The following is a 54794-nucleotide window of genomic DNA, read 5'->3' as shown; positions in this document are numbered from 1 at the left end:
GACGTCGGCGGGCCCGGCTTCGCGGGCGGGGTGGGCGCGGACGGTTCCGGTGCGCGGGTCGGTGCTGGGGACGGGGGCGCCGGGGCGGGCTTCGGCGGTCATGGCGCGGGCCTCCTCGTGGGGTGGCGGGGTCGGGTAGCGTCCGGTAGCGCGGCGGTGTGCGGTCGGCCGCGGGCCGGACGGTCCGGCAACCCTCACCTGTTCAGCCACTTGTTCAGTATGCTGAACGACAGTCAACTATTTGAACTTCGCGGGACGATACGCCGCGGGACAGAAGGGGTCAAGGATGCCCTCGCCGACCAACGCCGCCCAGAGCGGCACCAGCCCGGGCGGCGGCGCCCAGGTGAAGTCCGCCGTCCGGACGGTGGAGCTGCTGGAGTACTTCGCCGGCCGGCCCGGCATGCACAGCCTGGCGGAGGTGCAGGAGCAGACCGGCTACCCGAAGTCGAGCCTGTACATGCTGCTGCGCACGCTGGCCGAGCTGGGCTGGGTGGAGACGGACGCGACCGGCACCCGGTACGGCATCGGGGTGCGGGCGCTGCTGGTGGGCAGCTCGTACATCGACGGGGACGCGGTGGTGGCCGCGGCCCGCCCGGCGCTGGACGTGCTGGCGGAGGACACCGGGGAGACCATCCACCTGGCCCGGCTGGACGGGGCGAACGTGGTGTACCTGGCGACCCGCCAGTCCCAGCACAGCCTGCGGCCGTTCACCCGGATCGGGCGGCGGCTGCCCGCGTACGCGACCTCGCACGGCAAGGCGCTGCTGGCGACGCTGGGCGACGAGGCGGTGCGGCGGCTGCTGCCGGAGCGGCTGGAGCCGCTGACCGAGCACACCCACACCGACCGGGAGGGGCTGCTGCGGGAGCTGGCCGAGGTGCGGACGCGCGGCTACGCGGTGGACCGGGAGGAGAACACGCTGGGGCTGCGCTGCTTCGGCGTGGCGATCCCGTACCGCACCCCGGCCCGGGACGCGGTGTCGGTGTCGGTGCCGGTGGCGCGGCTGACGCCGGGCCGCGAGCAGACCATCCGGGACGCGCTGTTCGACGCCCGGGACAGGCTGACCCTGGCCACCCGCCACCTGTGAGCCGGCCGGGCCGGAGCCGCTGACGCGGCGTCATGTACCTTTCGGCGCCCCGCACCCCGTGTGCGGGGCGCCGTCGCGTTCCGGCGTCGGACGCCTTGACAGGGCTGCGCGGGGCTCCCTAGGTTGCGGACACGGATGCGACCGGCGTTCACGGACGTGAACCGGAACGGCGTCCGCCCGCACCACGCGCACTCCGCAGCGCACGCGCCCCGCACGCGCGCCGCGCCGCCCCGCACCGCACCGCACCGCACGCATGCACCCCCACCCGACAGCTCGACGAGGAGCCCCGTCATGCGTCTGCCCCGCTCCGTCCGCACCACCGGCCCGCTGTTCGCCGTCGCCGCCCTGTGCGGCTCGCTGGCCTGCGTCCCGCCCGCCCGCGCCGCCGACCTCGGCCGCTCCGTGCTGCCCGCGAAGGACGGCTGGGCGTCGGCCACCACCGGCACCACCGGCGGCAGCAGGGCCGATGCCGCCCACACCTTCACCGTCTCCACCCGCGCCCAGTTGGTGGCCGCGCTCGGCGGCGAGAACTCCGGCAACGGCTCCAACGCCACCCCCAAGATCATCTACGTCTCGGGCGTCATCGACCTCAACTCCGACGACTCCGGCCGGCACCTGGACTGCTCGGCGTACGCCACCGACGGCTACTCGCTGCCCGCGTACCTGGCGGCCTACGACCCGCAGGTCTGGGGCACCGCCGAGGAGCCCTCGGGCGCCCTGGAGGACGCCCGGGCCGCCTCGCAGAAGAAGCAGGCCGACAAGGTGCAGGTCAACGTCGGCGCGAACACCACCATCGTGGGCGTCCGCGGCGGCACGCTGCGCGGCGGCGGCCTGGTGGTGAAGAACGTCGACAACGTGATCGTCCGCAACCTGTCGTTCGAGAACGCCGCCGACTGCTTCCCGCAGTGGGACCCGACCGACGGGGCCACCGGCAACTGGAACTCCGAGTACGACGCGATGACGGTCTACGGCGCCACCCACGTCTGGGTCGACCACAACACCTTCTCCGACGGCGCCGTCCCGGACTCCAGCCTGCCGACGTACTTCGGCCGGATCTACGAGGTCCACGACGGGCTGCTGGACGTCGTGAAGGGCGCGGACTACGTCACCGCCTCCTGGAACGTGTTCAAGGACCACGACAAGACCAACCTGATCGGCAACAGCGACGGCGCCTCCGCCACCGACGCGGGCCACCTGCGGGTGACGTTCCACCACAACCTGTGGCAGAACACCGTGCAGCGCGCGCCCCGGGTCCGCTACGGGCAGGTCGACACCTACAACAACTACTACGCACCGGCGGCCGGGGAGTACGAGTACGGCATCGGGGTCGGCAAGGCCTCGCAGATCGTCGCGCAGAACAACTACTTCGCGCTGCCCTCCGGCATCACGGCCGCCAAGGTGCTCTACAACTGGGGCGGCACCGCGCTGACCGCGAGCGGCAACTCGGTCAACGGCACCACCACCGACCTGGTCGCCGCCTGGAACGCCGCCAACCCCGCCAAGCAGCTGGGCACCGACGCCGGCTGGACGCCCACCCTGCGCACCAAGGTGGACCCCGCGGCGGCCGTCCCCGGGAAGGTCAGGGCGGGCGCGGGCGCCGGCCGGCTCTGAGCCCCCGCGCCCCCAGCGCGCACCCCCACCGCGTGGGCCCCGGCGAGACCCTCCCGCCGGGGCCCGCGCCGTCCTGCCCCTCCCCCGCCCTTCCGTCCCGCCAGGAGGAACGCCCGTGCCCACCCGCCGCACCGTCCTGCTCACCGCCGCCGGGGCCCTGCTCGGCGCCGGTCTCACCACCGCCCCGGCGGCCGCCGCCGCCCCGGCCCGTCCCGGGCGGTACGGCTCGCCCGCCGACCGGCCGGACCCCCGCACGCTGTACGTGGACCCGGCCGGGTCCGGCGACCACCGCACCGTCCAGGAGGCCGTGGACGCCACCCCGGCCAACGAGGACCCGGCCACCGGCTGGACGCTCGTCCTGGCGGCCGGCACCTACCGGGCGCCGGTGCGCGTCCCGGCCGACCGCAGGCACCTGACCGTGCTCGGCGCGACCGGCCGCGCCGCGGACGTGGTCGTGGTGCACGACAACGCGGCGGGCACCCCGAAGCCCGGCGGCGGCACGTACGGCACCACCGGCAGCGCCACCTTCACCGTGCTGGCCGACGGCTTCACCGCCGCGGACGCGACCTTCGCCAACGACTGGCTGCGCGCCGACCACCCCGGCTGGACCGGCACCCAGGCGGTGGCCGTGAAGGCCACCGGCGACCGGACGGCCTTCCTGCGCTGCCGCCTGCTGGGGCACCAGGACACGCTGTACGCCGACTCGGCGGGCCTGGGCTCCTTCGCCCGGCAGTACTACGGCCGCTGCTACGTGGAGGGCGACGTGGACTTCGTGTTCGGACGGGCCACCGCCGTCCTGGACCGGTGCGAGCTGCGCATCCTGGCCCGCACCGACCTGGACTCCGTCCCGCAGGGCTTCGTGTTCGCCCCGAGCACCGCCCGGGCGAACCCGCGCGGCTTCCTGGCCACCCGGTGCGCCTTCACCAGCACCGCGCCGGCCGGTGCCTTCCGGCTGGCGCGGCCGTGGGTGCCGAGCAGCGACACCACCGCCTGGCCGATGCTGACGGTGCGCCGGTCGCACCTCGGCGCGGGCATCGACCCGGCGGAGCCGTACGCGAACATGTCGGCCGCCTACCCGTGGCAGCAGCAGCGCTTCGCCGAGTACGCGAACACCGGGCCGGGCGCGCGGGTGCCGGTGCCCGCGAACCGGCCGCAGCTGACCGCCGAGACCGCCGCCGCGCACACCCGGGAGGCGTACCTGACGGGCACCGACGGCTGGCGGCCGTGGGAGCGCTGAGACGACGGCCTGCGGCCGCGGGCGTGCCGACGTGGCGTCGGCACCCCGCGGCCGCAGGCACGGGCGGGGGCAGGGGCCCGGGCACGGACACAGGTGCTGGCGCAAGCGCAGTGGCGGGCACGGGTGCAGGCGCAGGCACGACCGCAGGCACAGGCACAAGCGCTGGCGCAGGCGCAGGCGCAGGCGCGACCGCGAGCGCAGGCGCAGGCGCAGGCGCGACCGCGAGCGCAGGCGCAGCAGCAGGCACGACCGCGAGCGCAAGCGCAGACGCAGACGCAGACGCAGACGCGAGCGCAGACGCAGACGCGGGCGCAGACGCGGGCGCAGACGCGGGCGCAAGCGCGGGCGTCGGCGTGCCCGGGCGGGCTCGGTGGGGTGGGGGTGCGGGGGTGGTGTCAGGGCGGGTTCAGCAGGTGCCGGACGGCGGCCAGGTCGGTGTCGGAGGCCAACCCGGCGTGGTAGAGGCGCAGTTCGTCGGCGTCCGGGACGTCCTGTGGCGGGCCGCCGCCGAGGGCGGCGACCACGGGGCGGTTGGCGGCGAGCACGGTGCCGGGGCGGCGGTGCGGGGCGGCGAGCGGCAGCAGGTGGTGCGGGAGGACCAGGCCGTCGGCGAGGCCGAGCAGCCAGTCGGCCTCGACGCCGGGGTTGGGGCCGCTGCGGTGCGGGACGGGGTCGGCGTGCAGCAGGATCCGGAAGCCGGGCGGGGCGGCGGCGCGGACGGCGGCGACGGCGGCGGCCTGGAGGCGGCGGGCGGCGGCCAGCCGGTGGGTGCGGGCGGTGGCGGCGAGGTCGGCGCCCAGCAGGTGCTCGATCCGGGCCCACTCCTCGGGGAGGTCGGGTTCGGGGGCGCCGCGCCACAGCGGTTCCAGGGCGGTCCGGGTGGCGGCGTGCAGGGCGGCGGCGTCGGGGCCGTAGCCGGTGCGGCAGGCGGGGCAGAAGCACAGCGACATCAGGAACTGTCCGGCGGGGCCGAGCGGGACGCCGCCGATCTTGTCGTGGGCGTGCAGGTGGGTGAGGCCGTACCAGCCGCAGGACTCGAGTTCGGTGCCGGTGGTGCCGGGCCGGACGGCGGCCTCGGCGGCCAGGTCGGCGCAGTACTCGACGACTTCCGGCTGGGCGATGCACGGGGCCCAGGGGTAGTGCTCGCCGTACGCGTTGCGCACCGTGCAGCGCGGGTTCTCGTCGCCGAGGCGGGAGTTGTGGGCGAGGACCACCCAGGAGTGCACGTCGAGTCCGGCGGCGGCGAGGGCGGTGGCGGCCTCGCCGAACGGGTCCGCGCCGTCCAGCCAGTGCTGGGCGGTGGGGCGCAGGGCGCGGCCGTGCCAGCGGGCGGGGTCGGGCGGGTAGTAGGCGGCGGAGTGCGGGGCGGTGACGATCCGGCGGGCGGGGTGGCGGGGGGTCAGGGCCCGGGTGGAGTGGTAGGCGGCGGCGAGGGTGGCTCCGTGCAGGCCGAGCCCGGCCAGCAGTTCGGGGGCGGCGGGGTCGCCGGTGACGTCCCACGGGTAGAGGAAGGCGGAGGCGCGCACGGGGGCTCCTGGTGGTCGGCGGGCCCGGCCCGGGGCGGGTCGTCCCCGGGCGGGTCGTCCCGGGGCCGCCCGGCCGGTTGCGGTCCGGTCGGGCGGCGGGCGGTCGGGCAGCGGGTGGTCGGGCGGACGGCGGGCGGTCGGGCGGCGGACGGGTCAGAGCAGGGCGCGGGCCCGGGTGACGAGTTCGGCGAGCGCGGCGACGTGCTCGGGGTCGGGTTCGGCCAGCGGGGCGCGGACGGTGCCGACGTCGAGGCCGTCGAGCCGGACGCCGGCCTTGACCAGCGAGACCGCGTAGCCGCGGCCCTGGTTGCGCAGTTCGACCAGGGGGCGGAAGAAGCCGTCGAGCAGGCGGTTGGCGCTGGCGTCGTCGCCGCCGTTGACGGCCTTGTGGAAGGCGAGGGCGAGGTCGGGGGCGAAGCAGAAGACGGCGGAGGAGTAGAGGGTGACGCCGAGTCCGCGGTAGGCGAGGCCGGTGAGTTCGGCGGTGGGCAGGCCGTTGAAGTAGCGGAAGTCGAGGCCGGGGTGGGTGGTGCGGACGGCGCTGATGACGCGCTGCAGCAGGTCGAGGTCGCCGATGCCGTCCTTGAGCCCGATGACGTTGTCGAGGGCGGCGAGGGCGGCGACGGTGTCGGGTTCGAGGACGGCGTTGTCGCGGGCGTAGACGATGACGCCGAGGTCGGTGGCCCGGGCGAGGTCGGTGTAGTGCCGCAGCAGGCCCTGCTGGGAGGGCTTGACCAGGTAGGGCGGCAGGGCGAGGACGCCGTCGGCCCCGGCCCGTTCGGCGCGGCGCAGGAACTCCAGGGCGAGCGCGGTGCCGTGGCCGACGCCCGCGACGACGGGGACGGCTCCGGCGGTCTCGGCGACGGCGGCGGCGACCACGGCCTCGTACTCGTCGAGGTCGAGGGCGTGGTACTCACCGGTGCCGCAGGCGGCGAACACGGCGCCCGCGCCCGCGTCCAGGCGGGCCCGGACGTGGGTACGGAAGGCGGTGGTGTCGAGGCTGCCGTCGGGGGTGAAGGCGGTGACGGGGAAGAACAGCAGGCCGTCGAGGCGGCTGCGCAGGCGGTCGGGCGTGTCGGGCATGGGGTTCTCCTGGGGGGAACGGCGGGACGGCGGGCGGAGGGTGCACGGACGGGAGCGGGGACGGGGGCGGTCGGGGCCGCGGGCGCCACAGCAGCGTTATACATCATTCTGATCGCAGTACACATCCATGAACGAAGAATCAAAATCCTTACGCGTCCAGAGGGTTGACTGCCCATCACGCCCTCCCTAGTGTGTCCACGCATGTGAACGGCGTCCACGAATGTAGAGGAGGTGAGCTCCCCAGTGACGCTCGCCGGTCCGTACGGAGCCCGCACCCGCCGGGCGCTCACCCCGTACGTCCTGATCGCTCCGACCGTGCTGCTGCTGGTCGGTTTCCTACTGGTGCCGCTCGGCAGCGTCGGCTACTACGCGCTGCAGCACCGGGTGGTGAACGAGCCGTACGACGACGCGTTCGTCGGGCTCGACAACTTCTCCCGGATGCTGGGCGACCAGCAGTTCTGGCACAGCCTGGTGTTCTCCGCGAAGTGGGTGGCCGCCGAGGTGGGGCTGCAACTGCTGCTGGGCCTGGTGCTGGCCCTGATCGTGAACGAGACCTTCGTCGGCCGGGCGGTGGCCCGGGCGCTGGTGTTCTCGCCCTGGGCGGTGTCCGGGGTGCTGACCACCGGGATCTGGCTGCTGCTGTACAACCCGGCCACCGGGGTGTTCCACCAGCTGTCCGAGTTCGGCCTCGGCGATCCGGCGACCTCGGTGCTGGGCGACCCGGACACCGTGTTCCCGGCCGTGGTGGTGGCCGAACTCTGGCGCGGCGTACCGTTCTTCGCCATCCTGATCCTCGCCGACCTGCAGTCCGTCCCGAAGGACCTGTACGAGGCGGCGTCGATCGACGGCGCGGGCCGGGTGCGCAGCTTCCTGCACGTGACCCTCCCCCACCTGCGGGACGCGATCGTGCTGGCCACCCTGCTGCGCGCGGTGTGGGAGTTCAACAACGTCGACCTGCTGTACACCCTGACCAACGGCGGCCCGGCCGGGGCGACCACCGGCCTGCCGCTGTACGTGGCCCAACTGGCCCGCAAGTCCTACGACTTCGGCTACGGGTCGGCGCTGACCACGGCGGCCTTCGTGCTGCTGCTGTTCTGCTCGGTGCTGTACCTGCGGCTCAGCCGCTTCGAGGGCCGGGGCGAGGGGGTGCAGCGATGAGCGCCGACGCGACCCGGCTGCCCGCCGTCCACCGGCCCGCCGCCCGCTCCTCCCGGGGCGCCGCCGCCCGCGCGGGCGCCGGACGGGCGCTGCGGCTGTTCCTGCCGCTGGGCCTGTACCTGCTCTTCACCCTGGTGCCGTTCTACTGGATGCTGCTGTTCGCGCTGCGCCCGGCCGGTTCCACCGCGCTGGTGCCCTGGCCGGTGACCTTCGAGCACTTCGACACGGTGTGGAACGGCATGGGCTTCCGCACCTACTTCACCAACAGCGTGCTGATCGCCGCACTGACCCTGGTGTCGGTGACCTTCTTCGCCCTGATGGGCGGGTACGCGCTGGCCAGGTTCGCGTTCCGCGGGCGGCGGGCGTTCATGCTGGCGCTGCTGTGCACCCAGTTCGTGCCGGGCGCGATGATGCTGATCCCGCTGTTCAACGTCTTCCAGCTGCTGCACCTGATCGACACCCGGTGGAGCCTGGTGGTCGCCGAGACGGTGTTCCAGCTGCCGCTGGCGATGATCCTGATGAGCGGTTTCGTGAAGAACGTGCCGGTGGAGCTGGAGGAGTCGGCGATGGTGGACGGCTGCGGCCGGCTGCGCGCCTTCCTCGCGGTGGTGCTGCCGCTGCTGCGGCCGGGCATCGTCGCGGTCGGCTCGTTCGCCTTCATCGGCAGCTGGAACAACTTCCTGTTCGCGCTGATGTTCCTCAACGACCCGGAGCTGCAGACCGTCCCGGTGGGCCTGCAGACCACCATCGGCGAGAACACCGTGGACTTCGGCGCGCTGGCCGCGGGCGGCGTGGTCGCCGCGGTGCCGGTGGTGCTGGTGTTCGCCTTCGTGCAGAAGTACCTCGTCCAGGGCATGAGCGCCGGCGCCGTCAAGGGCTGAGCGCCGCCCGCCCCCGCAAGCTCCCCCACCCCGTCACAGAGAAGACAGGACTCCCACCCATGGCCCGCTCCCTGCGCACCGCCGCCGCGGCCCTCGTCGCGCTCGGTCTGCTGACCGCCTGCTCCTCGGGCGGCTCCTCCGGCGACTCCGCGAAGAGGACCGTCATCACCTTCTGGGACAACAACGCGGGCCCGGCCCGCACCCCGCTGTACCAGCACCTGATCGACGAGTTCGAGAAGGCGCACCCGGAGATCGAGGTGAAGTACGTCGGGGTGACCAGCTCCGAGGTCGCCGAGAAGTACAACACCGCGATCGCCTCCGGCTCCACCCCCGACGTGGGCGGCGTCACCACCGCCCTGCTGGCCTCGCTCACCGCGCAGAAGGCCCTCGTCCCGCTGGACGAGCGGCTGGCGGGCAGCCCGCTGAACGGGAAGCTGTCGGCGGCGATGCTGGAGACCGCGAAGGCCGCGGCGGGCGGCAAGGGCCTGTACCAGCTGCCGTCCTCCGGCAACCAGGACGTGATCTGGTACCGGGCGGACAAGTTCAAGGAGGCCGGGATCGAGGTCCCGAAGACCTGGGACGAGCTGTTCGCGGCCGCGGCGAAGCTCACCGACAAGTCGAAGAACCAGTACGGCTTCACCATCCGCGGCGGTGCGGGCTCCGGCTTCCAGGTGCTGGCCGAGGCGTTCGCCTACTCCGGGGTGACCGAGGTGTTCGACGCGGGCGGGAAGTCCACCGTCGACGACCCGCGGAACGTCGAGCTGATCGCGAAGATCGCCGCCCAGTACAAGAACACCACCCCGGAGGCCGACGTCTCCAACGCCTACCCGCAGATGCTGGCCCAGTTCCAGGCCAACCAGGTGATGATGGTGCACCACAACCTGGGCTCCACCAAGGACGTGCGCAGCGCGCTCGGCGACAAGGTGGCCGGGATGCTGCTGCCCGCCGGGCCGGCCGGCACCGCGACGCTGGCCAACCCGGTCGACGGCTTCGGGGTGTTCAAGAACTCCAAGCACCAGGACGCCGCCTGGACCTTCCTGGAGTTCCTCGACTCGCACGCGTCCAACTCGTACTGGAACGAGAACGCCGGGCAGATCCCCGCCAACACCGAGGCGTACGCGGACGACTGGTACGTCAAGTCCGGCATCACCAAGCAGGCCGGGGACGCGCTCAACAGCGGGAAGCTGGTGCAGCCGCCGGTCTACCTGCCGCAGTACTCGAAGATCACCAAGACCGAGGCGGAGCCGAACTTCCAGAAGGTGCTGCTGGGCAGGATGACGCCCGCGGAGTTCGCGAAGTCGGTGGCCGACGCGCTGACCAAGGCGCAGGCCGACTACAAGGCGAAGAACGGCTGAGCGGCGGTGGCAGCCATCGAATCGGTCGAGGTGTCCTTCTTCACCACCCTCGCCCGCACCGCCGTCGACCCGCACGGCCACCGGCACCCGGCCGAGCCGCACGAGGTCCGCGAGGCCCTGCTGACCGTCACCGACGCCGACGGCGTCGCCGGGCGGGTGCTGGTGCAGCCCGACCACCTGCGCCCGCACGTGCTGGAGAAGTACGTCCGGCCCGCGCTGCTGGGGCAGGACGCGCTGGAGCGCGAACGGCTGTGGACGGCGCTGGCCCGGCGCCAGCGCGGCGCGGGCGGCGGACTGACCGACCGGGCGCTGTGCTTCGTCGACCTCGCGCTGTGGGACCTCGCGGGGCAGCGGCTGGGCCAGCCGGTGTGGCGGCTGCTCGGCGGCGCCCGCCGGGAGGTGCCCGCGTACGCCTCCACCATGTGCGGCGACGAGACGGCGGGCGGGCTGGCCACCCCGGCGGACTACGCGGCCTTCGCGGTGCAGCTGGTCGAGCAGGGCTACCGGGCGATCAAGCTGCACACCTGGATGCCGCCGGTCGCGGGCGCGCCCAGTGTGGCGATGGACGTGGCGGCCTGCACGGCGGTGCGCGAGGCGGTCGGCCCGGACGTCGAGCTGATGCTGGACGCCAACCACTGGTACTCGCGCACCGAGGCGCTGCGGCTCGGCCGGGCGCTGCAGGAGCTGGACTTCTACTGGCTGGAGGAGCCGATGGAGGAGGCCTCGGTGTCCTCCTACCGGTGGCTGGCCGAGCAGTTGGACGTCCCGGTGATCGGCCCGGAGACCTCCTGGGGCAAGAACTTCACCCGCGCCGAGTGGGCGGCCTCCGGCGCCTGCGACATCCTGCGCACCGGCACCACCGACGTCGGCGGCATCACCCCGGCGGTGCGCACCCTGCACCTGGCCGAGGCGTTCAACCTGGACTGCGAGGTGCACGGCAACGGCTCCGGCAACCTCGCCCTGCTCGGCGCCACCACCAACGCCCGCTGGTACGAGCGCGGGCTGCTGCACCCGCTGGTCGACTTCGACCTGCTGCCGCCGCACCTGAACTCGGCCGTCGACGCGATCGACCGGCACGGTGTGGTGCGCTTCCCCGAACGCCCGGGCCTGGGCGACGATTTCGACCTCGACTACATCAAGTCCCACACCGTGGAGGTGTCGTGACACTCGTCCTGCTCACCGGCGCGGCCGGCGGCATCGGCGCCCTGCTGCGCGAGCTGCTGCCCCCGTACGGCTACCGGCTGCGGCTGGCCGACCTCAAGCCCGTCGCGGGCGTCCCGGACGCGCTGGCCTTCGACCTGGCCGACGCCGACGCCGTCCGGGAGGCGGTGCGCGGCGTGGACGCGGTCGTCCACCTCGGCGGGATCTCGCTGGAGGACACCTTCGCCAACATCGCGCACAGCAACATCGAGGGCACCTACCGGCTGTACGAGGCGGTGCGCGCCGAGGGCGTGCGCCGGGTGGTGTTCGCCAGCTCGAACCACGCGGTGGGCTTCACCCCGCTGGACGGCGACCTCCCGGTGCGCGCCGACACCCCGCCGCGCCCGGACACCTACTACGGCCTGTCCAAGGCGTTCGGCGAGTCGCTGGCCTCGCTGTACGCCGACAAGTACGGGGTGGAGACGGTCTCGCTGCGGATCGGCTCCTGCTTCCCCGAACCCCGCTCGCCCCGGATGCTCTCCACCTGGCTCAGCCCCGCCGACTGCGCCCGCCTGGTGCACGCCGCCCTCACCGCCCCCGACGTCGGCCACACCGTCGTCAACGCCATCAGCGCCAACACCCGCGCCTGGTGGGACCTCGCCCCGGCCCGCTCCCTCGGCTACGAACCGCAGGACGACGCCGAGGCGTACGCCGAACGGATCCTCGCCGAACACGGCGAACTGGACCCGGACAGCGTGGACGCCCGCCTGATCGGCGGCCACTTCACCACCCTGTAGCAACGACCTCGACGCGTTCGCGCACCACGTCGACCGCGGCGATCCGGCCCTCGACCGGTTGTCCGGGGGCCGGACCGCCGCCGCGCAGCAGGACGGGCAGGCCGTCCAGTTCGGCCGTCCCGTCCGCCCCGGCCTCGACGGTGACCTGCTCACCGACCCGTAGCGCCCGCAGCCGGGCCCACCGGACGTCGCCGGGGGCCGGGCAGGGGATCCAGCGCCGGCGCAGGAAGCCGTCCGGGTCGGGGCGGACCCCGGTGAACAGCGGCGGGTCCCGGTCGGCGTCGGTCGAGAGCAGCGCGGCGCTCCGGGCGGCCGAGAGGTCGGGAAGCGGGTCCCCGCCGTAGTAGCGGCCGCCGGCGATCCGGCCGTCGGCGTGTTCGACGAGCAGGTGGGCGCTGTCGCCCTCGGTCATCGCGGCCAGTGCCGCGGCCACCGCACCCGCGTCGCCGAGGACGTCGGGCCGCACCGACAGTTCGGCGCGCGGAACGAGGCCGGCCCGGACGGCGTCGAGGCCGGCGGGGGTGAGCCGGTGCCAGCGGGCGGCGTTGCCCGCGTACTGCTCCTCCAGCAGCGCGGCCTCGCCCCGCTCCACGCACCAGCGCAGCCGCTCCCAGAACTCCTCGTCGGCGGGGCGGGGTTCGACCTCGCCGGGTTCGGGGTCGTAGGCGTACGGAGAGGCGTCGATCCGCTCGGCGAACAGCCCTGAGGCGTCGGTGGCGGCGACGGCCCGCTCGCACGGCAGGTGGCTGCCGACGTACATGTACTGGTCGTAGCCGATGTGCACGGCGAACCGGCCCTCGACCTCCAGGCAGCCCCAGAACCCGCTGTCGCGCAGCATCGCCCGCACGAGTTCCTGCGCGGTCGGCACGTCCACCGGCAGCCCGTCGTAGAGGGCCTCCCGGCCGCCGGGCAGCAGAGCGTCCAACTCGACTTCCTCGTACGGCGGTTCGAGCCCGAAGTGGAACAGTCCGGACGGCAGCGACGGCTCCCGGACCTCCAGTTCCGTCACGTCGGACTCGGCCGCGAACGCGGCGACGGCGGCGAGGTACGCCGCCTCCACCGGGCCGTGGTCGCTGTCGGTGTCCTCGGTGCCGGTGTAGTGGCCGTACTCGTTGCGGTCGGCGGGGTCGTACTTGGTGACGCGGTACACGTGCGGCAGCATCCGGTGGTCATCCCTCCTCGTCGGGTCCGTCGCCCCGGACGATCCGCAGGCGGGCCCGTTCGGGGGTGGCGGTGGTCATCCGCGGGCTTCCCAGCGGGCGCCGGGGCCGACCACCAGGCGGCGGCTGGAGGGGAGGCGCAGCACCCAGTCGGGGGCGGTGTTCGGGGTGTGGTGGGCGGTGGGGAAGACGCTGAGCCGGTGGTCGCCGAACTCGACCAGGGCGTCCCAGCCGGGTTCGGTGATCCGGACGTCGGTGATCTCGCGGCCGACCAGCACCCGCAGGTCGGCGACCAGGCGCGGGACGGCGTCGCCGGAGGCGGCGGCCACGACGGGCCCCTCGGGGCCGGTGCGGTCCAGGCGCCAGGCGGGGCTGCCGACGGTCAGCCAGCGGTACGCGAGGCCGTTCCGGCCGTTCGGCCGGCGGTGCGTCAGGGCGAGCAGCAGCGCGAACCGGCCCTCGCTCTCGGTGGGCACGTGCACCGAGGTCACCTTCCCGCCCTGCAGCACGGCCAGCTGCCGCCGTAGGGCGGGGAGGTCGGTGGAGGCGTCGGGGTACAGGTCGGGGGCTGGGTCCGTCTGGGTCGTCACCGGCCAAGTCTCCGCGCCGGGCCCGGTGCCGTCCAACCGTTATCGGCGCGCCGCGTCCGGGGGTTGACGCCGGGCCGGTCAGGTCCAGGTCACCAGGAGGGCGGCGGCGGTGACGCCGGGGCCGAGGCCGAACAGCAGGCCCCGGTCGCCGGGGCGGGGCGGGGTGCGGTGGGTGCGGTCGAGGACGGAGAAGACGGTGGCGCCGCCGAGGTTGCCCTCCTCGTGCAGGACGTCGCGGGAGTGGCGGACGAAGTCCTCGTCGACGCCGAGGGCCTTGGCGAGGCGGGTGAGGATGGCGGGGCCGCCGGGGTGGAGCAGGCCGAAGGCGAGGGGGCCGTCGGCGTGCCGGTCGAGCCAGTCGAGCAGGGCGGGGGCGAGGTCGGTGACGGAGCGCAGCGAGTCGCGGGTGGAGGCGAAGTGGTCGCCGCGTTCGTCGGTGTGCTTGCGGTAGCGCTGGACGGTGTGCGGGAGGGTGTGTTCCCAGGTGTGGTCGATCCGCAGGGCGGGGGCGGTGCCGAGGGGGCGGGCGGCGACGAGGGTGGCGGCGACGGCGTCGCCCCACAGCGCCTTGTAGATCTGGTCCTCCAGGGTGCGGTCGGTGTCCTGGTAGAGGGCGGAGAGGAATTCGCCGACCAGGACGAGGACGGTGTGGTCGGGGTGGCGGGCGAGGTGCTCCTCGGCGAGGACGAGGGCGAGGGCGCCGCCGGCGCAGGCGGCCTGGGTGAGGCTGCGGATGCGGGTGCCGGGGCGCAGTCCGAGGTCGTTGAGCAGGTGGGTGCCGAGGCCGGGGACCTTGTCGGCGGTGGCGCTGGAGACGACGACGCAGTCGATGTCGGCGGGGGTGAGGCCGGCGTCGGCGAGGGCGGCGGTGGCGGCTTCCAGGGCGGCGCGGCGGACGGTGTCGAAGGTGTCGTCCTTGCGGCGGACGGTGTCGCGGGCGGCGACGACCTCTTCGTAGGGGGCGAGGTAGCGGCGGGTGCCGGGCAGGTTGCCGAGCGCCTTGCGGATCGCCTCGCGCTGGGGGTGGTCGGGGTTGCGGGCGAGTACGTCCTCGCGGATGCGGGCGGTGTCGACGGTGTGCGGTCCGCGGACGAGCGCGGGGCGGGCGACGTGGGCGGTGGTGCTGGGCATCGGCGGGACTCCCCCGGGTCGGCGCGACTGGGCCGGGCGGCCGCGTCCGGGAACCTTCCGCGCACGGTCGCTCGGTGTACGCACGGGCGCGTACGGGATCATCGCAGCCCTTCGCCGCCCTCCCGTCAACCCCTTCCCGGGGGGCCGGGCTTCCGGGCCGGTTCAGCGCGGTGCCGCTTCAGCACGGGGCCGGTTCAGCACGAGGCCGGTTCAGCACGGGGCCGGTTCAGCACGAGGCCGGTTCAGCACGGTGCCGGTTCAGCGCGGGACGTGCGGGCGCATGCCGCGGGCCAGGGCGGCGGGGGCGGCCGCGTCGGAGGCGAGCAGGCCGAGCAGGTCGAGCAGGGCGCGGGCGGGGCCGGGGCGGGGGGAGGCGGTGAGGACGGCGGCAGCGAAGGTGGAGGTGATGGCGGTGTCGCCGGGCAGCGGGCCGAGGACGCGGACGCCGGGGAGGCCGGCGAGTTCGCTGTGCTGCTGGAAGGCGAGGTCGGCGCGGCCGTCGGCGAGCAGGGTCCCGGCGGGGGTGCCGGGCGGGGCCTGGAGGAGGCGGACGCGGCCGGCGAGGCCGAGCCGGTCGACCAGGGCGAGGAGGGCGGTGCCGCTGGGGCCGGTGGAGTGGGCGACGGTGCGGGCGGTGGTGAGCAGGGCGCGCAGGTCGGCGACGGTGTCCAGGGCGGCGGGCGGTGCGTCGGCGGGGACGGCGGCGACGGTCGCGGAGTCCCACAGCGGCCGGGGCGCCCCGGCGAGCCCTTCGGCGTGCAGCGCGGCGAGCGCGTCGGCGGCGAGCACGGCGAGGTCGGCGCTCGCGCCGTCGCGGATCCGGCGGGCGGTCTCGACGCCGCCCGCGGCCTCGAAGCGGACGGCAGGGGGCAGCAGCGGGGCGAGGTCGGCGAGGACGGGGCGGACGGCCATCGAGGTCAGGGCGAGCAGGTGCACGGGGGTTTCCTCCACGGGCGGGGTGCGAGACTGGCGGGATGAGCGGGATGGGTGCGAACCGGGTTACGGCGGCGGGCAAGGTCCTCCAGGTGCTGGCGGTGTTCGACCGCGAGCACCCGTCGCGGACGCTGTCGGAGATCGCGCAGTGCACGGGCCTGGCGGTGAGCACGGCGCACCGGGTGGTGGCGGAGCTGGCGTCCTGGGGCGCGCTGGAGCGGGCCGAGGACGGCTCGTGGCACGTGGGGCTGCGGCTGTGGGAGATCGCCTCGGGGTGTCCGCGGACCCAGATCCTGCGGGACGCGGCGCTGCCGTTCATGCAGGACCTGTACGAGGCGACGCACGAGAACATCCAGCTGGCGGTGCGCGAGGGCACCGAGCTGGTGTTCGTGGAGCGGATCGCGGGGCACCGCTCGGTGGAACTGCTGACGATGGTGGGCACCCGCTTCCCGGTGGCCTCGACCGGGATGGGCCGGGTGCTGCTGGCGCACGCGCCGCGCGAGTTCCAGGAGGAGGTGCTGGCGGCGCCGCTGCGCGCCTGGACGCCGCACACGGTCACCGACCCGCGGACGCTGCGGGCGCAGCTGGACCTGATCCGCCGGGAGCAGGTGTTCGTGAGCGACCGTCAGCTGTCGGAGAGCACGGTGGCGGTGGCCGCGCCGGTGCGGACCGGCCGGGCGGGTCCGGTGGGCGCGGCGCTGGGGATCGTGGTGGCGGCGCGCGGCGCGGAGCGGGCGCGGGGGTTGCGGGAGCCGCTGCTGCGGGCGGTGCACGGGATCTCCGAGGAGTTGGGGCGGCGGGCCCGCACGGCACTCTGACGGGTCCAGTCTGCGCGGCGGGGGAAGCCGGGCGCAGGGCGTTTCCGTCAGGCGGAAAGGGTGCGGACGGGCGGTGCGGCGGGCTGCCAACGTTCGGGGCGGGCCGGACCTCGTCCGGGCCGCCACCCTCACCCCGCCGCGCCCTGGAGCCGTCATGCCCGAATCCGTCGTCGACCCGGTCGACACCGTCACCGAGGTGCCCGTCGCGGTGGTCGGTGCGGGGCCCGCCGGGCTGATGCTGGCCCACCGGCTGGGCCGGGCGGGCGTGGACGCGGTGGCGCTCGACCTGCGCACCCGGGAGGAGATCGCCACCACCCACCGGGCGGGCATCCTGGAGGCGGACGCGGCCCGCGACCTGGTGGAGACCGGGGTGGGCGACCGGATCCTGCGCGAGGGCCACGAGCACGGCGGCACCGAGCTGCGCTTCGGCGGCCGGGCGCACCGGATCGACTTCCGCGAGCTGGTGGGCGCCTCGGTGTGGCTGTACCCGCAGACCGAGGTCTTCACCGACCTGGCGGACGCCCGCGAGCGCGACGGCGGAACGGTGCACTTCGGCGTCCGCGGCACCGAGGTGCTGGACGTGGGCACCGACCGCCCGCGGGTGCGCTTCACCGCGGCGGACGGGACGCGGCACGAGCTGCGGGCCCGCTACGTGGTCGGCGCGGACGGTTCGCGCAGCACCTGCCGCGGCCTCGTCCCGGAGGCGCTGCGCACCCGCTACGGCACCGAGTACCCGTTCGCCTGGTTCGGCGTGCTGGTCCGGGCCCCGGCCAGCGCACCGGAGTTGGTGTACGCGCACTCGGAGCACGGGTTCGCGCTGATCAGCCGGCGGACGGAGTCGGTGCAGCGGATGTACTTCCAGTGCGACCCGGACGAGCGGACCGAGGACTGGCCGGACGGGCGGATCTGGGAGACCCTGCAGGCCCGGGTCGCGGGCGAGGACGGTTTCCGGCTGGTCGAGGGCCCGGTCCTGGAGCGGTCGGTGCTGCGCTTCCGGTCCTTCGTGCAGGAGCCGATGCGCTGGGGTTCGCTGCTGCTGGCGGGCGACGCCGCGCACACCGTGCCGCCGACCGGCGCGCGCGGGCTGAACCTGGCGCTGCACGACGTCAAGGTGCTGGCGGGCGTGCTGCTGCGGGCGCTGGGCGCCGAGGGGGAGGCGGCGCTGGCCGACTACCAGCCGCTCGCGCTGCGCCGGATCTGGCGGGCCCAGCACTTCTCGTCCTGGATGACCCGCCTGCTGCACACCGCGCCGGACGCCTCGCCGTTCGAGCTGCGCCGCCAACTGGGCGAGCTGGACGGCGTGGTGGGCACCCGCGCGGGCCGCGCGTACCTGGCCGAGCAGTACACCGGCTGGCCGGCCTCCGCCTGAATCCCCCGACTTCCAGGAGACTTCCCGTGATCATCGACGCGCACGGCCACTTCACCACCGCCCCGCCGCAGCTCGCCGCCTGGCGCGAGCGCCAGAGCGCCGCCGCGGGCGACCCCGGCAGCGCCCCCGACCCTGCCGACCTGCGGATCTCCGACGACGAGCTGCGGGAGGCGATCGAGTCCAACCAGCTGCGGCTGATGGACGAGCGCGGCACCGACCTGACGGTCTTCTCGCCGCGGGCCAGTTTCATGGCGCACCACGTCGGCGACTTCGCGGTCTCGGCGGCCTGGGCGCGGATCTGCAACGACCTGGTGCACCGGGTCTCCGTGCTGTTCCCGGAGCGCTTCGCGCCGGGCGCGATGCTGCCGCAGTCGCCGGGCGTCGACCCGGCGAGCTGCCTGCCGGAGCTGCGGCGGGCGGTGGAGGAGCTGGGCGCGGTCTCGGTGAACCTCAACCCGGACCCGTCGGGCGGGCACTGGAGCGCGCCGCCGCTGACCGACCGCTGCTGGTACCCGCTGTACGAGGCGCTGGTGGAGTACGACGTCCCGGCGATGGTGCACGTGTCGACGTCCTGCAACCCGGCGTTCCACACCACCGGCGCGCACTACCTGAACGCCGACACCACCGCGTTCATGCAGCTGCTGCAGGGGAACCTGTTCGCGGACTTCCCGACGCTGCGGCTGGTCGTCCCGCACGGCGGCGGCGCGGTGCCCTACCACTGGGGGCGCTTCCGCGGGCTGGCGCAGGCGCTGGGCGGGCCGACGCCGGAGGAGCTGGTGGGCACCAACGTCTTCTTCGACACCTGCGTCTACCACCAGCCGGGCATCGACCTGCTGGCCTCGGTGGTGCCGTCCGAGGGCGTGCTGTTCGCCAGCGAGATGATCGGCGCCGTCCGGGGCGTGGACCCGCTGACCGGCCACCACTTCGACGACACCCGGCGGTACGTGGACGCCACCGACCGCCTCACCGACGCGCAGCGGGCCGCGGTGTACGCGGGCAACGCGCTGCGCGTGCACCCCCGGCTGGCCGCCCGCCTCGCCGCGCGCCCCGAAGTCCGCTGACCGCCCCCGACCCCCAGGAGGAGAGACCCATGCACACCGAACTCGGTGTCGTCCGCACGAAGATCGAGCGGCCCGACCCGGCCGCGGTGGCCGCGCTGGCGGCCTTCGGCACGGCCACCGTCCACGAGGCGATGGGCCGCACCGGCCTGACCCGCCCGTACCTGCGCCCGGTGTACCCGTCGGCGCGGCTGTGCGGCCCGGCGGTCACCGTGCTGCTGCAGCCGGGCGACAACTGGATGCTGCACGTCGCGGCGGAGCAGGTCCGGCCGGGGGACGTGGTGGTGGCGGCCTGCACGACGGAGAGCGAGGACGGGTTCTTCGGCGAGCTGCTGGCGACCTCGCTGCGCTCCCGGGGCTGCGCGGGCCTGGTGATCGACGGCGGGGTGCGGGACGTCGCGGACCTGGCGGCGATGGACTTCCCGGTGTTCTCGCGGGCGGTCAACGCCCGGGGCACGGTGAAGGCCACCCTGGGCTCGGTCAACGTGCCGGTGGTGTGCGCCAACGCGCTGGTGCGGCCGGGCGACGTGGTGCTGGCGGACGCGGACGGCGTGGTAGTGGTGCCGCGCGAGCGGGCCGCCGAGACCGCCGAGGCGTCGGCGCAGCGGGAGGCCAACGAGGCGGTCAAGCGCGAGCGGCTGCGCGCGGGCGAACTCGGCCTGGACATGTACGCGATGCGCGGCCCGCTGGCCGAGCTCGGCCTGCGCTACGAGGACTGATCACCGTGGACCAGCAGAAGACCCCGGGCTGGCTGGACTGGCACCCCTCCCCCAGCCGCCCCTCCCTGGAGCTCCCCGCGGGCGCGGTGGACGCGCACTGCCACGTGTTCGGCCCGGCGGCCGCGTTCCCGTACGCGCCGGAGCGCAAGTACACGCCGTGCGACGCCTCCGCCGAGCAGCTGTTCGCCCTGCGCGACCACCTGGGCTTCGCCCGCAACGTGATCGTGCAGGCGACCTGCCACGGCGCCGACAACCGGGCCCTGGTGGACGCGCTGCGCCGCTCCGGCGGCCGGGCCCGCGGCGTGGCCACCGTGAAGCCGGGCGTGTCGGACGCCGAGCTGCGCGAGCTGCACGGGGCCGGGGTGCGCGGGGTGCGGTTCAACTTCGTGCGCCGCCTGGTGGACGTCACCCCGCGCGCGGACCTGTGGGACGTGGTGGAGCGGATCGCCCCGCTGGGCTGGCACGTGGTGCTGTACTTCGAGGCCGCCGACCTCGCCGAGCTGCGCGAGTTCTTCCTGTCGATCCCGGTGCCGCTAGTGGTCGACCACCTGGGCCGCCCGGACGTCTCCGAGGACGTCGACGGCCCGGAGTTCGCCGGGTTCCTGTCCTTCCTGCGGGCCCGGGACGACGTCTGGTGCAAGGTCAGCTGCCCGGAGCGGCTCTCGCTGGCCGGCCCGCCCGCCCTGGACGGCGAGCGCGACGCGTACCGGGACGTGGTGCCGTTCGCCCGCCGGGTGGTCGCGGAGTTCCCCGACCGGGTGCTGTGGGGCACCGACTGGCCGCACCCCAACCTGAGGGACCACATGCCGGACGACGGCCTGCTGGTCGACTTCCTCTCCCATGTCGCACCCACCGCCGAGCTGCGCCGGCGGCTGCTGGTGGACAACCCGATGCGCCTCTACTGGCCCGAGAACGAAGGGAGTTGACCGGCATGGCGATCGACCGAAGCTACCGGCTGGTCCCCGGCACGACGATCTTCGACGCCGAGCAGTCGGCCCGCGGCTACCACCTCAACCAGTTCTGCATGTCGCTGATGACGGCCGAGAACCGGGCCGCGTACCTGGCCGACGAGCGTGCCTACCTGGACGCCTGGCCGCTGCGCGAGGAGCAGAAGCGGGCCCTGCTGGAGCGGGACCTGAACGCGGCGATGCGCGAGGGCGGGAACATCTACTTCCTCGCCAAGTGGGGCGCCACGCTGGGGTTCTCGTTCCAGCAGATGGCGGGCTCGATGACCGGCATGACCGAGCAGGAGTACCGGGACATGATGGTCTCCGGCGGCCGTTCGGCCACCGCCCCGACCAGCCGGATCGACCACGCCGTGCTGGAGGCCGCGCACGCCGCCGACACCCCGCCCGCCGAGCACGCCGCCGTCTCGGCCGCCGTGTTCACCTCGCACGTCCCGGCGATCGGCGCCGCGCTGGACCACGGCAAGGCCGGGGAGCCGTACTGGCAGCCGGTGTTCGCGGGCTACGAGCACTCCCGGCGGTGGGCCGCCGAGCACACCCCCGACGTGGTCGTCCTGGTCTACAACGACCACGCCAGCGCCTTCGACCTCTCGCTGGTCCCGACCTTCGTGCTGGGCACCGGCGCCGCCTACCCGACCGCCGACGAGGGCTACGGGCCGCGCCCGGTGCCGGGCATCGAGGGCGACCCGGAGCTGGCCGCGCACCTGGCGCACTGCCTGATCCAGGACGACTTCGACCTGACGCTGGCCAACGAGATGCCGGTCGACCACGGGCTGACGGTGCCGCTGTCGCTGCTGTTCGGCGAGGTGGAGAAGTGGCCGTGCAAGGTGATCCCGCTGCACGTCAACGTGGTGCAGTACCCGGTGCCGTCGGGGGCGCGCTGCTTCGAGCTGGGCCGGGCGCTGCGCCGGGCGATCGAGTCCTACCCGCGCCCGCTGGACGTCCAGGTGTGGGGCACCGGCGGGATGAGCCACCAACTGCAGGGCCCGCGCGCCGGGTTGATCAACCGGGAGTGGGACAACGCCTTCCTGGACCGACTGGTCGCCGACCCGGCGGGCCTGGCCCGGGTGCCGCACCTGGAGTACGTCGAGGAGGCCGGCTCGGAGGGCATCGAGCTGGTGATGTGGCTGATCGCGCGCGGCGCGCTGAGCGACGTCGACGACGGCGGCGGCGTGGACGTCGAGCACCGCTTCTACCACGTCCCGGCGTCCAACACGGCCGTCGGCCACCTGATCCTGAACAACCACCGCCGCCCTGCCGAGGAGAACTGACATGAGCAAGCAGCAGCCCCTGCGGATCGCCCTGGCCGGTGGTGGCGCGTTCGGCGCCAAGCACGCCGCGGCGCTGCGCCGGATCGAGGGCGTGGAGGTGGCCGCGGTGGTCTCCTCCTCGCTGGACAGCGCCCGGAAGTTCGCCGCCGAGCAGGGCGTCGCCCGGGCGGCGGGCAGCCTGGAGGAGGTGTTGGCGGCGGACGACGTGGACGCGGTGATCCTGGCCACCCCAACGCCGCTGCACGCCGCGCAGACGCAGGCCTGCCTGGCGGCGGGCAAGCACGTGCAGGTGGAGATCCCGGTCGCGGCCTCGCTGCCGGACGCCGAGGCGTGCGTCGCGGCGGCCGAGCGCACCGGCCTGGTCGCGATGGCCGGGCACACCCGGCGCTTCAACCCCAGCCACCAGTGGGTGCGGCGGCGGGTCGCGGCGGGCGCGCTGACCATCCAGCAGATGGACGTGCAGACCTACTTCTTCCGCCGCACCAACCTCAACGCGCTGGGCCACAAGCGCAGTTGGACCGACCACCTGCTGTGGCACCACGCCGCGCACACCGTCGACCTGTTCGCGTACCAGACCGGCTCGCCGATCGTCCGGGCCAACGCCGTCCAGGGCCCGGTCCACCCCGAACTCGGCATCGCGATGGACATGTCGGTCCAGTTGCAGGCGGCGAGCGGCGCGATCTGCACCCTCTCGCTCTCCTTCAACAACGACGGCCCGCTGGGCACCTCCTTCCGCTACATCGGCGACACCGGCACCTACCTGGCTCGCTACGATGACCTGGTGACCGGAGAAGACGAACCGATCGACGTCAGCGGCATCGACGTCTCGCTGGACGGCATCGAACTGCAGGACCGCGAGTTCGTGGCCGCGATCCGCGAGGGCCGGGAGCCGAACGCCTCGCTCGCCCAGGTGCTGCCCTGCTACCGCACCCTGGCCGACCTGGAACGGCAGCTCGCCGAGCCGGTGGGCGCATGAACACCCTCCGCAGGATCGGGCCGTTCGAGGTCCCGGCCGTCGGCCTCGGCTGCATGAACCTCAGCCACGCCTACGGCACCGCGCCCTCCCCGGAGGACGGCGCGAAGCTGCTGCTGTCCGCCCTGGACGCGGGCGTCACGCTGTTCGACACGGCCGCGCTGTACGGCTTCGGCGCCAACGAGGAGCTGGTCGGCCGGGTGCTGGGCCCGCACCGTGAGAAGATCGTGCTGGCCTCCAAGTGCGGCATGACCGGCGTGGACGGGCGGCGCGTCATCGACGGCCGCCCGGAGACGATCCGGCGCACCGCGGAGCGGTCGCTGGCCCGGCTCGGCACCGACGTCATCGACCTGTACTACCTGCACCGGCTCGACCCGGCCGTCCCGGTCGAGGAGAGCGTCGGCGCGCTGGCCGAGCTGGTCGCGGCGGGCAAGGTCCGCGCGATCGGCCTGTCCGAGGTGTCGGCGGCCACCCTGCGCCGGGCGCACGCGGTGCACCCGGTCGCGGCGCTGCAGAACGAGTACAGCCTGTGGACCCGCAACCCGGAGCGCGGCACCCTGGCCGCCACCCGTGAACTCGGCGTCGCCCTGGTCGCGTTCAGCCCCGTCGCGCGCGGCTTCCTGACCGACGCCCCGCCGCGGATGGCCGACCTGCCGCCCGGCGACATCCGGCACGCCATGCCGCGCTTCACCGACGCCCACTACCCGGCGAACCTGGCGCTGCGCGAGCAGCTCGCCGCGCTGGCCGCCGGGGCGGGCCTGACGGTGGCGCAGCTGGCGCTGGCCTGGGTGCTCTCCCGCGGCGAGCACGTCGTCGCCATCCCGGGCACCCGCTCGGTCGACCACCTGCGCGAGGACGTCGCCGTCCTCGGCCTGGACGTCCCCGCCGAACTGCTGGCGGCGGCCGACCGGGTGCTGTCCGACGCGACCGTGCACGGCTCGCGCTACCCGGAGGCGACGCTGCCGGAGATCGACACCGAGCGCTGCGGCGCGGCGGGCTGACGGGCCCTCACCTCATCCGGCGGGGCGCCACGGCTCGACCCACGGATCGGCCCACTGCTCGACGGCGGCGAGCAGCGGGTCGAAGGTGGCGCCGTCGACGCCCTCCCGGATGAGGTCGGCGTGGCCGCCGTGCCGGGCGGTCTCCTCGATCAGGTGCAGCAGCACCCAGCGCACCGACCACTCCTCGACCCCGGCGGGGACCCAGGGCGCCCCCGGCGGGACGGGCACGGCCTGGCCGAGGTCGACGACCTCGGCGATCACGGCGTCGGTCCGCCGGGCCGCCGCCGCGTACGCGTCCAGTGCCCCGGCCAGCGTCTCGTCCGGGGCGAGCCGGAACTCGTCGTCCTGCGGCTGCGGCCCCTGCTGCCGCAGGACGAGGTCGGTCCAGAAGCCCTCGCAGCGGGCGGCGTGCTTGATCAGGCCGCCGATGCTCAGCTCTCCGGCGGACGCCGCCGTCCGGGCCTGTGCGTCCGTCAGTCCGTGGGCGGTCGCCCGGAGCGCGCGCCGCTGGTGGGCGAGGTAGGCGGTCAGCGCCGTGCGCTCGTCGGGGACGGGCGGGACGACTCTCGGCACGGTGGCATCCTCTCGATCTGCAAGATCTTGCAGAAACTTTCAGGCGCACCCTACTGCCACACCTGCCCTGGATCCACACTCCACCGGAAACTCGCAGAACCGCCCACCAATCTCCTTGCGCAAGGCTATGAAATTTCTTTCACGCAAGGCTTGACCGCTCCCCGCTCCGGGCGAGAGGGTCTGCCCCATGCCCGCACACGTACCGCCGATCGCCGACGAGCGCGAAGGTCTGCTCGCCTACCTCGCCCAACAGCGCCAGGCCCTGCGCGCCACCGCCCACGGCCTCACCGAGCAGCAGGCGCGGACGGCGCCCACCGCCAGTGCCCTGAGCATCGGCGGCCTGATCAAGCACGCCGCCCGCTGCGAGGCCGGCTGGACCGACCTCGTCCTGCAGCGGCAGCGCGGCCCGCAGCGGGCTGCCGACGAGGACGACTCCGCCGAGTTCGCGCTCACGGAGCGGGAGACGCTGGCCGGGGTGCTGGACGCGTACGCGGCGGCGGCCCGGGAGACGGACGCGGTGGTCGCCGCGGTCGCCGACCTCGGGCAGGCCGTGCCGGTGCCCCGGGGGCTGCCGTGGTTCCCCGCCGAGGTGGAGAACTGGTCGGTGCGCTGGGTGCTGCTGCACCTGATCGAGGAGACCTCCCGGCACGGCGGCCACGCCGACATCATCCGCGAGACCATCGACGGCGCCACCCTGTTCCCCCTGCTGGCCGCGGCCGAGCGCTGGCCCGACCCGTGGTTCGAGCCCTGGCAGCCCCCCGCCGCCGACTGAGCGGGCCGCCCGCTCACCCGTCGGCGGGCAGCACCGCCACCGAGGCGGAGGTGGTGCGCAGCCGCACCCGGTGGTCGGCGTCGGGCTGCGCGGGCAGGCCGATCCGGACGTCGGCGGAGACCTGGTCGGAGTCGAACGCGTAGCCGCTGTCCCGCTCCGGCAGCCGCAGCGCCACCGAGGCTGAGGCGGACTCCACGGTCAGCTCGCCGGGCGGGGCGGCGAAGCCCAGGTCGGCGCTGCCGGAGCGGATCGACACCGTCGCGTGCTGCGGGCGCAGGCCGACGGCGGTGCAGCGGATCGACGCCAGCGACAGCGCGAGGTCGCCGCGCAGCCCGGACAGCGCGATCTCGCCGGACTCCTGGCGGACCGTCAGCGCGGTGCCCGCCGGGACGGCCAGCCGCAGCCGCCCGGCGCACCGGTCGAACGCCCCGTCGCCGTCGGCGGCGCACCGCACCGGCACGGCGCCGTCGCTCCCGGCCGGGCCGAGCCCGACCAGGCCGGGGCGCTGCGCCCCCTCGGGCAGGTACTCGGCGGTGGCGGCGGGCCCGTCGGCGGCGACGATCTCGACCCGGCCCGACACCCCGTCCAGCAGCAGCGCCCGCGGACTGCCCGGCAGCGCCTGCGGCCCGTCCGCCGCGCCGTCCGCCCCGCCCCGGTCGGTGAGGGCCACCGCACCGGCCCCGACCAGCACCAGCACGGCCGCGGCCGCCGCCCACGGCCGGGCCCTCCCCCGGCCCCGCGGCGGGCGGGCGGGCCGCGGCGGGACGGACGGCCGCGGCGGGGCCGCGGGGGGCGGGGGGACCGGCGGCTGCGGATCCGGGTTCGGCTGCGGCTGCGGCTGCGGCTGCGGGTTCCGGTTCGGCTCCGGCGGAGCGGGCTCACTCATGCCCGGCCGTGTGCCCGCTCCCGGCCGGCGCATTCCCGGCCCGGCCAGTAGGAGCTGATCAGCCCGCGCGAGACGCCCGCCTGCTCGGTGCTGTCGGAGCCGGTGGCCTGCTGGAAGCCCTTCCCGGCCAGGACGTCGACGGCCGCGGTGAGGGATCCGCTTGCGGGAGGCTTCCGCAGTCGGGCGTCGGCACGGGCGGAGCGGGGTGAGACGCGGGCTCCCGGGTCGTGGTCGCCGGGACGGTTGACTGCACAGCCGTTCGGTCGACCGGACCGGGGTGCGCGGCGGGGCCCCTCACTGCCGCCCGGTGCGGTGGACGGCGCCCGCGGCGGCGAGGGTGGCGGCGGCCAGCGCGGGCCAGAGCGCGAGCGGGGCCAGGGCGGTGATGACGGCCGGGGAGAGCGCCAGGCCCAGGCCGGTGGAGAACTGCAGGCGGGAGAGCGCGCGGCCGAGCCCGCCGGGCGGGGCGAGGGCGGTGACCAGGGGCGTGGCGCTGCCCGCGTAGAGGATCTCGCCGAGGGTGCACGGGACGGTCACCAGCGCCACCGCGAGCGGGCCGAGCGCCGTGGCCGGCAGGAGGGCGAGGTAGCTCGCGGCGAGCACCGCCCCCGCCAGCGCCAGCACCTTCGCCCGCGGCCAGCGGGCGGCCGCCCACGCGGTGACCGGCACCTGGAGGGTGACCACCAGCACGGTGTTGGCGACGAACACCGCGGCGGGCCAGGCCGGGGAGGCGTGCAGGACCGTCACCAGCACCAGCGGCACCGCCACTTCGGGCACGTTGAGGCAGAACACGTACACCGCGTTGGCCAGCAGGACCGTCCGCAGCCGCCGCGTCCCGCCGCCCTCCGGCGCGGGCCCGGGGGCGCGGCCCGTCCGCCCGGCGGTGACCCGCACCGAGCGGGCCAGTGCAGCGGCGGCCAGGAAGCCCGCGCCGGAGGCCGCGGCCAGGGCCCGCAGGGCGGGGGCGCCGCCGGTCAGGCAGCCGGTGGCGAGCAGTGCGCCGAGGCCGAGCCCCGCGTTGCGGACGGCGCGGGCGGCGGCGAGCGCGGTGTCGCGCAGGCCGTCCTCGGCGACGGTGGTGACGAGGGCGGCGTGCGCGGCGGGCCAGGCCTGGTTGCCGATGCCGAGGAACAGCGCGGCCAGCGCGAACAGGGGGACGCTCCCGGTCGGCGCGGCCAGCAGCGCGGCCACGCCCGCGACCCGCACCAGCATCGCCGCGGCGACGGCGGTGCTGCGGGCGCCCCGGTCCAGCCAGCGGCCGAGCGGCGGCATGCAGGCCAGGCCCGCGACGATCCCGCCGGTCATCGCCAGTCCGGTGGTGGCCGCGTCCAGGTGCAGCACCGAGAGGCCGTAGAGCAGCAGGAACGGGCGCAGCAGGCCCGAGCCGAGGGCGTCGACGAGCAGGGCGGTGGCGTAGCGCGGGCCGCCGCCCGCCCGGACGAGCCGGCGGAGGGTCGGGCGCGGCGGGCGCGGCGCGGCAGTGGCGGGGGCGGGGGCGGTGGTCATGGCGCCACGGTGCGGGCGGGGCGGCGGGGTGGTCACGTCGGTTGACGCTTTCCGTCAACCGACGGCGGGCCGGTACCCGTGAGCGGCGAGAATGCGGGGGTGACCCTGCGCATCGACCTCGCCGGGACGCCGCCGGAGCGGATCCGGTTCGGCGTCTCCCCGCTCGCCGAACTCACCGCGATGCTGCACGTGCTGGCCTCGCCGGAGCACCACCCGCAGCTCGCCGGGTGGGCGGCGGGCGTGTGGGCGGGGCTGCGGCCCGAGCTGGCCGAGCGGCTGCGCGAGGCGGAGTTCCTGTGGCGCTCCTCCCGGGCGGACTTCCTGGTCCCGGCCCGGCCGCGGGCCACCCTGGAGGCCGAGCTGGACGAGGTGGACGCGCTCGACGACGAGCGGTACGCGCACGCGGCGCTGGTCACCACCTGCGGCTCCAACCGGCGCACCTTCGCCGACCGCTCCCCGCTGCACGACCCGGCGGCCCGGGCCGCCGCGCTGGAGCGGGCGCAGGCCCGCGGTCCCGCCCAGGAGGCGTTCGCGGAGCGCCTGCTGTCCGATCCGGCGGCGGTCCGGGCCCGGGTGCGGGAGACCCTGGAGCTGTGCGCGGGGGCGTTCTTCGACGCGGAGTGGCCGACGCTGGCGGCCCGCCTGGGCCGGGACGTGCGGGACAAGACCGAGCTGTGCCGCCGTCAGGGCCTGGCCGCGGCCCTGGCCGGGGTGTCGACGGCGGTCGCCGTGACGCCGGACGGCGGCTCGCTGGTCCTGGACAAGCTGCAGGACTCCACCGCGCAGGCGGGCCCGGCCGGGGTGACCTTCCTGCCGAGCGTGTTCGGCCACCCGCACCTGGTCGCGGTGTACGCCCCGGGCTGGCAGCCGGTGGTGCAGTACCCGGCGGCGGGCGGGGAGCGCCCGGCGGGCGTCCCGCTGGAGGCGGTGGGCCTGCGCCTGGCGGCACTGGCCCACCCGGTGCGGCTGCGCCTGGTCCGCACGCTGGCCCGCGGCCCGCACACCACCGGCGAGCTGGCCCGGGCCTGGGAGCTCACCCCGCCGGAGGTCTCCCGCCACCTCGCCGTGCTGCGCCGGGCGGGCCTGCTCACCGCCCGCCGCCGGGGCCGGCACGTGCACCACGTCCTCGACCTGGCCGCCACCGGCACGCTCGGCACCGACCTGCTGGCGGCCGTCCTGCGCTGACCGTCCTGCGCTGACCGTGCCGCGCCGGCCGTCCTGCACCGACCGCCCTGCGCCGGGCCCGGTCGGGGCGCTAGTCGGGGGCGAAGGCGGTGAAGAGGGCGCAGCCGGCCAGGACGAGCAGCAGGACGACGGCGGTCGTGCGGCTCGGGGCGTCGGGGCGGGGGCCCAGGCGGGTGTCGACCACGCCGCGCGGGTCGCGGGTGACCTGGAGGTGGTCGCCGAGCGCGGGGTGGGCCTTCTTGGTCTGGATCTGGTGGAGCACGGAGCCGTCGGCGAGTTCGACGTCCACGGCGGTCACGGACGGGCCGCGGCCGTTCATCGGGTCGGAGGTGACGACGGCGCGCACGACCGTGCCGTCCGAGGTGACGCCCCGGTCGTGCAGGATCTGCTGGTCCTGCACGCCGAGGCCGAGGATGGAGAGGACGATCCAGGTCGAGAGCACGCCCGTCAGGCCCAGGGCGGCCGCCCCCTCGTCCTCCTTGCCCATCCGGGCGATGCCCGCCACGCCGAGTGCCAGGACCAGCAGGAACCCGAGGGCGCTGGCCGGGCCGTGCCCGTCGCCCCGCAGGGCCGTCAGCCCCCACAGTGCGAGCACGGCGAGCGCCCCGCCGCCCACGCCCCACAGTGCCTTCTCCACGGCCTCACCCCCGCCCGTCCCGTACCCCGCGGGGAGGTCGTCGACTCCCTTGGCGGGGAATGTTTCTGACGGAGAGTCAGATCGCGGTGGCGATGAGCGCGAGCGCGCCCGCGCAGGAGACGGCGAGGACGCCGGTGCGGGTGGCGGCGGGTGACAGGCGCGGGGAGAGCGCCATGCCCGCGGCGGCTCCGGCGGCGAGGGCGGCGAGCGTCGGCCAGCTGGGCGGGGTGACGCCCAGCAGGGCGGCGGTGGCGAGGTTCTGCACCAGGAAGAAGGCGTGCAGGGTGGCCCGGGCCTCGCGCGGGGCCCAGCCCGCGTTGGCGGCGTACAGGCCGATCGGGGGGCCGCCGACGCCGCCGATGACGTTCAGTGCGGCGCTGCCGAGGCCGCTGGCCCAGGCTCCGGCGGGGCGGCGCAGGAAGGCGGAGCGCAGGCCGGAGGCGAGCAGGGCGCAGCCGGCGAGGACGCCGCAGCCCGCGGCGACGGCGAGGATCCGGGTGTCGAGGCGGCCCAGCAGCCAGCTGGCGAGGGGTGCGCCGAGCAGGGCGGGGAGCAGCAGCCGTCCGGCGTCGCGGGGGCGGGCGTGCCGCCAGTCGCGGGAGAGCGGCAGCAGGGAGGCGAGGACGGCGAGCAGCAGGACGGCGGGGACGCCGCGGTGCGGGCCGAGGGCGGCGATCAGCGCGGGGGCCGCCACCAGGGAGAAGCCCATCCCGGTGGCGGCCTGGGCGAACGCGCCGAGGGCGACGGCGGCGACCGCGATCCCGCCGGTCACCGTGCCGCGTCCAGGGCGCAGCGCCGTTGGAGGGCCAGCGCGAGGGCCATCAGCGCGGCGGGCAGCAGGGTGAATCCGGCCAGCAGGGCGGTCCGGGCGCCGTCGCTCTGGACGGCGTGCTCGCCCGCGGTGCTGGAGGCGAAGCCGCCGAGGGCGAGGACGGCGGAGTACAGGTAGGGGCCGACGGCGGTGCCGGTGGCTTCGGTGGCGGTCCACACGCCGGTGTAGGCGCCCGCTTCGGCGGTGTCGGCGGCGGCGACGGCGTCCGGGAGCATGGCGAACGCGAAGAGCTGGAGCCCGGCGAAGGCGGTGCCCATGGCCATCACCACGGCGGCGGTGGCGGCGGTCCGCGCTCCCCCGTCGAGCAGGGCGGCGGCGGGCAGCAGGAGCAGCGAGCCGGTGGCGAAGACGCCCTGGGAGAGGAGCAGTCCGCGCTGCTTGCCGTTGCCGGGCCGCCGGGACCAGGCGCTCCAGGCGGGGCCGGAGAGCGCGGCGGGGGCGAGGAAGAGGCCCATGAACAGGGCGGTCAGTGCGCTGCGGTGGAAGACGTGTTCGGTGACGTAGGGCAGGGCGGCCAGGAACAGGTGGGTGGTGGTGCCGGTGAACAGGTAGGAGAGCACCAGGGGGCGGAAGTTGCGGTCGCGCAGGGCGGTGCGCAGGTCGGCGCGGGTGGAGTGCCCGGCCCGTCCGTCGGGCGTCTCGAACCCGCACTCGTCGGTCAGTCGGCGCACGCCGCGCAGGGCGACGGCGGCGGAGGCGGCCATGGCGACGGCCAGCAGCAGGGCCATCCGGGTGTAGTCGGCGCGGGTGCCGCCGGAGGTGAGCGCGGGGGCGGCGACTCCGGCGGCGAGCAGGCCGAGCGTGAGCAGCGCCATCCGGTACATGAAGACCCGGGTGCGTTCGTGGTAGCCGACCCGCAGGTCGGAGGGGGTGGTCAGGTAGGGCACCTGGAAGGCGGCGAACAGCAGGTTCCCGACGGTGAACCAGCCGCCGACCCAGAGCGCGGCGCCCGCGCCGCCGAGTGCGGACGGGACGCTGAACATGGCGGTCATCGCGGCGCCGAGCAGCAGTCCGCCGCGCATCATCCGCCGCCGGTGGCCGTCGCGGCGGGCCTGGCGGTCGGAGCGGGAGCCGAGCAGCGGGTGGACGACGACGTCGACGGCCTTGGGCAGCAGCAGGGCCGGTCCGGCCAGGGCGGCGCTGACGCCGAGCACGTCGGTGAGGTAGTACAGCAGCAGCAGTCCGGGCACGGTGACCCAGACGCCCATGCCGACCGACCCGGTGGCGTACAGGGCGAGCGCCCTGCGCCCGGCTCCGGCCCTCTCCCCCGCCCCCTCCCCCGCCCCGGCGGCAGCTCCGGCGGCAGCCCCGGCCCCGGCCCCGGCCCCGGCAGCAGCCCCGGCCCCGGCAGTAGCTCCGGACCCGGCCCCGGTCACTTCGTCCCCCGGTTCCGGGCGACGACCCCGGCGGCGAGTTCGGCGCCGTCGAAGGCCCCGGCGGCGGCGCGGGCGGCCAGGGTGCGGGCGACGATCCGGTCGGTGAGGGCGGGCAGGTGGCGGGCGAGGAAGAACTCGACGGCGCCCTTGCGGGTGGTGGTGAGGTCGCGGTGCGGGCGGGTGGAGAAGGCGGCCCTGCCGATCGCGTCGAGCACGCCGTCCAGCGGCTCGTACACGCTCATGCCCTCCAGGGAGAGTCCGGCGGCCCTGGTGGAGTCGTGGATCGGGCTGCGCACCGCGGAGGGGTAGACGCAGGTGACGCCGACGTGGGTGCCGAGTTCGAGGCGCAGCGCGTCGGCGTAGGCGACCATGGCGCGCTTGGAGGCGCCGTAGGCGGCGGCGAGCGGGAGCTGCATGACGGCCATCCGGGAGGTGACCATGACGACCCGGCCGCGGGCGGCGACCAGGGCGTCGACGCAGGCGGCGGTGGTGCGCCAGGTGCCGAGCAGGTTGATCTCCAGTTGGCGGCGGACCTCGGTGCCGGGGGCGTGCTCGGCGGGGGCGGGGCCGCCGGTGCCCGCGTTGTTGACCAGGACGTCGAGGCCGCCGAGGGTCTCCAGGGCTTCGGCGACGGCCCCGCGCACGCTGTCGTCGTCGGTGACGTCGCAGTGCAGCACGGGGAAGGGCTCGTCCCCGCCGGGGCGCAGGTCGAGTCCGAGGACGTGCGCCCCGGCGGCGGTGAGGCGGGTGCCGAGGGCGCGTCCGATGGTGCCGGAGGCACCGGTGATCAGCACGCGGCGGCCGCGCGGGTCCTGGCGCCGGTTCAGTACGGTCACGGGGTCTTCTCCTTCTGCGCGCGGCGGGCGCCGGCCTTGAGTTCGCGGGGGACGGCGGCGACGTACCGGTCGAAGTCGATCCGCATCATCGGCCGCTTGTCGCCCCAGCGCCGGACGGCGGCGGCGTGCGCGCGGCGGACGTGCGCGCGCTGCTGCTCGGCGCTCGGGAGGGCGTAGCGTCCGGCGAGGTGGGCGGCGACCAGGCGGCCCTGGGCCTCGACGACGGGGAGCGCGGCACCGGTGGACTGCATCAGGCCGACGAAGCTCAGCGTGGGGTCGTCGAGGTGGAACACCCGCTGGTAGAGCGGCAGTTGCTCGGGGTCGGGGCCGCTCCAGCGCTCGTCCAGGAAGGGCAGGGTGACGCGGTAGCCGGTGGCCCAGACGATGACGTCGACCTCGTCGGAGCGTCCGTCGGTGAAGTGCACCCGCCGTCCGTCGAGCCGGGCGATGCCGGGGCGGGCCTCGATCTCGCCGTGGGTGAGGCGGTGCAGGACGGTGTCGCTGATGGTGGGGTGGTTCTGGAACAGGCCCCCGGCGGGTTCGGGCAGCCCGTAGCGGCCGGGGGTGCCGACGGCGAGCTTGAGCACGGCCTGCGCGACGGTCTGCCGGATCCGCCAGGGCAGGACGGCGAGCGCGCCGCCGGTGGCGTCGGCGGGGCGGCCGAACAGGTACTTGGGGACGATGTGGGTGCCGTGCCGGGCGGAGAGCAGCACCGGGCCGTCGGCGACGTAGGAGGCGTCGACGGCGACGTCCATCGCGGAGTTGCCGGTGCCGACGACCAGCACCCGCCTGCCCGCGTACGCGTCGGCGCCGCGGTGGTCGTGGGCGTGCAGCTGGGTGCCGTCGAAGTCGCCGGGGTAGCCGGGGCTGGGCCACTTCGGGTCGCGGTTGTGGCCGTTGGCGACGACCACGGCGCCATACCGCTCGCCGTCGACCCGCCAGCCGTCCGCGTCCCGAACGACGTGCTCGACGGTCGTGCCGAACCTGGTCCTGGGGGTGATGCCGAAGTGGTCGGCGTAGTCGGCGAGGTAGCCCGCGACCCGGGCGGCGGACGGGTAGTCGGGCCACTCCTCCGGCATCGGGAAGTCGGCGAACTCGGTGCGGCCCTTGCTGGTGTTCAGGTGCAGGCTGTCGTACGCCGGGGAGCCGGCCGGGCCGTCGTCGCCCGCCCACAGGCCGCCGACGCGGGTGCCGCGTTCCAGGACGGTGACGTCCAGCCCCTGGTCGAGCAGTGCCTTGGCGGCGGCCAGTCCTGCCGCGCCGGCGCCGATCACCGCCACCCTGGTCGAGCCCATGCCGGGTGCTCCTCTCGTGGAAAGGCGCTCATTCAATCGAATGATGGAGTCCGGCACAATGGGGGTTGACCTGGGAGTTTCCTCTCCGTCATCTGATTGAGTCCGGGCCCGGGTCTGCGCTATCCTCGGTGCCCATGAGCGCCCTGCCCGGGGACGGCCCCCGCGAACGCATCCTGGCGACCGCCACCCGGCTGTTCGCCGAACGCGGCTACGACGCCACCAGCACCCGGGCGATCGGCGACGCGGTCGGCCTGAACATCGCCACCGTCGCCTACCACGTCGGCGCCAAGCCGGAGCTCTACCGCGAGGTGATGCGCCGCGCCCACCTCGCCCAGCGCCGGGTCGTCGCCGAGGCCCTGACCCGCCTGCACGCCTGCGGCCCCACCCCCGCCGAGACCCGGGCCGCGCTGCTCGCCTTCGTCGACGACTACCTGACGTTCTGCCTGGAGCACCCCGAGGTCCCGGCGCTGTGGATGCGCCGCTGGCTGGCCGAGGGCGCCGACCACTCCGACATCGAGAGCGAGTTCGCCGGGCCGCTGGTCGCCGAGGTCGCCGCCGCCGTCCGGGCCGTCCTCGCCCGGGCCGGGCTCGGCCCCGACGCGGACGTCGAGATGCTGGTCTTCACCATCGTCTGGACCTCGCACTCCTTCGGCCAGGCCGGCGTCATCGACCCCGCCGGAACGCGCCGCGGCCCCCTCGACCTCCCCGTCCTGGAGCGCTTCCGCCGCCACCTGCACACCGTGGTCACCGCCGTCCTCGACCAGGGCGCGCCCGGCACCTGACGCAACCTCAGCCGCCCGCCCCCCAGCCCTCCACCGCGGCGCTCCCCCGCCGACCGCTCACGCGGCGGCCCGCTCCGCCCGCCCCGCCACCAGCACCGGCGCCACCGCGGCCCGGAACCCCGCCCGGTCGCTCCCGTACGCCGCGGACATCGCCCGCAGCCACCACGCCCCGATCACCGCCTCGCGCTCCACCGGGTCCTCCACCGGCCCGAGCTCCCCGTAGAACCGGGCCCGCTCCTCGTACGTGAGCGCCTGCTCGATCCCGTTGATGCTGCGCGGCACGCGCAACGTCCCGGACTCTGCCGTCGCGGTCATCCCCTCACCCTCCCACGTGTCCTGCCCCGACCGTACCCGGCCGGACCGGATCCGTCCCCCCACCGCCCCGAACTCGGCCGCTCCACGGCGAACCCCGCCTCCCGCCGGACCGCCGGACCGCCGGGAAAACCGGCTACCCCCTGGAGGGCACCCGCCGCAGCGCCCTGCTGCACGCCGGCGGCTGGCACGACATGCACCCGCACGCCCGCGTCCGGGCCGACGGCTGACCGCGGCGCAGCGGGCCGGGTCACGCCCGGCGGTCGCGGCGGCTCGCGCGCCGGGCGACGCCCTCGGGGACGGCCTTGTTGAGCGAGCGCAGCGCCAGCAGCAGGACGCCCACGTCGTCGATCAGGACCGGGTCGGGCAGCAGGTCCACCGGGAAGACCAGGTAGGCGATCGCCCCCCAGAAGAGCACCTTCTTCGACATCGGGATGCCCGTGTCGGCCAACAGCCGTCTGGTGCGCACCAGTTTGACCACCAGCACGACCACCGCGGCCACCGTCGCGGCCAGGAACACCGCGGCGGCGGTCCACAGCACCGCACTCGTCCCCTCACCCATGCGTCCACCCCTCCGGTGTTCCTAGCGGTTCGGTCGGAACACTCCTGCCCAGCTTCGGGCGGAACGTTCCTCCCGATCGGAGGAATGTGGCGGGCGGTCGGGCCCGGCCGGTCCGCGCAGCAGGGTGCGCAGGGCGTGGCGGAAGAGGAGGCGGCCGCACCAGGCGGTGGGGCGGTCGAGGAGGGCGGGGAGGGGGGCGATCCGCAGGTCCTCGCTCCAGCGGACGAGGGCGCCGCCGTGGTGGGGGCGGACTTCGATGCGGGCCCAGCCGGTGACCAGGGGGCCGCGTTTGACGAGCAGGCAGGTGCCGGTGCGGCCGTCCTGCGGGGGTTCCCAGCGGGCCAGGTCCATCGTGTCGTCGAAGCCGAGGCGTCCCGCGCGGGTGCGGGCCACCACCGTCCGCCCGTCGGAGCGGACGGTGGTGAACGGGACCGTCGCGCCGTGCCGGGGCCAGTCGGTGACGCGGCGCCAGGCCTCGTCGGCGGGCAGTGCGGTGGCCTGCACGATGCGGAACTCGGTCATCCGTCGATGCTATCCGCCGGCCGGGGGCGGGTGTGCAGGGCGAAGCCGGTGCGTCCGGCCGGTTCGAGGCCGTCCTTGAGGCGCAGCGAGGGGATCTCGTAGTCGCCGGAGTTCTGGCGGCGGAACGGGATCGGCTCGGTGGTCTCCAGGGTGAGCAGGCGCTGTTCCCAGGCCGCGGCGACGGCCGGGTACTCCTCGGGGGTGAGCCGGTCGGCGCCGTGGACGACGAAGGGCGGCAGCACCTCCAGACCGGGGTAGTACAGGATGCCGTGCTGGATGGGGAACAGCAGGTCGTCGACGGGCCCGTTGATGCCGCGCTCCGCGTAGTGCGAGGCGGGGCCGCCGACGGTGACCGACAGCAGGGCGCGCCGGCCCGCGAGGGTGCCCTCGCCGAAGCGCTCGCCGTACTTGGTGTCGCTGTGCTCGCCGACGCCGTACGCGAAGTTGTAGGTGAAGACCCGGTCGACCCAGCCCTTGAGGATCGCGGGCATGGTGTACCACCACAGCGGGAACTGCAGGATGACGGTGTCGGCCCGGAGCAGCTTCTCCTGCTCGGCGCGGACGTCCGCGGTGAGCTCCCCGGCGGCGAAGGCGCGGCCGGAGTCGCGGACGACGTCCAGCGGGCTGGAGGCGTGCGGGCCGTAGTCGGCGGCGTCGGCGGTGGCCTTCCAGCCCATCGCGTACAGGTCGCTGACCTGCACCTCGTGCCCGGCGGCCCGCAGCACGGAGACCGCGTGGTCGGTGAGCGAGCCGTTGAGCGACTTCGGCTCGGGGTGGGCGTGGACGATCAGGGTCTTCATCGGGGTCTCTCCTCCGGTCGGGCCGTCTCTGCGGCACCTCCGATCCTGGCCGCCGCGGGGCCCGGCGTTCAGGGGCCGCGGTTCCGTAGGACCGGACTTCCTGGTACTCGCAGGACCACTGTCCGCGGTGCACCACCAGGGGATACTGGGGCGCATGGACGATCTCGCGGGCTTCCTGCGGACCCGGCGCGCCCGGGTCGACCCGGCGGCGGCCGGGATCCCCGTCGACGGGCGCCGCCGGGTGGCGGGGCTGCGGCGCGAGGAGGTCGCGCACCTGTCGGGGATGAGCGTCGACTACTACGTGCGCCTGGAGCAGGGGCGCGCCACCCAGCCCTCCGAGCAGGTGCTGGACGCGCTGGCCCGGGTGCTGGGCCTGGACCGGACCGAGCGGGAGCACCTGCACCGGCTGGCCCGGCAGCCCCGGCGCCGGACGAGGACCCCGAGCGGGCGGGTCCGCCCGGAGCTGCTGCGCATGCTGGGCCTGGTCGTCGACGCGCCCGCGCTGATCATGGGCCACCGGCTGGACGTCCTGGCCGGGAACCGCCTCGCCGGGCTGCTCTACGGCCGCCCGGACGTCGCGGGCCTGAACATCGCCCGGAACCTCTTCCTGGAGGAGGGCGAGCACGGCCTCTACGCGGGCTGGGAGACCTGCACCCTCGACGTGGTCGGCCACCTGCGGCTGGCCGCCGGGAAGTACCCCGACGACCCCCGACTGACGTCGCTGATCGGCGAGTTGTCGATGGGCAGCGAGCGCTTCCGCCGCCTGTGGGCCCGCGCGGAGGTGCGCGCCCGCACGCACGGGTGCAAGGCGTACCGCCACCCGTTGGTCGGGCTGCTCGAACTGCACCAGGAGAACTTCGCGCTGCCGGACGGGTCGGGCACCGAGCTGCTGGTGCTCACCGCGGCCCCCGACAGCCCCTCCGCGGACGGGCTGCGCCTGCTCGCGGGCCTGGCCGCGGGCGGCGACGGCGCCCGGGACACCGCCCCGGACGCGGCGGACGCCCGGGCCGCCGAGTAGCCCGGACGCCCGGCCCTCGGCTCAGCTCGCGTTCGCGGCGGCGTTCGCGTTCGCGGTGGCGGTCGCGTTGGCGTTCGCGTTCGCGGCGAGCGCCCGCGCGACGGTGTCGGCCAGCGGCGTGGTCGGGCGGCCGATCAGCCGGGCCAGGTCGCCGCTGCCGCCCGCCAGCAGGCCGCGGGCGATGCCGGAGACGTCGACGTCCACCAGGATCTCGGCGAGCTGCGGCGGCAGGCCCGCGCCGGTGAGCACCGCGAGGTTGGCCTCGGCGGGGAGTTCGTGGTGGGCGACCGCCCGGCCGCTCTGCCGGGAGAGTTCGGCGGCGTACTCCTCCAGCGTCCAGGCCTGGTCGCCGCTGAGTTCGTAGGCGCGGTTCTCGTGGCCCTCGCCGGTCAGCACGGCGGCGGCCGCGGCGGCGTAGTCGGCGCGGGTCGCGGAGCCGATCCGGCCGCCCGCGGTGCTGCCGACCACGCCGTGCTCCAGCTGGACCGGGATCAGGGCGGTGTAGTTCTCGGTGTACCAGCCGTTGCGCAGGAAGGTGTACGGCAGGCCGGAGTCGAGGATCAGCTGCTCGGTGGCCTTGTGCTCGTCGGCGAGCCGGAAGTCGGCGTCCGGGCCGCCGAGCACCCCGGTGTAGACCAGGCGGGCGGCCCCGGCGGCCCGCGCGGCCGCGACCACGGCGGCGTGCTGGTCGACCCGGCGGCCGACCTCGCTGCCGGAGACCAGCAGCACGGTGTCGCCGGGCCGGATCGCCGCGGCCAGCGTCTCGGGCCGGTCGTAGTCGGCGGGCCGCAGCTCGACCCCGCGGGCGGCCAGGTCGGCGGCCTTCTGCTCGTCGCGGACGGCGGCGGCGACCTGGTCGGCCGGGACGCGGGCCAGCAGTTCGTCGATGACGAGGCGGCCGAGCTGTCCGGTGGCGCCGGTGACGACGATGCTCATGGGGATGCAACTCCTGGGTGGTGCGACGGTGGGTGCGACGGCTGTCGCACCCACCGTAGGAAAGTCACTTACGATTCGGAAGTACCCACCTTGGAGTAAGCTACTTCCGTGAACCTCAGGGTGAAGGAACTGACCGGCGGCCTGCTGCCGGACGTCAACTCGGAGTGCTGCACCTCCCGCGGCATCCTCGAACACGTCACCAGCCGCTGGGGGGTGCTGGTGCTGGCCGTCCTGCTGGACGGCACCCACCGGTTCAGCGAGCTGCGCCGCGCGGTGGGCGGGGTGAGCGAGAAGATGCTCGCCCAGACCCTGCAGACCCTGGAGCAGGACGGCCTGGTGCACCGCGAGGCGCACGCCGTCATCCCGCCGCGCGTCGACTACACGCTGACCCCGCTCGGCGAGGAGGCCGCCCAGCAGGTCTGGGCGCTGGCCCGCTGGGCCGAGTCCCGCGTCCCCGAGGTGCTGGCGGCCCGGGCGGCCCACGCCGAGGCGAAGGCCGCGGGGGCGGCCGCCCGCTGAACCCGCGGCCGGACGCGTCCTGCTCCTCCCCCGCCGGGCGTCACCAGCGCCCCGGGGCCGGTTCCGGTTCGGGCCGCGGCGCCGTCCGGCCGGGCCGGGGCAGCAGGAGCGGGGTGGCCAGGGCGAGCAGTCCCGCGACCGCGAGGGCGGTGCGCGGGCCGGTGAGGTCGGCGAGCAGGCCGCCGAGCGCGGTGCACAGGGCGATGGCCGCCTGCTGGCCGATCGACCAGGCGGTCAGGGTGCGGGCGACCAGGTGGTCGGGCGTGCGTTCGAGTCGGCGGGTGGCGAGCACGGGGGTGTACAGGCTCATGTTGACGATGATCGCCAGCTCGACGGCCGCCACGGTGACCAGGCCGACCGTGCCGGGGCGGACCAGGACCAGGCCGATCAGCCAGACCGCCCGCAGGGTGCCGACGGTCCGGATGACCCGGTCGCGGCCGTGGCGGGCCACCACCCGGGGGGCCAGCCGGGAGCCGACGAGTCCGCCGAGGCAGGGGGCGGCGAAGGCGAGGGCGTACTGCCAGGGCGGGAAGCCGAGTTCGCGCAGGAGGAGCACGGCGAGCAGCGGCTCGGTGGCCATGATCAGGCCGGAGACGAGCATGTTGTTGAGGTGGAGCGCCCGCAGTTCGGGGTCGCCCGCGATGTGCCGCCAGCCGTCGAGCAGCCCGCCCGCCCGCCCCCGGGTCCGGCCGCCCGCCCGGGGCGCCTCCTCCCGGTCGCGGATCGCGGTGATGCCGAGCGCGGAGAGCAGGTAGCTGGCCGCGTCCGCGGCCACGGTCACCACCGGCCCGAACAGGCCGATCGCCGCCCCGCCCAGCGGGGGCCCGACCGCGATGGAGCTCCAGTTGGTCGACTCGAAGCGGGAGTTGGCCACCAGCAGGTCCTCCGGCCGGACGAGCGACTTGAGGTAGGCGCCGCTGGCCGCGCCGAAAGCGATCCTGGCCCCGGCGACCACGGCCGAGACCGCGAGCAGCTGGACGAACCCGAGCCGGCCGACGGCGTAGGCCACCGGGACGGTCGCCATGGCCGCGCACCGGGCCAGGTCCATCGCGACCATGACCGGGCGCTTGCGCCGGAACTCCACCCACGGCGCCAGCGGCACCGCGATCAGCGCCCCCACCGCCGGGCCCACCGCGGACAGCGCGGACACCTCGGCGGGGCTCGCGTGCAGCACCAGCACGGCGATCAGCGGCAGGGCGCCGAACCCCAGCCCGGAGCCGTACACGCTCACCGCGTACGCCGCCCACAGCCAGCCGAACTGCCGGCCCAGCGCTCTCCTGCCCCTCATGCCCGACGTCCCCTCGGCGCTCCGCTCGAACAACGCGACGTTGCCCGGAAGAGCTAACCGACCGGCGCGGCGGCAGGTCAAACAACCTCCCCGCCCCCTCCCCACAACGCCCGGTTGTCCACCGGGCGGGCCCGCCGCCCCGGCGCTGCCCGCACCGCCCGCGCCGCCCGCGCCGCCCGCGCCGAAGGCCCTTCCCCGGAGCGCGGGTTGACGTACCGCCGGAAGCCCGCCCGGGGGGCTCCGGGTACGACCTGTACTCCGGCCGTGAGCAGATCGCTTCCCGCCCCGGCCCCGATCAGGTGCAGCCGCTGCGGGCACACCGGGCTCGACCAGGGCTTCGTCGAGGACGACGGCCGGTCCGGCCAGGGCGACGCCCATCGGATCCCGGGCGAGGTCGAACGCGGCCCGCCGGGCGGCGCCGGGCGCTTCGGCCCGCCCCGGGTGCAGATCGACGCGTTCCGCTGCCCGGCCTGCGGCCACCTGGAGCTGTCCGCCCGGACGCGACTCTCCCGAGGCCCGCCCGCCTGCGCCACCCCGGGGCCCTCGCCGAACCCGTCGCTGCCGCACGGGAGTCAGCCGCCCGACGACGCCCGCACCTGCGCCTGCGCGGACGGTCAACCCGCCCGGGGCGCCGTCCAGCCGGGGTCGCGGCCGAGCAGCCTGAGCACCTGGTCGAACGGGTCGGCCACCCCGGCCCCGGCCCCACCCGTCACGGCCCCACCGGTCGCGGCCTCCAGGACGGGGCCGAAGGCGGCGCCGGGCAGGGCGCGGGCGGGGCCGGTGGGGACGAGGGTGGCGATCGGGAGGACGGCGGTGACCAGGTCGGCGTCGAAGGTGGGGCGCAGGCCGATCGAGACGGCGACGTCCCAGCCGTGGACGAGGTAGTCCAGGAAGTGGAAGGCGATCGCCTGCCGGGCCGGGAACGGGCCGCCGTCGCGGACCTCGGGGAGCCAGAACGCGCGTTCCGGCACGCCCGGCTCGGCGAAGGCGGCGGAGACCTCGGCCGCCGAGGCGGCGAACGCCCCTGCCGGATCGGTGCCGACGGGGCGGTCGGCCCATTCGGCGAGCGTGCGGCCTTCGCCGCGGGCGGCGGCGGCGAAGCCGTGGTTCTGCCCGGTCATGTGCGCGAGCAGTTGCCCGAGCGTCCACGGCCCGCAGGGGGTCGGCCGGTCGAGCGCGGTGGCGTCGACCCGGTCGACGTAGGACTGCGCGGCCTTGAGTGCGCGCGCGTCGAGCTCCCGGATGTCTGCGGCCAGAGCGTCCGCGGCCCGGGCGTCCGGTTCCTGAGTGTCCGTCATGCCGCCGAGCCTATCCGATATTTCAGCACGATCGTACGGATTTATTCCCGGGCCGCGGCCGCATCGACATCGACAGTAGCCGCCCGGTTCGGCGACCCGCAGGCCGTCCGCCTGGCACCGGGCGGGGCGGTCGGGGTGGAGCCGGTAGAGGACCGCCCCGGGAACCTCGACCCGGCGTACTACCAGGACCTGATCGACCGGCTGCGCACGGATCCGCCCGCCCGGGAGTTCCACCTCGCCCCGGCGGCCGTCGACACCGTCCACGGCAACCTGCTCATCGCGAACACGGACTTCGACGAACTCGCCCGCCGGGCCGCCGAGTCACCCGACGGCGTCCTGCCCCCCACCGCTGCCCCCACCACCGATCCCGACCGCTGACCCCCACCGCCGATTCCCGCCGCACCCGTCCGGCGGGTCAGGGGGCCGGGGCGGTCAGGTAGTCGCCGTGGGCCAGGTCCTCCAGGAGGGTCGGGCCGGTGGGCGACCAGCCGAGCAGTTCGCGGGTGCGGGTGCTGGAGACGGGGCCGTCGAAGGCGTAGGCGGTGGCCATGAACGGGCTCGCGAAGTGGGTGGCGGCTTCGGCGGGGGTGAGCGAGGCCGTGGGCAGGCCGAGGCCGCGGGCGATGGTCTCGGCGATGCTCCTGAGGGTGACGCCGCTCTCGGCCGCCCCGTGCAGCACGCTGCCCGCGGGCGCCCCCTCCAGGGCCAGCCGGAACAGGACCGCCGCGTCGCTCCGGTGCACCGCGGGCCACCGGTTGGCGCCGTCCCCGACGTGGGCCGAGACGCCGGTGGCCCGGGCGGTGGCGACGAGCATGGGAACGAAGCCGTGGTCGGCGGGGCCGTGGACGGTCGGGGCGAGGCGGACGACGCTCGCGCGCACGCCCCGGGCGGCGAAGTCCAGGCAGGCCCGTTCGCCCGCGATCCGGAAGGCGGCGATCCCGGCCCCGTCGGGCTCGTCCTCCTCGGTGGCCTCCCGGCCGGCGGGCATGACCAGGGTCCCGGAGGTGACGACGAGCGGTTTCCCCGTGCCCTCCAGCGGCCGGCCGAGCGCCCGGATCGCGGTGCGGTCGCGCCGCATCATGTCGTCGAGGTCGGAGAAGTCGCCGCCGTAGGCCATGTGCAGGACGGCGTCGGCGGCCTCGGCGCCGCTGCGCAGGCTGTCGAGGTCGTCCAGCGAGCCGCGGTGCGGCGTGGCGCCGAGCGGTTCCAGTCGGGCGGCGGCCGCGTCCGAGCGGGCCAGGGCGGTGACGGTGTGGCCGGCCGCGACGAGTTCGGCGACGACCGCGGGCCCGGTCTGGCCGGAACCGCCGGTGACGAAGACGTGCATGGGAGGGCTCCCCGTTCCGTGTCGGTGCTTTTGTGTCAGTCACTGGCGCTACGTGGCGCCATCGCCGAGCCTAGGTAGCGCCAGTGACTGGCGTCAAGATGCGTCAGTGACTGGCACGTGCGCTACCCTCGTGGCGTGCCACGGAGCGGAGCAGAAGCCCGTCGCCGCCTCCAGCAGGCGGCTTTGGAGCTGTACCAGGAACACGGGTTCGACCGGACGACCACGGCCGGGATCGCCGCCCGGGCCGGCGTCAACGAGCGCACCTTCTTCCGGCACTTCCCGGACAAGCGCGAGGTGCTCTTCGACGGCGAGGACGACCTGCGCGCCGCGCTGGTCCGGGCGGTAGCCGAGGCCCCCGACGGCCTGCCGCCGCTCGACGTGCTGCTGCGCGCCTTCCGGACGGCCGAACCGGTCCTGGAGCGCAACCGCCCGTTCGCCGAGCCGCGCCTGCGGGTCATCGCGGCGACCCCGGCGCTCCGCGAGCGCGACCTGGCCAAGGCCGCGTCGCTCGGTGACGCCCTGGCGGAGGCGCTGCGGCAGCGCGGCGTCGCCGACCGGTCGGCCGCCCTGGCCGCCACGGCCGGGTGGGCCGCCTTCCACCACGCGGTCCAGGCCTGGATCGACGCCCCCTCCTCGCCCCTGGACGCGCACCTCCGCCGGGCCTTCGACGACCTGCGCGCCCTCCTCGGCCACCCCGTCCCGCCCCGCCCCGGGAGCTGACCCGCTCCCGCACCTCCGTCACTCTCCGCATCCGCCCGGGCCGCCCGACCCGGCACCCGAGCGCGCGGGCAACGGCCCTCCACCGGCGCCCACTTGGTCCTCCCGCTCAGCTCCGCGCCCGCCCCGCGAACGCGCAGGGTGTCACCGTCCGCAGTCGGGGACGGAGGACGTGTCGTGCCGGAGTTCGGGTAAGGGGGACGCGCTGTTCGCGGACGTCGCGGGGGTGCTCGCGCAGCGGGGGGGTGGCGTCGGGGCGGCTGCACGGCTTCTGCCGGAGCCCTCGGTGGAGGTCCCGGTGCGGCTGACGGCCGAGAACAGCAACCTGGCGTTCGACCGGCAGCCGCCGGAGGTCGTCGACGCCGCCGTCGCGTCCCCCGAGTGGCGGATCCGCCGCTACCGGCTGGAGCACCAGCGGGGGACGGGCCTCGCGCGGTGGGAGCGGCTGGTCCGCGACGAACCGCCCCTCGACCGGCGGCGCATCTGATCGACCTGGCGGCGGCTCGGGAGTGAGCGGGCGTCAGGCGGGCGGTCGTCGAGCGGGCGGTCGTCGAGCGGGAGTGAGGGGGCGTCAGTCGATGCAGAACTCGTTGCCCTCGACGTCCTGCATGGCGATGCACGAGTCGTCGCCGCCGTCGTACAGCAGCTGGACCCGGACGGCGCCGAGCGGCAGCAGGCGGGCGCACTCGGCTTCGAGCGCGGCGAGGCGCTCCTCGCCGATCAGGCCGGTGCCGACCCGGACGTCGAGGTGGACGCGGTTCTTGACCGCCTTGCCCTCGGGGACGCGCTGGAAGTACAGCCGGGGGCCGACGCCGGTGGGGTCGGTGCAGGCCGACCAGGAGCCGCGCTCCTCGGGCGGGCGGGAAGCCTGGTACTCCTCCCAACTGGCGAAGCCCTTCGGGGGGTTGGACTCGTAGCCGAGCACCTCGCACCAGAAGCGGGCGACCCGGGCCGGGTCGGCGCAGTCGAAGGTGACCTGGAACTGTCTGAGCACTGCCATAGCGGGCACCCTAACAGTGCGTCAGCCGACTGTCGTCCGAATACCGGCCGCCCCGGCACCCCCGTCGGGCCCGTCAGGCCCGTCAGGCCCGTCAGGCCCGTCAGGCGTAGAAGCGCGAGACGCTCTGCAGGACGGCGGCGGGTTTGGCGGCGCCCTCGATCTCGATCGTGCCGTCGACGGTGACCTGCAGGCCGCCGGGCACCTCCGCGACCTCGGCGAGGCGGGCGGCCAGCCGGATCCGGGAACCGACCTTGACCGGGGAGGGGAAGCGCACCTTGTTCAGGCCGTAGTTGACCTTGGTGGTGACGCCCTCCACCTCCAGCAGCTCGGTGAACAGCGGGATGAACAGGGAGAGCGTCAGGTAGCCGTGCGCGACGGGCGCGCCGAACGGGCCGGTGGCGGCGCGCTCGGGGTCGGTGTGGATCCACTGGTGGTCGTCGGTGGCGTCGGCGAAGGTGTCGATGCGCTGCTGGGTGACGTCGAGCCAGCCGCTGGTGCCGAGGTCGGTGCCGGCCAGGGCCTTGAGGGCGTCGAGTCCGTTGACGGTGAGTGCCATGGGGAGGTGCCTTTCGGAGGGAGGGGTTCAGCTGCCGTGCCGGGCGCGGAGCCGGTGCTTGAGGATCTTTCCGGAGGCGGTGCGCGGCAGTTCGTCCGCGAGCACCAGGGTCTTGGGGAGCTTGTACTTGGCGAGCCGTCCGGCCAGGGCGGCGAGCAGGCCGTCCGGGTCGGGCGCGGCGCCGGGGGCGGGGACGACCACGGCGCGGCCGACCTCGCCCCACGTGGCGTCGGGGACGCCGTAGACGGCGCACTCGGCGACGCCGGGGAGGGCGAGCAGGGCCTCCTCGACCTCGGCGGGGTAGACGTTCTCGCCGCCGGAGATGTACATGTCCTTGATCCGGTCGGCGATGGTGAGGTAGCCGTCGGCGTCGGCCCGGGCGGCGTCGCCGCTGCGGAACCAGTCGCCCTGGAAGGACTGCGCGGTGGCCTCGGGCAGGCCCCAGTAGCCGGGGCCGACGTTGGGCCCGCTGACCAGCACTTCGCCGGTCTCGCCGACCCCGGCCTCCCGCCCGTCCGGGGCGGCCAGCCGCACGTCGGTGAAGAAGTGCGGGACGCCCGCGCTGCCCGCCTTGGCGACGGCGTGCCCGGCGTCCAGGAAGAGCACGCCGGGCCCGGTCTCGGTCATGCCGTAGCCCTGCTGGAAGGAGAGGCCGCGGCGCAGGTAGGTGTCGATCAGCGGGCGCGGGACGGGGGCGCCGCCGCAGTTGAGGATCCGCAGGCTGCGCAGGTCGGCGTCGTCCCAGCCGCTCTGGCGGGCCATCAGGTCGTACATGGTCGGCACGCCGAACATGTACGTGATGCGTTCCCGGGCGATCAGTTCCAGGGTCGCGGCCGGGTCGAAGGACTCGACCAGGTGGCAGGTGCCGCCCTTGAGCAGGACGGGCAGGGTGAGCATGTTCAGGCCGCCGGTGTGGAACAGCGGGGCGGAGACCAGGGCGCTGTCGTCGGCGAGCAGGTCGGTGTCGACCAGGACGTTGTAGGCGTTCCAGGTGAGGTTGCCGTGGGTGAGCAGGGCGCCCTTGGGACGGCCGGTGGTGCCCGAGGTGTACATGATCAGGCAGGTGTCGTCGAGGCCGACCGGCTCGTCGACCGGGGTGGGGTCGGCCCCGGCCAGCCAGGACTCGTACGCCTCCCCGGTCTCCACCGCCACCGGCACCGCGCCGGGCGGCACCAGCGGGGCGCAGCCGGGGGCGTGGACCAGCACCCGGGCCCCGCAGTCGTCGAGCTGGAAGGCGATCTCGGGCCGGGCGAGGCGGGTGTTGAGCGGGACGAAGAGCGCGCCGAGCAGGCCGGTCGCGAACAGCGTCTCCAGGAGGGCCGGGTGGTTGGGGCCCAGGTAAGCGACCCGGTCGCCGCGGCGGACCCCGGCGGTGCGCAGGGCGCGGGCGAGCCGGGTGCTGCGTTCGTGCAGCTCGGCGTAGCTGTGGCGGCGTCCGTCGTGGACGAGGGCGGTGCGGTGCGGGGTCTTCCTGGCGCGGCGGGCGGGCCAGGAGCCGATTCCCTGGTTGCGCATGGGGCGGGCAGCCTTTCGGGGCTCGGGGCGGGTCCGGTTCAGGCCAGGCCGAGCAGGCGGGCGGCGTTGTCCTTGAGGATCTTCGGCCGGACCTCGTCCTTGATCGGCAGCTTCGCGAAGTCGGCGAGCCAGCGGTCGGGGGTGAGCACGGGGAAGTCGGAGCCGAACAGCACCTTGTCCTGCAGCAGGGTGTTGGCGTACTGGACCAGCTGCGGCGGGAAGTACTTGGGCGACCAGCCGGAGAGGTCGATGTGCACGCCGGGCTTGTGGGTGGCGACGGCGAGCGCCTCGTCCTGCCAGGGGAAGGACGGGTGGGCCAGGACCACCTTCAGGTGCGGGAAGTCCGCGGCGACGTCGTCCACGTGCATCGGGTTGGAGTACTTGAGCCGGATGCCGCCCCCGCCGGGGACGCCCGCGCCGATGCCGGTCTGGCCGGTGTGGAAGAGCGCGACGGTGCCGGTCTCCTCGATCAGCTCGTACAGCGGGTAGGCCAGCCGGTCGTTCGGGAAGAAGCCCTGGATGCTGGGGTGGAACTTGAAGCCCTTCACCCCGAACTCCTCGACCAGGCGCCGGGCCCGGCGGACCCCCGCCTTCCCGCGGAACGGGTCGACCGAGGCGAACGGGATCAGCACGTCGGCGTTGGCGGCCGCGGCCTCGGCGACCTCCTCGTTCGGCACCGGCGGGCGGCCGGTGGCGTGCTCGGCGTCGACGGTGAACACCACGGCGGCCATCCGGCGCTCGCGGTAGTACGCGGCCGTCTCGGGCAGCGTCGGCTTGCGGTGCGTCCCGTCGACCTTGAAGTAGCCGCTGGAGGCCTCGTTCAGCTCCTCGTCGAGCGAGGCGTGGCCGTGCGCGGAGACCTCGGCGTGGGTGTGGACGTCGATCGCGGTCAGGCCGTCGAGCGACAGGCGGGGCTGCCGGGGGCTCATCGGGCGGCCGCCGTTCGGATCCGCGGGGCGGGGATGCCGACGGACTGCGGCTCGCGGCCGACGCCGGTGGACCAGGTCGCGGCGATCGCCTCCGGGCTCCAGCCGCCGTCGGCGTAGGCGACCGCGACCTCCTGCGGGTGCGACCACAGGGCCAGCTTGTCGCCGCCGATGCCGATGCACTGGCCGGTGACGCCGCGGGCGGCGTCCGAGGCGAGGAAGGGGATCAGCGCGGCGCAGTCCTCGGCGGTGCCGAAGCCCTCGCCCTTGCGCAGGAAGTCGGGCAGCGGGTCGCCCTGCCGCATCGCCTCGACGTACGGGGCGAAGGCCGGGACCGTCTCGGTCATCGCGGTGGCGGCGACCGGGACGACGGCGTTGACGGTGATGCCGGCCCGGCCGAGCTCCATCGACCAGGTGCGCACCATCGCGGCGATCCCGGCCTTGGCGGCGGCGTAGTTGGTCTGGCCGAAGTTGCCGCGCTGCCCGGCCGGGGAGCCGACCATGATCAGTCGGCCGCCGTCGCCCTGCTCGCGCATCCGGACCGCGGCGGCCCGGGCGCAGGTGAAGGTGCCGCGCAGGTGGGTGGCGACGACGGCGTCGAAGTCCTCGTCGGTCATCTTCCACAGCACCTTGTCGCGCAGGATCCCGGCGTTGGTGACCATCACGTCGAGTCGGCCGAAGGCGTCCACGGCCCCGTCCACCAGGGCCTGCGCGGCGTCGGCGGTGCCGACCGCGGCGGCGACCGCGACGGCCCTGCCGCCCGCGGCGGTGAGGGCGGCGGCCGCGGCAGCGGCGACGTCGGCGTCGAGGTCGTTGACCACGACGGCGGCGCCGGCGGCGGCCAGGGCGGTGGCGTAGGCGAGGCCGAGGCCGCGCCCGCTGCCGGTGACGACGGCGACCTTGCCGGTCAGGTCGAGGGACTGACCGGGGGTCAGGAGGGTTTCGTTGCTCATGGCCATTGAAGCTAGGAACAATCATTGTTCTTGTCAATGATTGTTCCGAACACCTTCGCCCTGGCATGATGACCCCATGAACGACGCCCCCTGGATGCACGGCCTGCACGCCGACACCGGCTACCTGCTCTACCGCCTCGGCCAGCGCTCCGGCAGCGCGTTCAACGCCGCCCTCGAACAGCACGGCCTCCGCCTGCGCCACCACGCGATCCTGCGCTACCTCGCCACCGTCGACGGCGCCCGCCAACGCGAACTCGCCGACCGCCTCGGCTACGACCCCAGCGCGATCGTCTCCCTCCTCGACGACCTCCAGCAGCTCGGCCTCGCCGAACGCCGCCCCGACCCCGCCGACCGCCGCAGCCGCCTCGTCGTCCTCACCCCCGCCGGCCACGACCTCCTCCACACCGCCGACCACGACAGCCGCCGCGTCACCGAGGACCTCCTCGCCCCCCTCTCCCCCACCGAACGCGCCACCCTCAACGACCTGCTCCAGCGCATCTCCACCCTCTGAACCCCGGCCCGCACGGCCGACCCGCCCCACCGAGCCGAATCGCACACCGGTGCGGCAGTGGTGGGCGCCTTGAGCCCCGAGTACCGCAGAGGGGTCGATGAGATGTCCTACGACCTTCCCGAACGGCTCGTCACCGGCATCGCCTCCAGCGCCCTGTTCGACCTGACCGAGTCGGACGCAGTGTTCCGGGGGCAGGGCGAGGAGGAGGAGGAGCGCCAGAAGGACCGCGAGTACCGCCCCCGCGTGCACGTCGCCGTCGCCACCGCGCGCAACGCCCCCGCCCCTGCCCCTGCCCCTGCCCCGGGCTGACGCCCGATGCGCCGTCAACGGGCCTCCGCAGCAGGTCGGTTGCCGAGCGGGCGGCTCGCTGGCAGCCTGGCGGGCATGATCGATCCTTCCGCCGCCCCGTCGGCCGCCGATCCGCTGGACGAGTTCACCGCGCACCGGGGGGTGCTGTTCGGCACCGCCTACCGGCTGCTGGGCAGTGTCGCCGACGCCGAGGACGTGCTGCAGGACGCCTGGATCAAGTGGTCGGTGGCCGGGCGGGCGGAGCAGGTGGGGAACCCGCGGGCGTACCTGGTGCGGACGGTCACCAACCTGTCGTTGACCAGGCTGACTTCGGCGCGGGCCGTCCGGGAGTCGTACGTGGGGCCGTGGCTGCCGGAGCCGGTGCTGACCGAGGCGGACGCGGCGGAGGGGGCGCTGCTGGCGGACTCGGTGTCGACGGCGCTGCTGGTGGTGCTGGAGAGCCTGGGGCCGGTGGAGCGGGCGGTGTTCGTGCTGCGCGAGGCGTTCGGGTTCAGCCACGCGGAGATCGCCGGGTTCCTGGACCGCAGCGAGGCGACGGTCCGGCAGACGGCGCACCGGGCGCGGGAGCACGTCCGGGCCCGGCGGCCCCGCTTCGACACCGACCCCGAGCAGCGCCGCGAGGTCACCGGCCGGTTCCTGGCCGCCTGCGACGGCGGCGACCTGAACGCGATGCTGGAACTGCTCGCCCCCGACGTCACCGCCTGGTCGGACGGCGGCGGCAAGGTCACCGCGGCCCGCCGCCCGCTGCACGGCAGCGACCCGGTGGCCCGCTGGATGGTGGGCGTGCTCGCCAAGTCCTCGGTGCGGGGCACCGCCTGGCGCTCGGCCTCCATCAACGGCGAGGAGGGCGTGCTGTTCACGGTGGACGGCCACCCGATCGGTGCGCTCACCTTCGACCTGGCGGACGGCCTGATCCGCAACCTGCGCTTCCAGGTCAACCCGGACAAGCTGCGCGGCCTCCAGGGGTAGCCCCGGTCGTCCCCTCCCCGGGCGTGGCGGCCCACGGCAGCCTCGTAGTCAGGATGCCGACGGGCCGCCTTGGCCCCTCGCGGGAGCCGGTGGCCCTGGAACCGGGGTGCGCGCTTTCCCGAACCCACGGACGCGTCCGGCGAGGGCTCCCGGTCCCGGGCAGCCGGCAAGGTGCCGACGCTCTCGCAGCACCGAACACCTACCGGCCCCGCAGAATCGCCCTCCGCGGTCGTACGCGTTCTGCCTGCCCGGCATCATGTGCACGTGGAAGACGATCTCCCGACCGTGTCGGTGCGCCTGCGGCGTGCCGATGCCATCGTGCTGTTCGACTGGCTGACGAGCACGGACCTCGACGCGGTGCCGGTCACCCACCCGGCCCAGAAGCAGGCCCTGACCGACCTGCTGTCCCGGCTGGAGTTCGACACGGACGCCGACCTGACCGGCGTGACCGACGAAGAGATCGCCGCCGCCCGGAGCGAGGTCGCCCGGGACATGGGCTGGTAGTTCAGCCGGTCGACGGGGTCGGTCCCGACGTACTCGGACCGGATCAGCGCGAGCCGCTGGCACAGCGGAGGCAACGGGTACGGCCCGCACAACCGCTGCTCGGCGCCGGTCCGCCCGATCCCCAGGGGCGGCTGCCGACTGGAGCCGGACCACTGCACCGCAAGCCCGCCGCCTTCCCCCGCCCCCCGCACACGAGCACACCGTCGCGGGTCCGGCCCCGGCAACCGTGGCGTCCCTGCACGGTCGGAAGCTCAACCGCCTTCCGCCGGACGCATCGTGCTGCCTTCCACCGTCAACGGTTCCTCGACGACCGGGCGAAGGGTTCGCGCGCGGAGCTCGGGGCGACCAGCGGCTGCGGCCCGGACCAGGAGTGGCACCGCAAGCGCTCCTGTCGCGGTCGTGCTGCCTCGGTGGTGCAGATCCACCCCCGGCTCCCGCAATGCCTTGCCGACAGCGTGAACGGGGCCGGGGGTGTGCGGACGGGCCCGTGTCAGGGGCGGTCGTCGCGTCGGACGGTCCAGTCGTCGTCGTCCTCGTACGGGTCCGGGCCGTGCTCGGCCTCGTAGTCCTCGCGGAGCTTCACGGCCCGCTGCTCGGAGGCCTTGCGCTCCTCCGGTGAGAGGTTCTCCGCCGCGGTGCGCATCTCGCCCAGGCGCGCGCCGATCGCCGACAGGTACCGGTCGGACTCGATGGCGTCCCGCATGCCGATGCGCCCGCTGAGCACCTCCCGGGCCATCTGCTGCAGCTCCGGCCCGACCTTGTCGTTCTTCGCCAACGTCCGCAGGGCGCGGTGCAGTTCGGCCGCCTGCTGCGGGTTGTCCGCGACGTCGAGTAGTTCGTCGTCGGTGATCTCCGGACCGCCGAGGTCGTCGTCCCGTCCTGTCGCCATGGCCACTCCCCCGTCGTCGGGTGTCTCCCCGCCCGGGCCCGGCCCGGCCCGGACGGGCGCGCGGATCGTCAGCCCGCCTCGAACGGGGCCGACTTGACGGGGAGATCATATGGCCTCCCCCGAGGAAGGGTAACGGCCTCGGCCGTCGGGGCGGTCGCGGGTGCCGCTAGGCGCCCGCGCCCTCCAGCCGGGCCGCCACCACCGCCACGAAGTGCTGCAGCACCGCGAACGGGAGGGTGGGCCCGTCGCCGAAGAAGACCACCGGTTGGTCCTCCGGCTCCAGGGCCCGGACCACCACCGTCACGGCCGTCGGTCCCGGTGCGGGCGAGTCCGGTACTGCCGGGCTGCCGCTCGGCACCAGCCGGGCCTCGCTCAGTTCGAAGTGCCCGACCCGGCTCCCGTCCACTCCCGTCTCGGTGAACAGGGCGCAGTACAGGTCGCCGTCGTGGCTCCAGGTCGTCAGAGACATGGCGGGGATGTTCCCACACCCGCCGACGGCGGCGACAGCGGCCCCCTCCCGGCGCCCGGGTCACCGCAGCAGCGCTGCCCAGTCCTCCAGCGAGCGCAGCACCCTCGGCAGTTCCCGCGCCGTGTCGGTGACGATCCGCAGTCCGAACGCCCGCTGCCCGGCGTCCGCCCCGCGGTGGCCCAGCGCCAGCCACAGGCACCAGGCGGCGGTGGCCAGTTGGCTGCGCAGCAGGCCCGCGAAGGCCGAGGCGTCCGCCGGACCGGCCGGGCCGCCCGCGTCCAGGTAGGCGGCGAGCAGCGGGCGGACCGTCCGGGGGTCGGCGTCGACGGTGGGGCCGTTGAAGGGGGTCGCGAACCGGAGGGCCACGCTGACCGCCTCCCACCAGGGGACCTCCGGGGCGGCCGACTGCCAGTCGATCAGCGCGTACCCGCCGGGTGTGCGCAGCACGTTGGCCCGCGAGGTGTCGCCGTGCACCAGGACGGCCGCGGGGGCGCCGCGGGTCGCCTCCCGCACCAGGGCGACGGCGTCGGCGACCGCGGGCAGCAGCGCACGGGCCGGGCCCGCGACCGGGAGGCCGCCCGCCTCCGCCTCGGCCACCCACTCCTGCCACTCCGCGACGGGGTGCGGCGGGGGCGGTTCCTCCCCGCCGGTGTCCAGCAGTGCGATCCGGGCCAGGGTCCGTCCCGTCCAGTCGGCCGCCGCGGTGTCGGCGCCGTCCGCCCGCAGGTCGTGCCCGTCCAGCCAGGCGCTCACCCGGACGACCGTGTCGCCCGGGCCGCGGTGCCAGTAGCCGACGGCGGGGGCGGGCGGTTCGACGGGGCGCGGCATCGCGACGCCCGCGGCCAGTGCCGCGCGCTGCAACCGCTCCACCCGGTGGGCCTGTCGGTGGTGCCAGTCGCTCAGCAGGCGGCCCGTCCGCACCGTCCAGCGCCCCCGCGAGGTCTCCAGCACCCGGCTGTCCGTCGGGGCGCCCCCGTTGTCGAGCACCCGCCACGGTCCCAGCGCCCGCCCCAGCCCGAAAGCGGCCGCCACCGCGTCGTGGTCGAGATCCATCCCCCGATTCTGCGGCCACGTCCGGCCCCCGCGCACCCGGTTTCCCACCCCGCCGGAGACCGGCGGTCGACGGGAAGAGCGGCGGACGCCGAGGGCCGCGCGCGCTGCCGCCCTCACCGTTGCGCGCACCCGCCGTACCACCGCCCCCGGACGTCCCTTCACACCCGCGCCCCCGGACGTCCCTTCACACCCGCGCCCCCGGACGTCCCCTCACACCACCGCCCCCAGCCGCGCCGCCGCCTCCACCGCCTCCGTCCCCCACCGGTCGGCGCCGGCCGCCAGCCGCCCGCGCAGGCCGCGGAGTTCGTGGCGGACGAGGGCGGGGAGCGGGGCGCCGTCGGTGGCGAGGAGGGGGGTGAGGGCGGCGAGGGCGGGGTGGGGGTCGTCGGCGCAGAGGTGGCAGTCGGCGATGCGGACGGTGAGCATGGTGCGGGCGGCGGGGAGGCGGCCGTCGCCGAGGAGGTCGAGGGCGGCGGTGGCGGCGGCGAGGGCGTGCCGGGCGAGGCGGGGGTCGGCGGTGGCGGCGGCCAGGTCGCGCAGGGCGGCGGAGGAGCCGGATTCGACGCGGAGGCGGAGCGCGGCGGGGGCCAGCCAGGGGACGCGGGCCTCGGCGTCGGGGAGGGTGCGGTCGGGGCGGTCGAGGTGCTGGCGGGCGCGGCCGATGTGGCGGACGGTGGTGCGGGTGTCTCCGGCGAGGGCGGTGGCACGGGCTTCGCCGAGTTCGGCGACGGCGTCGGACCAGTGGCGGCCGGGTGCGGCGCGGCGGATCTCGCGGGCGTAGTCGCCCGCGGCGGCGGGGTCGTCGTCGAGGAGGCCGAGGACGGCCATGTCGCTGAGGGCGGCGGCCTGGGTGGTGGGGTCTCCGGCGAGGGCGGCCCAGCCGAGGGCGCGGTCGAAGCAGGCCATGGCGGTGGCGGGCCGTCCGCCGTGCAGGCGGAGGCTGCCCGCGGCGTGGGCGTACTCGGCGGCGAGGCGGGCGAGGACGCGGCGGTGGCGGACGGGTGCGTCGGCGAGGCGGGCGACGACGGCGCGCAGGGTGGCTTCGATCGCGGCGCCCGGTCCGCGTTCGCCCATCGCCCGGTCGGTGCCGTGGAGTTGGGAGCCGAGGAGGGCGGCGAGGACGGCGGCGAGGGCGTGCACGGTGTCGGTGTCGAGGGGGGCGGCGGGGTCGGCGCAGAACGCGGCGTGCAGGGCGAGGGCGGTGGCGGGGGGCGGGGGCTGGCAGCCGGTGGCGCCGTGCAGGGGGCACTGGACGTCGTGGTCGGGGAGGCTGGCGGGGCAGTCGTCGGCGGGGACGGGGC

The 54794-nt window shown here is 75.3% G+C and carries 59 protein-coding genes and 2 pseudogenes (1 of these 61 running past the window's edge); 29 read left to right on the top strand and 32 right to left on the bottom strand.

Annotated elements, in window-relative coordinates:
- The coding region annotated (locus tag OO57_RS18430) for an aldehyde dehydrogenase family protein (RefSeq protein WP_033253609.1) crosses the window boundary (this coding region is incomplete at its 3' end): on the bottom strand, positions 1-102 show 102 of its 1053 nt. Its footprint begins 951 nt before the window's first position.
- A gap of 184 nt (positions 103-286) precedes the next feature.
- Between OO57_RS18430 and OO57_RS18425 the strand changes: the two genes are divergently transcribed.
- The 3 genes from OO57_RS18425 (at position 287) to OO57_RS18415 (ending at position 3932) form a co-directional block, all read left to right on the top strand.
- Positions 287-1084, top strand: coding sequence for an IclR family transcriptional regulator (locus OO57_RS18425; RefSeq protein ID WP_051777920.1), 798 nt, complete (start codon positions 287-289; stop codon positions 1082-1084).
- 291 nt (positions 1085-1375) lie between these two features.
- Complete coding sequence (locus OO57_RS18420; RefSeq protein ID WP_051777919.1) at positions 1376-2695, top strand: pectate lyase family protein; 1320 nt, start codon at positions 1376-1378, stop codon at positions 2693-2695.
- 115 nt (positions 2696-2810) lie between these two features.
- Positions 2811-3932 (top strand): pectinesterase family protein, encoded by a 1122-nt coding sequence (locus tag OO57_RS18415; RefSeq protein ID WP_033253608.1) that lies wholly within the window; start codon positions 2811-2813, stop codon positions 3930-3932.
- Positions 3933-4327: 395 nt separating this feature from the next.
- Here OO57_RS18415 and OO57_RS18410 read toward each other — a convergent pair whose 3' ends face one another.
- Together OO57_RS18410 and OO57_RS18405 are read right to left on the bottom strand one after the other, a co-directional pair.
- The gene (locus OO57_RS18410; protein ID WP_033253607.1) at positions 4328-5458 is read right to left on the bottom strand and encodes a hypothetical protein; all 1131 of its coding nucleotides are present in this window, start codon (positions 5456-5458) and stop codon (positions 4328-4330) included.
- Positions 5459-5611: 153 nt separating this feature from the next.
- The gene (locus OO57_RS18405) at positions 5612-6541 is read right to left on the bottom strand and encodes a 5-dehydro-4-deoxyglucarate dehydratase (RefSeq protein ID WP_033253606.1); all 930 of its coding nucleotides are present in this window, start codon (positions 6539-6541) and stop codon (positions 5612-5614) included.
- Positions 6542-6772: 231 nt separating this feature from the next.
- Between OO57_RS18405 and OO57_RS18400 the strand changes: the two genes are divergently transcribed.
- Genes OO57_RS18400 through OO57_RS18380 form a run of 5 tightly spaced genes read left to right on the top strand, consistent with a single transcriptional unit; the run spans position 6773 to position 11872 of the window.
- Positions 6773-7699 carry a carbohydrate ABC transporter permease gene (locus tag OO57_RS18400; RefSeq protein ID WP_033253605.1) on the top strand — a complete coding sequence of 309 codons (927 nt, stop codon included), beginning with the start codon at positions 6773-6775 and terminating at the stop codon, positions 7697-7699.
- Positions 7696-8580 (top strand): carbohydrate ABC transporter permease, encoded by an 885-nt coding sequence (locus OO57_RS18395; protein ID WP_051777918.1) that lies wholly within the window; start codon positions 7696-7698, stop codon positions 8578-8580. Before OO57_RS18400 ends, OO57_RS18395 begins: the two co-directional genes overlap by 4 nt.
- 59 nt (positions 8581-8639) lie before the next feature.
- On the top strand, positions 8640-9935 hold the full coding sequence (locus OO57_RS18390; RefSeq protein WP_033253604.1) for an ABC transporter substrate-binding protein: 1296 nt from the start codon (positions 8640-8642) through the stop codon (positions 9933-9935).
- Positions 9936-9941: 6 nt separating this feature from the next.
- Positions 9942-11099, top strand: coding sequence for an enolase C-terminal domain-like protein (locus tag OO57_RS18385; protein WP_051777917.1), 1158 nt, complete (start codon positions 9942-9944; stop codon positions 11097-11099).
- Positions 11096-11872, top strand: coding sequence for an NAD-dependent epimerase/dehydratase family protein (locus tag OO57_RS18380; RefSeq protein ID WP_033253603.1), 777 nt, complete (start codon positions 11096-11098; stop codon positions 11870-11872). The genes OO57_RS18385 and OO57_RS18380 overlap by 4 nt, the downstream gene beginning before the upstream one ends.
- On the opposite strand, the gene OO57_RS18375 is transcribed toward OO57_RS18380, so the two are convergent.
- The 4 genes from OO57_RS18375 to OO57_RS18360 form a co-directional block, all read right to left on the bottom strand.
- Positions 11859-13034: a hypothetical protein gene (locus OO57_RS18375; RefSeq protein WP_033253602.1), complete on the bottom strand. Its 1176-nt coding sequence runs from the start codon at positions 13032-13034 to the stop codon at positions 11859-11861. The two genes, OO57_RS18380 and OO57_RS18375, sit on opposite strands and share 14 nt — an antisense overlap.
- 75 nt (positions 13035-13109) lie before the next feature.
- Positions 13110-13622 (bottom strand): hypothetical protein, encoded by a 513-nt coding sequence (locus OO57_RS42670; protein ID WP_033253601.1) that lies wholly within the window; start codon positions 13620-13622, stop codon positions 13110-13112.
- Between the two features lie 78 nt (positions 13623-13700).
- A complete protein-coding gene (locus OO57_RS18365) occupies positions 13701-14753 on the bottom strand; it encodes a 3-oxoacyl-[acyl-carrier-protein] synthase III C-terminal domain-containing protein (protein WP_033253600.1) in 1053 nt (350 codons plus the stop codon).
- 258 nt (positions 14754-15011) lie between these two features.
- The gene (locus OO57_RS18360) at positions 15012-15689 is read right to left on the bottom strand and encodes a substrate-binding domain-containing protein (RefSeq protein WP_234337395.1); all 678 of its coding nucleotides are present in this window, start codon (positions 15687-15689) and stop codon (positions 15012-15014) included.
- A gap of 38 nt (positions 15690-15727) precedes the next feature.
- Between OO57_RS18360 and OO57_RS18355 the strand changes: the two genes are divergently transcribed.
- The 8 genes from OO57_RS18355 (at position 15728) to OO57_RS18320 (ending at position 23860) form a co-directional block, all read left to right on the top strand.
- Entirely contained in the window at positions 15728-16504 is a 777-nt protein-coding gene (locus OO57_RS18355) for an IclR family transcriptional regulator (protein ID WP_234337394.1), read from the top strand.
- A gap of 154 nt (positions 16505-16658) precedes the next feature.
- The gene (locus OO57_RS18350; protein ID WP_051777916.1) at positions 16659-17873 is read left to right on the top strand and encodes a 4-hydroxybenzoate 3-monooxygenase; all 1215 of its coding nucleotides are present in this window, start codon (positions 16659-16661) and stop codon (positions 17871-17873) included.
- A 26-nt stretch (positions 17874-17899) separates the two neighbouring features.
- Complete coding sequence (locus tag OO57_RS18345; protein ID WP_033253598.1) at positions 17900-18934, top strand: amidohydrolase family protein; 1035 nt, start codon at positions 17900-17902, stop codon at positions 18932-18934.
- A gap of 29 nt (positions 18935-18963) precedes the next feature.
- Positions 18964-19650, top strand: a complete 687-nt coding sequence (gene ligK / locus OO57_RS18340; RefSeq protein WP_033253597.1) for a 4-carboxy-4-hydroxy-2-oxoadipate aldolase/oxaloacetate decarboxylase — start codon at positions 18964-18966, stop codon at positions 19648-19650.
- The gene (locus OO57_RS18335; protein ID WP_199811281.1) at positions 19650-20576 is read left to right on the top strand and encodes an amidohydrolase family protein; all 927 of its coding nucleotides are present in this window, start codon (positions 19650-19652) and stop codon (positions 20574-20576) included. Before ligK ends, OO57_RS18335 begins: the two co-directional genes overlap by 1 nt.
- 5 nt (positions 20577-20581) lie before the next feature.
- Entirely contained in the window at positions 20582-21886 is a 1305-nt protein-coding gene (gene ligA / locus OO57_RS18330; protein WP_081973776.1) for a protocatechuate 4,5-dioxygenase subunit alpha, read from the top strand.
- A 1-nt stretch (position 21887) separates the two neighbouring features.
- Complete coding sequence (locus OO57_RS18325) at positions 21888-22862, top strand: Gfo/Idh/MocA family oxidoreductase (protein ID WP_033253595.1); 975 nt, start codon at positions 21888-21890, stop codon at positions 22860-22862.
- Positions 22859-23860 (top strand): aldo/keto reductase, encoded by a 1002-nt coding sequence (locus OO57_RS18320; RefSeq protein ID WP_033253594.1) that lies wholly within the window; start codon positions 22859-22861, stop codon positions 23858-23860. The genes OO57_RS18325 and OO57_RS18320 overlap by 4 nt, the downstream gene beginning before the upstream one ends.
- Before the next feature lie 12 nt (positions 23861-23872).
- Here the strand turns inward: OO57_RS18320 and OO57_RS18315 are convergent, their stop codons facing one another.
- Positions 23873-24433 carry a DUF664 domain-containing protein gene (locus OO57_RS18315; protein WP_033253593.1) on the bottom strand — a complete coding sequence of 187 codons (561 nt, stop codon included), beginning with the start codon at positions 24431-24433 and terminating at the stop codon, positions 23873-23875.
- 187 nt (positions 24434-24620) lie between these two features.
- Here OO57_RS18315 and OO57_RS18310 point away from each other — a divergent pair, with 187 nt between their 5' ends.
- Positions 24621-25205 carry a DinB family protein gene (locus OO57_RS18310; protein WP_033253592.1) on the top strand — a complete coding sequence of 195 codons (585 nt, stop codon included), beginning with the start codon at positions 24621-24623 and terminating at the stop codon, positions 25203-25205.
- A 13-nt stretch (positions 25206-25218) separates the two neighbouring features.
- Here the strand turns inward: OO57_RS18310 and OO57_RS18305 are convergent, their stop codons facing one another.
- Both OO57_RS18305 and OO57_RS18300 read right to left on the bottom strand, forming a co-directional pair.
- Positions 25219-25902, bottom strand: coding sequence for a hypothetical protein (locus OO57_RS18305; RefSeq protein WP_033253591.1), 684 nt, complete (start codon positions 25900-25902; stop codon positions 25219-25221).
- 483 nt (positions 25903-26385) lie between these two features.
- Entirely contained in the window at positions 26386-27597 is a 1212-nt protein-coding gene (locus OO57_RS18300; RefSeq protein ID WP_033253619.1) for an MFS transporter, read from the bottom strand.
- Positions 27598-27696: 99 nt separating this feature from the next.
- Here OO57_RS18300 and OO57_RS18295 point away from each other — a divergent pair, with 99 nt between their 5' ends.
- Entirely contained in the window at positions 27697-28782 is a 1086-nt protein-coding gene (locus OO57_RS18295; RefSeq protein ID WP_033253590.1) for a DUF5937 family protein, read from the top strand.
- 70 nt (positions 28783-28852) lie between these two features.
- Here the strand turns inward: OO57_RS18295 and OO57_RS18290 are convergent, their stop codons facing one another.
- The 5 genes from OO57_RS18290 to OO57_RS45650 all read right to left on the bottom strand — a co-directional run bounded on the left by OO57_RS18290 (position 28853) and on the right by OO57_RS45650 (position 33758).
- Positions 28853-29419, bottom strand: coding sequence for a hypothetical protein (locus tag OO57_RS18290; protein WP_033253589.1), 567 nt, complete (start codon positions 29417-29419; stop codon positions 28853-28855).
- A 76-nt stretch (positions 29420-29495) separates the two neighbouring features.
- Positions 29496-30191, bottom strand: a complete 696-nt coding sequence (locus tag OO57_RS18285; protein ID WP_033253588.1) for a TSUP family transporter — start codon at positions 30189-30191, stop codon at positions 29496-29498.
- Entirely contained in the window at positions 30188-31483 is a 1296-nt protein-coding gene (locus OO57_RS18280; RefSeq protein WP_051777922.1) for an MFS transporter, read from the bottom strand. Before OO57_RS18280 ends, OO57_RS18285 begins: the two co-directional genes overlap by 4 nt.
- Before the next feature lie 140 nt (positions 31484-31623).
- Positions 31624-32463 (bottom strand): SDR family NAD(P)-dependent oxidoreductase, encoded by an 840-nt coding sequence (locus tag OO57_RS46825; RefSeq protein WP_033253587.1) that lies wholly within the window; start codon positions 32461-32463, stop codon positions 31624-31626.
- Positions 32460-33758 carry a flavin-containing monooxygenase gene (locus OO57_RS45650; RefSeq protein WP_033253586.1) on the bottom strand — a complete coding sequence of 433 codons (1299 nt, stop codon included), beginning with the start codon at positions 33756-33758 and terminating at the stop codon, positions 32460-32462. Before OO57_RS45650 ends, OO57_RS46825 begins: the two co-directional genes overlap by 4 nt.
- 134 nt (positions 33759-33892) lie before the next feature.
- Here OO57_RS45650 and OO57_RS18265 point away from each other — a divergent pair, with 134 nt between their 5' ends.
- A complete protein-coding gene (locus OO57_RS18265) occupies positions 33893-34540 on the top strand; it encodes a TetR/AcrR family transcriptional regulator (protein ID WP_033253585.1) in 648 nt (215 codons plus the stop codon).
- A 57-nt stretch (positions 34541-34597) separates the two neighbouring features.
- Here OO57_RS18265 and OO57_RS18260 read toward each other — a convergent pair whose 3' ends face one another.
- A complete protein-coding gene (locus OO57_RS18260) occupies positions 34598-34855 on the bottom strand; it encodes a hypothetical protein (RefSeq protein WP_158715159.1) in 258 nt (85 codons plus the stop codon).
- Positions 34856-34968: 113 nt separating this feature from the next.
- On the opposite strand from OO57_RS18260, the pseudogene OO57_RS45645 reads away from it, so the two are divergent.
- Positions 34969-35082: pseudogene (locus OO57_RS45645) on the top strand (GNAT family N-acetyltransferase); the annotation flags it as partial.
- Between the two features lie 20 nt (positions 35083-35102).
- Here the strand turns inward: OO57_RS45645 and OO57_RS18255 are convergent.
- The 3 genes from OO57_RS18255 to OO57_RS18245 are packed head-to-tail and all read right to left on the bottom strand — an operon-like array spanning position 35103 to position 36736.
- The gene (locus OO57_RS18255; RefSeq protein WP_051777915.1) at positions 35103-35414 is read right to left on the bottom strand and encodes a YkvA family protein; all 312 of its coding nucleotides are present in this window, start codon (positions 35412-35414) and stop codon (positions 35103-35105) included.
- 21 nt (positions 35415-35435) lie between these two features.
- Positions 35436-35936, bottom strand: coding sequence for an SRPBCC family protein (locus OO57_RS18250; protein WP_106974030.1), 501 nt, complete (start codon positions 35934-35936; stop codon positions 35436-35438).
- Positions 35933-36736, bottom strand: coding sequence for an NAD(P)H-dependent oxidoreductase (locus OO57_RS18245; RefSeq protein ID WP_033253583.1), 804 nt, complete (start codon positions 36734-36736; stop codon positions 35933-35935). The genes OO57_RS18250 and OO57_RS18245 overlap by 4 nt, the downstream gene beginning before the upstream one ends.
- A gap of 154 nt (positions 36737-36890) precedes the next feature.
- Here OO57_RS18245 and OO57_RS18240 point away from each other — a divergent pair, with 154 nt between their 5' ends.
- Complete coding sequence (locus tag OO57_RS18240) at positions 36891-37754, top strand: helix-turn-helix transcriptional regulator (protein ID WP_033253582.1); 864 nt, start codon at positions 36891-36893, stop codon at positions 37752-37754.
- A 21-nt stretch (positions 37755-37775) separates the two neighbouring features.
- On the opposite strand, the gene OO57_RS18235 is transcribed toward OO57_RS18240, so the two are convergent.
- Positions 37776-38690 (bottom strand): NAD(P)H-binding protein, encoded by a 915-nt coding sequence (locus OO57_RS18235; RefSeq protein ID WP_051777914.1) that lies wholly within the window; start codon positions 38688-38690, stop codon positions 37776-37778.
- A 108-nt stretch (positions 38691-38798) separates the two neighbouring features.
- Here OO57_RS18235 and OO57_RS18230 point away from each other — a divergent pair, with 108 nt between their 5' ends.
- Entirely contained in the window at positions 38799-39209 is a 411-nt protein-coding gene (locus OO57_RS18230; protein ID WP_033253581.1) for a winged helix-turn-helix transcriptional regulator, read from the top strand.
- A 40-nt stretch (positions 39210-39249) separates the two neighbouring features.
- Here OO57_RS18230 and OO57_RS18225 read toward each other — a convergent pair whose 3' ends face one another.
- Both OO57_RS18225 and OO57_RS18220 read right to left on the bottom strand, forming a co-directional pair.
- Positions 39250-40497, bottom strand: a complete 1248-nt coding sequence (locus tag OO57_RS18225; protein ID WP_051777913.1) for an MFS transporter — start codon at positions 40495-40497, stop codon at positions 39250-39252.
- Positions 40498-41111: 614 nt separating this feature from the next.
- A complete protein-coding gene (locus tag OO57_RS18220; RefSeq protein WP_051777912.1) occupies positions 41112-41795 on the bottom strand; it encodes a TIGR03086 family metal-binding protein in 684 nt (227 codons plus the stop codon).
- A 135-nt stretch (positions 41796-41930) separates the two neighbouring features.
- On the opposite strand from OO57_RS18220, the gene OO57_RS18215 reads away from it, so the two are divergent.
- Positions 41931-42173, top strand: coding sequence for a DUF6924 domain-containing protein (locus tag OO57_RS18215; protein WP_033253580.1), 243 nt, complete (start codon positions 41931-41933; stop codon positions 42171-42173).
- Positions 42174-42210: 37 nt separating this feature from the next.
- Here OO57_RS18215 and OO57_RS18210 read toward each other — a convergent pair whose 3' ends face one another.
- Positions 42211-43122 (bottom strand): SDR family oxidoreductase, encoded by a 912-nt coding sequence (locus tag OO57_RS18210; protein ID WP_033253579.1) that lies wholly within the window; start codon positions 43120-43122, stop codon positions 42211-42213.
- Positions 43123-43257: 135 nt separating this feature from the next.
- On the opposite strand from OO57_RS18210, the gene OO57_RS18205 reads away from it, so the two are divergent.
- Positions 43258-43842: a TetR family transcriptional regulator gene (locus tag OO57_RS18205; protein ID WP_033253578.1), complete on the top strand. Its 585-nt coding sequence runs from the start codon at positions 43258-43260 to the stop codon at positions 43840-43842.
- A 283-nt stretch (positions 43843-44125) separates the two neighbouring features.
- Positions 44126-44326, top strand: coding sequence for a hypothetical protein (locus OO57_RS18200; protein ID WP_033253577.1), 201 nt, complete (start codon positions 44126-44128; stop codon positions 44324-44326).
- Between the two features lie 84 nt (positions 44327-44410).
- Here OO57_RS18200 and OO57_RS18195 read toward each other — a convergent pair whose 3' ends face one another.
- The 5 genes from OO57_RS18195 to OO57_RS18175 all read right to left on the bottom strand — a co-directional run bounded on the left by OO57_RS18195 (position 44411) and on the right by OO57_RS18175 (position 48795).
- Positions 44411-44839, bottom strand: coding sequence for a VOC family protein (locus tag OO57_RS18195; RefSeq protein WP_033253576.1), 429 nt, complete (start codon positions 44837-44839; stop codon positions 44411-44413).
- Between the two features lie 100 nt (positions 44840-44939).
- Entirely contained in the window at positions 44940-45395 is a 456-nt protein-coding gene (locus tag OO57_RS18190; protein ID WP_033253575.1) for a MaoC family dehydratase, read from the bottom strand.
- A gap of 27 nt (positions 45396-45422) precedes the next feature.
- Positions 45423-46910, bottom strand: coding sequence for an acyl-CoA synthetase (locus OO57_RS18185; protein WP_033253574.1), 1488 nt, complete (start codon positions 46908-46910; stop codon positions 45423-45425).
- A 38-nt stretch (positions 46911-46948) separates the two neighbouring features.
- A complete protein-coding gene (locus OO57_RS18180) occupies positions 46949-47839 on the bottom strand; it encodes an amidohydrolase family protein (protein ID WP_199811280.1) in 891 nt (296 codons plus the stop codon).
- Positions 47836-48795: an SDR family oxidoreductase gene (locus OO57_RS18175; protein ID WP_199811279.1), complete on the bottom strand. Its 960-nt coding sequence runs from the start codon at positions 48793-48795 to the stop codon at positions 47836-47838. Before OO57_RS18175 ends, OO57_RS18180 begins: the two co-directional genes overlap by 4 nt.
- Before the next feature lie 70 nt (positions 48796-48865).
- On the opposite strand from OO57_RS18175, the gene OO57_RS18170 reads away from it, so the two are divergent.
- The 4 genes and pseudogenes from OO57_RS18170 (at position 48866) to OO57_RS18155 (ending at position 51082) form a co-directional block, all read left to right on the top strand.
- Positions 48866-49300 carry a MarR family winged helix-turn-helix transcriptional regulator gene (locus OO57_RS18170; protein WP_033253572.1) on the top strand — a complete coding sequence of 145 codons (435 nt, stop codon included), beginning with the start codon at positions 48866-48868 and terminating at the stop codon, positions 49298-49300.
- A gap of 102 nt (positions 49301-49402) precedes the next feature.
- Positions 49403-49508, top strand: a pseudogene (locus OO57_RS42660) (5'-nucleotidase); the annotation flags it as partial.
- Between the two features lie 176 nt (positions 49509-49684).
- The gene (locus tag OO57_RS18160) at positions 49685-50578 is read left to right on the top strand and encodes an RNA polymerase sigma-70 factor (RefSeq protein WP_033253571.1); all 894 of its coding nucleotides are present in this window, start codon (positions 49685-49687) and stop codon (positions 50576-50578) included.
- A 264-nt stretch (positions 50579-50842) separates the two neighbouring features.
- Positions 50843-51082: a hypothetical protein gene (locus OO57_RS18155; protein ID WP_033253570.1), complete on the top strand. Its 240-nt coding sequence runs from the start codon at positions 50843-50845 to the stop codon at positions 51080-51082.
- Positions 51083-51572: 490 nt separating this feature from the next.
- Here the strand turns inward: OO57_RS18155 and OO57_RS18150 are convergent, their stop codons facing one another.
- The 4 genes from OO57_RS18150 to OO57_RS43930 form a co-directional block, all read right to left on the bottom strand.
- Entirely contained in the window at positions 51573-51971 is a 399-nt protein-coding gene (locus OO57_RS18150; protein WP_051777908.1) for a hypothetical protein, read from the bottom strand.
- A 166-nt stretch (positions 51972-52137) separates the two neighbouring features.
- On the bottom strand, positions 52138-52440 hold the full coding sequence (locus tag OO57_RS18145) for a hypothetical protein (protein WP_033253569.1): 303 nt from the start codon (positions 52438-52440) through the stop codon (positions 52138-52140).
- 60 nt (positions 52441-52500) lie between these two features.
- Entirely contained in the window at positions 52501-53493 is a 993-nt protein-coding gene (locus OO57_RS18140) for a phosphotransferase (protein ID WP_033253568.1), read from the bottom strand.
- 210 nt (positions 53494-53703) lie between these two features.
- Positions 53704-54794, bottom strand: a 1091-nt coding sequence (locus OO57_RS43930) for a hypothetical protein (protein ID WP_033253567.1), incomplete at its 5' end; no start/stop codon positions are given.

Source organism: Kitasatospora phosalacinea (assembly GCF_000717185.1).
Classification (GTDB): Bacteria; Actinomycetota; Actinomycetes; order Streptomycetales; family Streptomycetaceae; genus Kitasatospora; species Kitasatospora phosalacinea_A.
The sequence above is the reverse complement of the archived record's forward strand: the minus strand, read 5'-3'. Positions and strand labels throughout refer to the sequence as shown.

Excerpts from the sequence above, each read along its gene's own strand:
- OO57_RS18210 (WP_033253579.1), bottom strand. The coding sequence starts at position 43,122 with ATGCACGTCTTCGTCACCGGCGGTTCCGGCCAGACCGGGCCCGCGGTC.
- ligK (WP_033253597.1), top strand. The coding sequence starts at position 18,964 with ATGCACACCGAACTCGGTGTCGTCCGCACGAAGATCGAGCGGCCCGAC.
- OO57_RS18260 (WP_158715159.1), bottom strand. The coding sequence starts at position 34,855 with ATGACCGCGACGGCAGAGTCCGGGACGTTGCGCGTGCCGCGCAGCATC.
- OO57_RS18240 (WP_033253582.1), top strand. The coding sequence starts at position 36,891 with ATGGACGATCTCGCGGGCTTCCTGCGGACCCGGCGCGCCCGGGTCGAC.
- OO57_RS18170 (WP_033253572.1), top strand. The coding sequence starts at position 48,866 with ATGAACGACGCCCCCTGGATGCACGGCCTGCACGCCGACACCGGCTAC.
- OO57_RS18405 (WP_033253606.1), bottom strand. The coding sequence starts at position 6,541 with ATGCCCGACACGCCCGACCGCCTGCGCAGCCGCCTCGACGGCCTGCTG.
- OO57_RS18235 (WP_051777914.1), bottom strand. The coding sequence starts at position 38,690 with ATGAGCATCGTCGTCACCGGCGCCACCGGACAGCTCGGCCGCCTCGTC.
- OO57_RS18190 (WP_033253575.1), bottom strand. The coding sequence starts at position 45,395 with ATGGCACTCACCGTCAACGGACTCGACGCCCTCAAGGCCCTGGCCGGC.
- OO57_RS18265 (WP_033253585.1), top strand. The coding sequence starts at position 33,893 with ATGAGCGCCCTGCCCGGGGACGGCCCCCGCGAACGCATCCTGGCGACC.
- OO57_RS18225 (WP_051777913.1), bottom strand. The coding sequence starts at position 40,497 with ATGAGGGGCAGGAGAGCGCTGGGCCGGCAGTTCGGCTGGCTGTGGGCG.
- OO57_RS18420 (WP_051777919.1), top strand. The coding sequence starts at position 1,376 with ATGCGTCTGCCCCGCTCCGTCCGCACCACCGGCCCGCTGTTCGCCGTC.
- OO57_RS18250 (WP_106974030.1), bottom strand. The coding sequence starts at position 35,936 with ATGACCGAGTTCCGCATCGTGCAGGCCACCGCACTGCCCGCCGACGAG.
- OO57_RS18140 (WP_033253568.1), bottom strand. The coding sequence starts at position 53,493 with ATGGATCTCGACCACGACGCGGTGGCGGCCGCTTTCGGGCTGGGGCGG.
- OO57_RS45650 (WP_033253586.1), bottom strand. The coding sequence starts at position 33,758 with ATGGGCTCGACCAGGGTGGCGGTGATCGGCGCCGGCGCGGCAGGACTG.
- OO57_RS18255 (WP_051777915.1), bottom strand. The coding sequence starts at position 35,414 with ATGGGTGAGGGGACGAGTGCGGTGCTGTGGACCGCCGCCGCGGTGTTC.
- OO57_RS18150 (WP_051777908.1), bottom strand. The coding sequence starts at position 51,971 with ATGGCGACAGGACGGGACGACGACCTCGGCGGTCCGGAGATCACCGAC.
- OO57_RS18245 (WP_033253583.1), bottom strand. The coding sequence starts at position 36,736 with ATGAAGACCCTGATCGTCCACGCCCACCCCGAGCCGAAGTCGCTCAAC.
- ligA (WP_081973776.1), top strand. The coding sequence starts at position 20,582 with ATGGCGATCGACCGAAGCTACCGGCTGGTCCCCGGCACGACGATCTTC.
- OO57_RS18220 (WP_051777912.1), bottom strand. The coding sequence starts at position 41,795 with ATGACGGACACTCAGGAACCGGACGCCCGGGCCGCGGACGCTCTGGCC.
- OO57_RS18375 (WP_033253602.1), bottom strand. The coding sequence starts at position 13,034 with ATGCTGCCGCACGTGTACCGCGTCACCAAGTACGACCCCGCCGACCGC.
- OO57_RS18425 (WP_051777920.1), top strand. The coding sequence starts at position 287 with ATGCCCTCGCCGACCAACGCCGCCCAGAGCGGCACCAGCCCGGGCGGC.
- OO57_RS18365 (WP_033253600.1), bottom strand. The coding sequence starts at position 14,753 with ATGCCCAGCACCACCGCCCACGTCGCCCGCCCCGCGCTCGTCCGCGGA.
- OO57_RS18160 (WP_033253571.1), top strand. The coding sequence starts at position 49,685 with ATGATCGATCCTTCCGCCGCCCCGTCGGCCGCCGATCCGCTGGACGAG.
- OO57_RS18320 (WP_033253594.1), top strand. The coding sequence starts at position 22,859 with ATGAACACCCTCCGCAGGATCGGGCCGTTCGAGGTCCCGGCCGTCGGC.
- OO57_RS18355 (WP_234337394.1), top strand. The coding sequence starts at position 15,728 with ATGAGCGGGATGGGTGCGAACCGGGTTACGGCGGCGGGCAAGGTCCTC.
- OO57_RS18185 (WP_033253574.1), bottom strand. The coding sequence starts at position 46,910 with ATGCGCAACCAGGGAATCGGCTCCTGGCCCGCCCGCCGCGCCAGGAAG.
- OO57_RS18350 (WP_051777916.1), top strand. The coding sequence starts at position 16,659 with ATGCCCGAATCCGTCGTCGACCCGGTCGACACCGTCACCGAGGTGCCC.
- OO57_RS18310 (WP_033253592.1), top strand. The coding sequence starts at position 24,621 with ATGCCCGCACACGTACCGCCGATCGCCGACGAGCGCGAAGGTCTGCTC.
- OO57_RS18395 (WP_051777918.1), top strand. The coding sequence starts at position 7,696 with ATGAGCGCCGACGCGACCCGGCTGCCCGCCGTCCACCGGCCCGCCGCC.
- OO57_RS18390 (WP_033253604.1), top strand. The coding sequence starts at position 8,640 with ATGGCCCGCTCCCTGCGCACCGCCGCCGCGGCCCTCGTCGCGCTCGGT.
- OO57_RS18195 (WP_033253576.1), bottom strand. The coding sequence starts at position 44,839 with ATGGCAGTGCTCAGACAGTTCCAGGTCACCTTCGACTGCGCCGACCCG.
- OO57_RS18175 (WP_199811279.1), bottom strand. The coding sequence starts at position 48,795 with ATGGCCATGAGCAACGAAACCCTCCTGACCCCCGGTCAGTCCCTCGAC.
- OO57_RS18325 (WP_033253595.1), top strand. The coding sequence starts at position 21,888 with ATGAGCAAGCAGCAGCCCCTGCGGATCGCCCTGGCCGGTGGTGGCGCG.
- OO57_RS18180 (WP_199811280.1), bottom strand. The coding sequence starts at position 47,839 with ATGAGCCCCCGGCAGCCCCGCCTGTCGCTCGACGGCCTGACCGCGATC.
- OO57_RS18300 (WP_033253619.1), bottom strand. The coding sequence starts at position 27,597 with ATGACCACCGCCCCCGCCCCCGCCACTGCCGCGCCGCGCCCGCCGCGC.
- OO57_RS18145 (WP_033253569.1), bottom strand. The coding sequence starts at position 52,440 with ATGTCTCTGACGACCTGGAGCCACGACGGCGACCTGTACTGCGCCCTG.